Consider the following 56112-nt stretch of genomic DNA (forward strand, 5'->3'; position numbering starts at 1 on the left):
TGAAGGTACCGCCAAGGGTGTGGAGTCACTGAATACTGGGAGAGAAACAGGGTACGGTGAGGTGCAGACGTTCTTTGGTAGGGATAGCCATGGTGTGGATCAAGTCTGCAGCCCGCTTTAAGAACATCATCGAATTCAAGCGTATAGGTTTGCACATTAGCTGGGCGGTGTGCCGTCAAGCGGCAATCCGCATGTCACCCTCTTCATTGCTCAAAGACAGGAAAAGAAATCATGAGTCGACTCAATTGGTTTGAAGCTTCGCCTGGTGCAGCCAAGGCCCTTGGCGGGCTGCATCATTTCGTGACCACCGCGACAAATTTGCCAGCCCCGTTGATTCACCTCGTGTTTCTCAGGGTGTCTCAAATCAACGGCTGCGCCCATTGCATCGATCTGCACTCACGCGATCTGATCAAAGCAGGTATTTCAGTGGACAAAGTGCTGTTAGTACCAGTATGGCATGAAGCGCACTATTTGTTCTCGGATCAGGAGCGCTCAGCATTGGCCTGGGCAGAAGAAGTCACGCGGGTAAGCGAGACACATGTATCCGACGAAGCTTACGCAGCAGCATCGGCAATGTTTGCCGAAAAGGACCTTGTCGACCTGACAGCGGCCATTGCCGCAATGAACGCTTTTAACCGTATGGGCGTCAGCTTCCGACTCAAACCTGCCGCTAAAACGTGATGACCTATGACTCAACATGCAAACGCAGTACTTCAGAGACCGCCCTAGTATTGCCTACAGTCTGTTTCAGGCCTTTGCGGCCCCTTCTGAACGACGGGTATGAGCCGAAAGCAGTCTCTGACGGACGTCCGCAATGGGTCGAAGGCGGACGCTCGCGATTGACTGCGTTCAAAATAAGCTGGCATATGTCTCGGATTGAATGAGTGTGACTTACTCCCAGAATGGTGGGCAGACTAATCCCCTTCTCGTATCATTGCTCCTCCTCATCTGGAATGATTTTCGTGAATCCTTCACCTGGAAGTGTCTCGCCGATCCAATCGAATTCTAATGGACCGAAATGGGATGCCGGAGAAGCTGTAAGCCAGCTTTCCTGGGACGACTTGCGTATCATCAAAACGCTGAGTGACTGTAGCAACCGCGCGGCCACGGCCAAGAAGCTCGGCATCAATGTGTCCACCGTCTCGCGCCGGGTCGCGCAGGTTGAGAAGACGCTTGGGGTCGCGCTGTTCGATCATCGTAAGGCGGGGTATCTTCTGACTGCCGAGGGTGCCGAACTGCGTGCACTGGCCGAGCGCGTTGAACTGGACATCGTCAGTGTCACCCGCAGGGTTTCTCGCGCCGGCCAAGGCCCGCTGGGGAAACTGCGAATCACCACCAGCGACTCGCTGCTGCTGTACTTTCTAACGCCTATCATCGCGGACTTCAAAGCCCTCAATGAGGGGATCACCGTTGAGGTATTAGTCGGCAACCAGACGTTGAGTTTGGCGAGGGACGAGTCGGACATTGCGATACGTGCGACCAAAAAACCGGCAGATACCCTAGTGGGTCGCAAGCTCGCCAACATCGCCTGGGCGCCGTATCGCAGCGTCAAGCAGGCAGCGATTGCCGACCCCTTCGCTGAGGGGCAGTCGTGGGTATCCTACTCGGGAGGCCTGTGCGGATTGAAGGCAACGAGCTACGTCGAATGTCGGGTGCCCTCTGAGTTCATCTCCTACCGCACCGATTCCGTGGCGGCTGCGAGCGCGGCTATTGCAGCAGGTCTCGGTTTTGGCTTCCTCCCCTGCATGCTGGGCGACATTACCCCAGGATTGGTTCGGGCAGGCCAAGTAGTTCAGGAGCTTCAGGATGAGCTATGGTTGCTTACCCACCAGGACATCAGGAAATCCTGGCGGGTGAAAGCATTCATGACGTTCTGCGCCGCTGCCGTGGCCGACCTCAAACCGCTGGTCGAAGGTCAGCAGGCCATCCCGGTTTCATAGCGGAAACCGGGAGCACCGTTCATTTGGCGTGGGCGCCGATGACAGCTCGACACACGATCTCAATCAGCTGGGGACGCTGGGCGAGCCGCGATACACCAATGATATTGCTGGCCGCCTGCGGGCGTTCTGTGCCGTAAGCTGCCTTACGCACCTTGCCGACGACCGCAAAAGCAGCGTCCATGTCCAGCACATACAGCGTTTCCTCAACGACATCCTGCATCGTGGCGCCATACAGGGCGAGCAACTTGGCAATGTTGTCGTAGGAAACCCGCATCTGTTCGCCCATTGACGAAAAATCGCTCGGACGACCGTCAGCATCCAGTGGCGCCGGCGCTACCAGGTTGCCTTCTTCGTCATGGTTGAACTGCCCCGAGATGAAAATCTCGTTCCCGACTCGCCGCGCCTGCGGATAGCCGTAGCCCTCTTCCCATGGAACGCCCCAGTAGGCGGTGTCGTCGTTGAAAGGTCGTGAAGCGGCCATTGGATTCTCCTTGGCGAAAAATGGATCGACGTGATCCGACTGGCCGAGATCCTAGCACCGGATTGGACGCTACCTGTGGTGCAGTTATGCTCCCTCAAGAGCGCAAAAATGCGCCACCGTTTCGCTGAGTGTTTCGCTATCTTGTGCTGGCACTCGGCGACAACCCGCCGGGGAAACTCTCGCCACCGTTCAACAAAAGGGAAGAACAATGAGCAATCCACACACTGAAGTCCTCACCCCGCTCAACAGCCAACTGATCTTCATCGATCAGCAACCGCAGATGGCTTTTGGCGTACAAAGCATTGACCGGCAGACGTTGAAGAACAATACCGTGGGCCTGGCCAAAGCAGCCAAGATCTTCAATGTCCCCACCATCTTCACCACGGTCGAAACCGAGAGTTTCTCCGGCCATACCTACCCCGAACTGCTCGCGGTATTCCCTGATGCGCCGTTGCTGGAGCGCACCTCCATGAACTCCTGGGACGACCAGAAGGTTCGCGACGCGCTGAAAAAGAACGGTCGGAACAAGATCATTGTTTCGGGCCTGTGGACTGAGGTCTGCAACACCACCTTCGCACTGTCCGCCATGCACGATGCGGGCTACGAGATCTACATGGTTGCCGACGCTTCCGGCGGCACGACCAAGGAAGCACACGACTACGCCATGCAGCGCATGATCCAGGCGGGCGTAGTGCCAGTAACCTGGCAACAGGTGCTGCTGGAGTGGCAGCGCGACTGGAAAAACCGCGACACCTACGATGCGGTCATGGAACTGGTCAAAGAGCATTCGGGTGCCTACGGCATGGGCGTCGACTACGCCTACACCATGGTGCACAAAGCGCCAGAGCGTGTTCAGCACGGCCCTACCTTGGCGCCCGAGGCCGCATCGATCTGAGACCTGATCAGCCCCAAAGTTGATTTTATGCTCAACAAGCGGGGCCGGAACGAACCGATCCGGGCGATCAGTCATGACGGAGTGCTTGAAGCTTCAGAAGATGCTTCACCGAATAGTGCCGCCCGGATCAATTCATCTTCAGATTTTTTCAGGACGAATTGATCTCCATGAACAGTGCTAAAGGCATCGTTATAGCCTACGTCGCGATTAAGTCGACGGGGCGGCTTAAACCATGGCAAGTCAAAACGGCCAAGCAGCTGATGTTGGATCATCTGGATATCGGCATTTCGGTCACCGCACTTGCGGAAGCATGCGGACTGTCGCGCAGCTATTTCTCGCGCAGGTTCAAGGAATCCACACAGGTCTCTCCTCAGCAGTGGTTGCGTGAGCAGCGGCTGAGGAAGAGTAAAGAACTGCTAGAGACATCGACGATGATGCTCGCCGAGATCGCCCTAGAGTGCGGCTTCTACGATCAGCCACATTTCTGCCGAGCGTTTATGAAATCCGAAGGCCTAACGCCTCAGGCATGGCAGCAACAGGTGGCTTAGCCGGAACTGTGTGCCGCTAAATTCGGCGTGTACTGCCTTCGTAGATTTCGCTCGCTAGCTCTCCTTTCCGGCATAGGTGGGGTACTAAGGTACTACGGCTCTCCAAGACAATTTCCTGAAGGACCGCTATGGGTCGAGACCGGTCATCAACGACTGACAGCTATCGACCCGTAGCTGCCATCGCCGATGGCAGCAAAAACGGCCCAGAGCGAACGGCCTTGAGTGAGCAGACTATCCTTGAGGCTTGAAGGAGTACACGAAACTAGGGCGATTCACCCCTCCGTCGGCTGCCCTCAATCGGAGTGCACTTCTCAATACGCGGGAAAGACTTTCGATGCTGCCGGAGCTCACCACTGCTGACTGGCGAGACGGGCCCTATCAGCACGTGTGGCGTACGGTGGGCCCCCTCCCCCAAAACGGATTTAGGCCGTCATTGCGCGATTGGTAGCAACTATCTGTTCATGCGTAAGCTGGCTTCCTGGAGCCATAAACTTAGCCAACAGCGCATCGCGATTTTTAGGCGCCCTTTCCTTATCTGCCATTTGCAACGCCAATTTCAGCTCAGGCAATGTCAATTCAGTACAGTAAGCAGGCGTACCGGGCTGCTGACGCCAGGAGTCTTCAAGGCTTCCAGCGGCGAGCGCGGTGAAGCCCGTATCCTCAACAAGATCCTGCGCGATTGCTTCCGCGTATGTGTCTCCACCAGCTACAGGCAAGGCAATACGCGTTGGGGATTCGGCTGGTTGGCCTTTATCGGCAAGGGTCGCGGCGAGGACGGCGTTCCAAGCCTTAATAACCGGGTGGCCAATTCGCTTACTTACCCAGATGCTCTCTGGCAAGCCGTCATCGACTTCCTTGATAACTCCATCACGTCCCGGATAATAATTAGAAGTATCAATGACAACTGTCTTCTCTGGAACCTTACTCATGATTGGTTCGAGATCAGGATAATTTGCAAAGGGGATCGAGAGGATAACCACTTCCACCCCGGAAACCGCCTCCTCCTTGGTCACAGCATGCACGCCGATTTCATTAGCAAGAGCTTGAATGCTTTCAGGACCTTTTGAATTTGCCAATTTAACTTCGTGCCCGCACGCAGCAAGCTTTCGTGCCAGAGTAGAACCAATATTGCCCGCACCAATAATTCCGATTTTCATAAATATACCCCTTGAGCTTAAACAAATAAAAATATCTGAATAATTAGTGCTCGACGCCCTGGTAAATTATCGAAAAGTTATCAGGGGCAACAGCACGCACACCGCTAAACAGTTCAAATAACTCGAACCGCCAACATTATATTACATAGTTTTAAAGCTGAATTTTGTCAAACTGATAGATCTTCATTGATACGCTTTAGAATATGCTCATGCATAAATAAGCTTGGAAAGCTGAACGATATAGCTACGACTTGGGTTTGTACCGATCGTGCCGAATCTCTCGTTATAAACTGCAAAGAAAAGGTCTTGCCGTTTTCTTGAGCGCGCCAGATCCGCGTCAGCCAGTGCTTGGGGGAGAGCCTCGGACGTCAGCTCAGTGCAATAGCAAGGCGTGCCACACTGCTGTCGCCAGGACTCTGCTAAGGAGCCAGCATAATAGGCATCGAATCCGGAGTCCTCGATGAGTGCCATTGCCACAATGCGGTCTTGATCACGATCAGCAGCGACAGGGACGGCAATGCGCTCCGGATCGCCAGCAGGCCTGCCCGCTTCATTGAGCGAGGCGGAGTAAATTGTATTCCAGGCTTTTGCGAGGGGACGGCCAATTTGTTCAGATGCCCACATACTGTCGGGCTGACCATTCTCGATTGCGTCCAATCGCTCATCGCGTGCGGGTATGTAGTTGGATGTGTCGATGATTACGACATCTTCAGGCAGGCCTGCAAGTAGCTTTTTAAGATCCGGAATTCGTACAAAAGGTATTGAGAGAATTATGACATCAGCGTCAACTAAAGCCTCTTCTTTTGTGACTGGAATCGCTCCCGTTGAGAGCACATCAGCATCAATGGTGTTAGGTCCGCGCGAATTTGAAACTCTTACTTTATGGCCAGCAGTACTGAGCAATTTTGCAAGCGTTCCCCCGATAAATCCGCTACCGATAATTCCAATGTTCATAGAGATTCCTCATCTCTGGAGGTGGGTGCTCATGGTATAAGGCTCAGCGATTGCAGCCAGGCAGAGCCTCACCCCTAGCGATTGGTTCTACAAATGCATCACAGTTCTGTCAGTCGCTGTTTCATCTGAATCTGGCAATCAGCTTAAAAACTTTGCGTTCGCCAACCGCCTCTGAGGCGGGTACTAACTGATAGCAGGTCGCGCCAAACCCTCAAGCGTGCGATGGAGCTCTTGAAGGCCTTGAGGTGTGAGTTGGCACGCAGTTCTGATCTTGTCGGTGATGCTACGAAGCTCATCCTCCATGCCACGGGCATGCATCGTGAGGTCTATCAGCACTCGACGCTCATCGGAGGCATCACGTGTGCGTGTGATCACTCCGGCAGCTTCCAACCTTTTGAGTAAAGGTGTAAGCGTGCCGGTCTCCATGTCGAGACGTTCACATAAATCGCTCACAGATTGAGGCGACCCATTCAACAGCTCCAGCGTGACCAGGTACTGCGAAAATGTTAGGCCCAGTGGTTCGAGGAACGGCTTGTGCAACCGAACCATCCGGTTCGCGGCAGCGTTGAGCGCGAAGGAAAGCTCTGTGGCCACGCTTCGTTGCGTCAAACTCATATATGTAGCCTGCTATAATGTAGTGTGCTACATAAATTATGCTCAGCCATTGCCGGTGTCAACAGCTTCTGAGGCTGCCGGCCTTTTTCCAGATGAGAGGTCACTAGAATGACAGCGAGCAAATAGCTCTTGAGGACAGAGTTTGTACCTGTAAGCAATCGAGAGGCTTTGCGTCCTTAAGCGGTGAATGAACCGCTACCGTGCAGGCATGAGCTTGTATGTGGCTAGAGCGAAAGCCTCTCAGGTCAAGTCTCTTCGAGTTTTCGCAACGAAACGCCCGTTCTTGAGGTTTATGGCGTTCCCTGGCAACCGTTCTTAGTGTCCAGGGGGGCGGTACCCCAGCAATGGAACCGTTCAGCTTCCAATAGGGCAGGTCTTGTTTGAGTCACTCGTATCGGTCAATGGTTGAGTTAGGGCGCCTCACCAAAGCGTCTAAGCCTTGTGGCGACTGGTCAATTCCCGCCCTGGCCCAGAACATTTCTGCAGACTGACTGAGGGTTGCTTTTGGCCGGGTCAAATGAATTTCCAGGGGAATGTCCCAGCTTTCATCGAGCGCCCGGATCAAACGCCCGTCCAGTATCTCCTGCTCCGTAAGGCTCTTAGGTAGCCACGCCACGCCCTTGCTTTCCAAGGCCATGGACATCAACACCGCTGCAAGGTGGCTGGTGAACAGGGGCTTTAGGTGAAGGTAATCTTCTTTGCCGCGCAGTCTGTGCGCGACAATACGGCCCAGTCCGGATTCATGGGTGTAGGCGAGGTAAGGCAATGCTGCAGGAGAAGTACCGAAGTCAGCGCGAGCACTGGCGAGCGGAACGAGAGTGTCTTCGCCTACCTTCTTGCTGGTGAACTGTTCGGGTGCCAATAGTGGCGGAACGTCGGGGTGGCGGTGGCATAGCAAGAACTGAACCTGGCCATGAATCAGCATTTGCTCACAAACGGCCATGCTATCTGAGTGCAGTTGAACTGCCTCGATTGGCGCACCGCTTTCGGAACTCCGGAGCCACTTCGGGAAAAAGGTAAAAGAGAGCGAGTGGGTCGCCGCGAATTGTAGTGATCTCGCTGCTACCCCTGCGACCTCTTGAGCTTCGCTGCGTAGCCGGTACAAGGATCGGGCCGCTTCTTGGGCACTGGGCAAGATATGCCTGCCAGCCTCGGTGAGCGTGGCTCCATGTGATGAGCGCACGAACAGTTCAACTCCCATCCAATTCTCCAGCGCGCGGACTCTGCGGCTGAAGGCCGGCTGGGTTACGTGTCGCGCTTCGGCCGCCCGCACGAAGCTTCCGTACTCCGCCAGCGCTGAAAGATCTTCTAGCCAAACAAGTTCCAAGGGCCATGCCTCCTGTGCATAGGGTCCGGCATTAATAGCATTGGGCGAGCGCTACCTCAAAGCATAACGTGGGGTCACATACAACAAGAGGAACCCGTCATGCGTATCGTCGACATCCGTGAAAAAACCGTTTCCATTGCCTCGCCAATCGCCAACGCCTATATCGATTTCTCCAAAATGACCTGCTCGGTCGTCGCTGTTGTCACGGATGTGATTCGCGATGGTAAGCCGGTCATCGGCTATGGCTTCAACTCCAACGGTCGCTACGGCCAAGGCGCATTGATGCGCGATCGCTTCCTGGCACGTATCACCGAAGCAGACCCAGAGACTCTCATCGACCACGAAAACAACAACCTGGACCCGTTTGCCATCTGGAAAACCCTGATGACCAACGAAAAACCAGGAGGTCACGGTGAGCGCTCTGTCGCCGTGGGTACCATCGACATGGCGGTCTGGGATGCTGTAGCCAAAATCGAAGGAAAACCGCTGTACCGCCTGCTCGCTGATCGTTACCGCAACGGCGTCGCCGACGATAAAGTCTGGGTGTACGCAGCCGGCGGCTACTACTACCCTGGCAAAGATCAAACCAAGCTCAAAGCCGAGATGCAGAGCTATCTCGACCGCGGCTACGACGTCGTGAAAATGAAGATCGGCGCGGTCCCGCTGGACGAGGACATCCGCCGTATCGAAGCGGTACTTGAAGTGGTTGGCGACGGCCGCCGCCTGGCCGTCGATGCCAATGGGCGCTTCGATCTGCAGACCGGCATCGCCTACGCCGAAGCCATCAAGAAGTACAACCTGTTCTGGTACGAAGAGATCGGTGATCCACTCGATTACGCGCTACAGGCTGAGCTGGCAAATCACTATGAACTGCCTATGGCCACTGGCGAAAACCTGTTCTCTCATCAGGACGCTCGCAACCTGCTGCGCCACGGCGGTATGCGACCTGATCGTGACTATCTGCAGTTCGACTGCGCGCTGTCTTACGGCCTTGTCGAATACATGCGTACCCTCAAGGTGATGGAAGAAATGGGCTGGTCTTCCCGCCGCGTTGTACCCCACGGTGGCCACCAGATGTCGCTCAACATTGCCGCCGGCCTGCACCTTGGTGGTAACGAGTCGTACCCGGATGTGTTCCAGCCGTTCGGCGGCTTCGCGGACGGCATCAAGGTCGAAAACGGCTACGTCGGCCTGCCCGACATCCCAGGTGTGGGCTTTGAAGCCAAATCCGCCTTGTACGCAGTGATGCGTGATCTGGGCGAGGGCTGATCATCCTCGGTGTGCGGTCTCGAAGACGAGGCCGCAGTACCAGGCGGCGTGCAGCGCCGCCAAGCCACATGCCCATCACAAAAATAAAATGAGGTGCTTTCGTGGAAATCTCCAAATCCCGCTGGTACAGCCAGCTGTATGTGCAAGTGCTGATCGGCATCGTGATCGGCGCGGCAATCGGTTACTTCCTACCCGACATCGGCGCCAAGCTCCAACCCTTCGCCGATGGCTTCATCAAACTGATCAAGATGCTCCTGGCACCGATCATCTTCGGTACTGTTGTTGTTGGTATCGCCAAGATGGGCAGCATCAAAGAGGTTGGCCGAATTGGCGTCAAGGCGCTTATCTACTTCGAGATACTGTCGACCATTGCCTTGGTCGTCGGCCTCATTGTGGTCAACATCGTTAAACCCGGCGAAGGCATGAACATCAATGCCAACGCCCTCGATGGCAGTGCCATCAGCAAATACAGCCAAGCCGCGAGTGAACAAGGCGGCACGATTGAATTCTTCCTCAATATCATCCCACATACCTTCGTCGGCGCTTTCTCCAACGGCGTCATGCTGCAGGTGATCCTGCTTTCTGTCTTGATGGGCGTCGCCCTTGTACAGATGGGTGAAACCAGCAAGCCGCTGATCAATACCATCGACTTGTTCCTTCAAGGCCTGTTCAAAATCGTCGCAATGGTCATGCGCCTCGCTCCGATCGGCGCCGGTGCCGGCATGGCATTTACCATTGGCAAGTACGGTATCGGTACGTTGCTGTCACTCGGCCAATTGCTGGTCGCACTGTATATCACCACTCTGATATTCATCGTGGTCGTTCTCGGTGTCGTCGCGAGATGGTCAGGAATGCCGCTGATGCAGTTCCTCCGTTACTTCAAGGATGAAATTCTCATCACCCTCGGCACCTGCTCAACCGAAGCCGTGCTTCCGAGAATGATGGTGAAACTGGAGAAGCTTGGCTGCAAGAAATCGGTGGTCGGCATGGTGCTGCCTACGGGCTACACCTTCAACGCGGACGGCACCTGCATCTACCTCACAATGGCTGCCATCTTTATCGCCCAAGCGACCAATACGCCGCTGACATTCATGGATCAAATGATTCTGCTGGCCGTATTCCTGCTGACCTCCAAAGGCTCGGCTGGCGTTGCGGGTGCGGGGTTTGTAACGCTGGCTGCAACGCTCACAACTATCCATTCCATTCCGCTGGTAGGCCTTGTGCTGCTGCTGGGCATCGATCGGTTCCTCAACGAAGCGCGGGCGGTGACCAACCTGATCGGTAATGGCATCGGCACCATCGCAATCGCCAAGTGGGACAACTCCTTTGATGTCGAAGCTTGTGAACGAGAAATCGCAGCCATGAAAGAGGAAAAGGCGGCAAGGAAGGCTTTGCTGGCGCACAAGTGACTCGCCCTCACTTCCGGTCATCGCGCTTGAAGTCGGCGATGATCGGTCGTGATCTGGTTTCTTTAGCCCCGCAAAGCGTGCTCTGCACCAGCTGAATGAATTTGATGGAGCCGAATATGATCGAACGATCGCATCATGAATTGCGCAAGGCGTTTGGTGATTTGCTTCAAGGACATGTCTGTAAATTTGCTGCTTCCGTATTCGATCCCATCTCGGTGCGTATGGCAGCCGACCTTGGTTTCCAGGTGGGTATACAGGGAGGGTCTGTCGCCTCGCTTCAAGTGCTTGGGGCACCGGACATTGCACTCCTGACGCTTGATGAATATGTCGAGCAGGTCACCAGAGTTGGGCGTGCGAGCCAAATCCCTATCATTGCTGACGCTGACCATGGCTTTGGCAATGCGCTGAATGTCATGCGCACAGTCAGTGAGTTGCAGAAAGCCGGCGTTGCAGCGTTGACTTTGGAAGACACCCACTTACCGGCGAAATACGAAGAGCATTCGCCGGTGCTGATCGGAGGTGAAGAAGCAGCTGCCAAGATATACGCTGCTCGATTTTCCCGCTCGGATGATAGCCTCTGCATCATCGCCAGAACGAACGTGGCCGCAACCACTCTGGAAGATTCTATCGCTCGTACTGCTGCCTATGAGAAAGCGGGTGCAGATGCTATCTGCTTGGTTGGGGTCAAAGATTTCCATCACCTGGCGGCCCTCACGAAACACCTCACCACGCCGATCATGCTTATCAACTACGGTAATCCGGCGCTCAGCGATGTTGAGAAACTTAGCGCTGCCAATGTGCGCATCGTGGTCAATGGGCATGCCCCCTATTTTTCTGCGATCAAGTCGATCTACCAAGCGCTGCGTGAGCAAAGCGGTTCTCAGGGTTGCGAGCTCTCCCTCCCTGAACTGATTTCGAAATACACACGGGTTGAGAGATATCGAGAGTGGTCAAAGACGTATCTGAAGGTGGGGCACGACTCACCACGTTGAGAAACCCAACAAAGATTCTTTGGCACGCTGCCCGCTTAGCTCGGCCATTGATGAAACCACCCATAGCTGCCTGCCGCTTGCCGAGCCCTCTGAGTGGGCATGCAAGCCGTCGTTTCTGGGGCGACAAGTGTAATTCTCTACAACAGGTTGTAACAGAAGCTGCGCAGGCCGCGACCCAATTTCAGCCGCTAGCTCTGGACGATGAAGGTCCGCTAAGGGTCGAAAGCGGTCAGTCGCGAACGGCGGCTATCGACCCATAGCAGTCGGTCGGCACAGTCACTGAGCGAAGGTCGTTGAAACTGGCAGAACTGTTTACAGGCTTAATGCGCAGGCCGCTTCAGCACGGCATGACGTTCGAATCTCACGCTATCACTCCATTATTGGCAGTTGCGCACGTGGAAGAGGTAGGAGCCGATGACTTCGGCACGTCGAGCAAACCGCTCTATTTCTTTTACCCTGAACAGCTCATGACCTGGTGTGCGCTCGACGATGACAGCTTGAATGGCATCGTAGAACTGCTCGTACGCGATTGAGTAGCCAAGCTTTTTGAAGACGACGTGCAGAGCCTGGTAAAAGCGCTCTTCATCGTTCGGATGTCGAGTGTGCCAGGTGTCAACGCTTAGCCAGGGTAGAAGAAGCAGTTGGAGCGCCATCATGTCCATGATGAGCTTCCTGCATGTTAGGCGAATGTGATTGTAGCGACGTACAAATCGATTCCAAAACTGAAACGCCACCCCAGAAAGGTAACCGCTAAATCCCAGGCACAAAAAAAGAGGCCCTAAGGCCTCTTCTTTGTGATCCCAGCGACGCACTGAGGATCGAATTTGGAGCGGGAAACGAGACTCGAACTCGCGACCCCGACCTTGGCAAGGTCGTGCTCTACCAACTGAGCTATTCCCGCGTCGTGATGGGTGCCATTCTAGCGATATCTAAAACGGCGTCAACCCCTTGATTCAAAAAAGTTTTATTTTTGTTCCGAGCCTTCGCGCAAGTGCGGCCAGGCGGCCAGCAGATAATGCGCCATCGACCACAGCGTCAGCCCTGCCGCTACCAGAAGCAGGCCGTAACCCAGAATCACCCACATCGTCACCGCAGGTGGGTTGCCCAGCAGAATGACCAGCGCCAGCATCTGTGCGGCGGTCTTCCACTTGCCGAGGTTGGACACCGCCACGTGCGCCCTCGCCCCCAGTTCGGCCATCCACTCGCGCAGCGCCGAAACGACGATCTCGCGGCCGATGATCACCGCTGCGGGCAAGGTCAGCCAGAAGTTGGCGTGTACCTGCACCAGCAGCACCAGCGCCACGGCGACCATCAGTTTGTCTGCCACTGGGTCCAGGAAGGCACCGAACGGCGTGCTCTGCTGCAGGCGACGCGCCAGGTAGCCGTCCAGCCAGTCGGTGGCGGCGGCAACGGCGAACACACTGCTGGCGGCCATATAGCTCCAGTGATAGGGCATATAGAACAGCAGGATGAAGATCGGGATGAGCAGGACGCGTAGAACGGTGAGCAGGTTTGGAATATTCATCGGTACGACTGGCTGCGGGTTGAGCCCGGCATTCTACTCGCTATGCAGGCTGGCATAAATCGACTCGGCAAGCTTTTTACTGATGCCGGGGGCTTTGGCGATCTCATCGATACTGGCGCGGTTGAGCTCTTGCAGGCCGCCGAAGTGTTTCAGCAGGTCGCGCCGGCGCTTGGGGCCGACCCCGGCCACGTCCTCTAGGCTGGACACGCGACGGGCCTTGCCGCGGCGCGCGCGGTGGCCGGTGATGGCGAAGCGGTGGGCTTCGTCGCGGATCTGCTGGATAAGGTGCAGCGCCGGTGAGTCGCCCTTGAGGGTGAACTCGTGGTGCACGTCGTTGAGGTACAGGGTTTCGAAACCGGCCTTGCGGGTCACGCCTTTGGCCACGCCGAGCAGGGTCAGGTCGGTGAAGGCCAGCTCCTGCATCACGTCGCGGGCCATGTTCAACTGGCCTTTGCCGCCGTCTACCAGCAAGACGTCGGGCAACTTGCCCTCGCCGTCCTTGATGCGCCCGTAGCGGCGGGTCAGGGCCTGGTGCATGGCGGCGTAGTCGTCACCGGCGGTGACGCCTTCGATGTTGAAGCGGCGGTAGTCGGACTTGATCGGGCCTTCGGGGCCGAACACCACGCAGCTGGCCACGGTGGCTTCGCCGCTGGAGTGGCTGATGTCGTAGCACTCCAGGCGCTGCGGCACTTCGTCCAGGCCCAGCACCTGGGCCAGGGCCTCGAAGCGCGCGGCCATGTGCTGGCGGTTGGCCAGGCGGGCGTTGAGGGCCTGTTCGGCGTTGGTCACGGCCAATTGCTGCCAGCGGGCCCGAGTGCCGCGCACCCGGTGGGTGATGGTCAGCTCGCGGCCGCGTAGGGTCTGCAGTGCTTCGCTGATGGCTTCGAAGTCTTCGTGCACCACGTTGACGATGAGTTCGCCAGGCAGCTCACGCTCAGCGTTGCCCACGTAGTACTGGGACAGGAACGCGGCCATGACTTCAGCCACCTCCTCCTCGATGCCCACCTGTGGGAAGAAGTTTTTGCTGCCCAGCACCCGCCCGCCACGCACGCTGATCAGGTGCACGCAGGCGCCACCGGGGTTGACGAAGGCCGCGATGACGTCGACGTCGCCGGTACCGCCTTCGATGTACTGCTGGTCCTGCACGCGGCGCAACAGGGCGATCTGGTCGCGCAGTTCGGCGGCCTTCTCGAAATTGAGGGCCATGGCGGCCTTCTCCATTTCGGCATTGAGCTCGTTGCCCAACTGTTGGCTGCGGCCTTCGAGGAACATCACCGAGTGGCGGATATCGTCGGCGTACTCGTCTTTATCCACCAGGCCGACACACGGCCCTTTGCAGCGTTTGATCTGGTACTGCAGGCACGGCCGGGTGCGGTTGGCGTAGTAGCTGTCTTCGCACTGGCGCACCGAAAAGGCCTTTTGCAACAGGCTAAGGCTTTCGCGAATGGCGCCGGCGCTGGGGTACGGGCCGAAGTAACGGCCCTTGGCTTTTTTTGCACCGCGGTGGATGCCTAGGCGCGGGAAGTCGCCGTCAGACAGGAAGACATAAGGGTAAGACTTGTCGTCGCGCAACAGGATGTTGTACGGCGGCCGCCATTCCTTGATCAGGTTCTGCTCCAGCAGCAGCGCCTCGGTCTCGTTGGCGGTGATGGTGGTCTCGACCTGGGCGATACGGCCGACCAGCGCGGCGGTCTTGGGCGCCAGGCCGGTTTTGCGGAAATAGCTGGCCAGACGCTTCTTGAGGTTTTTGGCCTTGCCCACGTAGAGCAGCCGCGCCTCGGCGTCGAACATACGGTAGACGCCCGGGCGACCGCTGCAGGTCGCCAGGAACGCGCTGGCATCAAAAGCTTGGGGCATGAGGTTTACAGGCTTGCGTCAACCATACCGTGGCGAACGGCCAGCAAGGTCAGTTCGACGTCGCTGGTGACCGAGAGTTTTTCAAAGATCCGATAACGGTAAGTATTGACGGTCTTGGGCGAGAGGCACAACTTGTCCGAGATGATCTGCACCTTCTGGCAGCCGACGATCATCAGGGCGATCTGGATTTCCCGCTCGGACAAGGCGTCAAACGGCGAGCCTTGCGGCTGGAACGACTTCAGCGCCAATTGCTGGGCGATTTGCGGGCTGATGTAGCGCTGGCCGGCAAAGGCCAGGCGAATGGCCTGGACCATTTCGTCGAGCCCGGCGCCCTTGGTCAGGTAACCGGCTGCGCCGGCTTGCAGCAGGCGCGTGGGGAATGGGTCTTCCTCGCACACGGTGACCGCGACCACCTTGATGTCGGGGTGGCTGCGCAACAGTTTACGGGTAGCCTCCAGGCCACCGATGCCCGGCATTTTCACGTCCATCAGAACGACGTCCGGCTTCAGCTCCCGGGCCAGCTTCAGCGCCGCCTCCCCTGAATCCCCCTCACCCACCACCTGCAAGCCGTCGATGTCGGCCAGCATGCGTGTAATACCGGTTCGTACCAGATCGTGATCATCGACCACTAAGACCCTAATCAAGCACACACCTCGTCTACAGGGCGATTGGATCCCGCCACCTTAACAAAATTTTTCATGGCGGGCCTAACGCAAAACTTCTGTCAGATAGGCCTGACGGCCAAGTGTGAAAGGCCTCACTGTTTCACGGCTTTTAACCTCACCTGACAAACGCCCCAGCAAGTGCCAGAGCGCTGCTTGATCGGCGAGCGGCAATTGCCGAAACGCCCCCAGCAATTCGGCCTCATCCTGGGTCATGTTTTCCAGCGGCGCGGGGGTGCGCACACCGCTGAGCACGTAGAGGGCATCCACGCCATGGGCGGCCACTGCGGCCAGGTAATCGGCACGCGGCGTGCGCTCGCCACTTTCGTATTTACCCTGGGCATTGGGCTCGACCCCGCCAATGTCACCAAACACCCGCTGGGTCATCCCCAACCGCTCACGTTCTTCCCGCAGTCGCGGACCGAATCCATTCATAGGGTGCATCTCCTTAGTCCCTAGACATCATCCAACGCCGCTCACCTTCCTGTAAGCAGCTGTAAATTCCTGGGTCCACTATGCCGATGGTCACCGGCCACGACAAGCCATCACTGAGCTATCAGTCGATTGCGCGCTGCATGCGCACGAAGCACTCATCTTCGCCCATTTCGACAAAGCCCCTGCGCTGATACAACTGCCTGGCCGGGTTGCTGCGGAACACCATCAAACGCAGCAGTGGTAGGCGCCGCTGCTTGGCCCAACCGGCGAGCGCCTCCAACACCCCACTGCCGATACCGCGCCCGCGGTGCTCGGGCAGCAGGTGCAACTCGCGAATGAACAGTGCCTGGCGGTCTTGGCTGAGGCTGCAGTAGCCCAGCAACGTGTCACCGTCCATCACCAGCCATTGCTCACGCCAGCTCCAGGCCTGGTCGAAGGCGTCTTCGAGCCACAACAGGTCGAACTCACGGTAGTACGGCAGCATGGCCCGGCGCGTAAGGTCGCGGGCAAAGCTGCGGTAGGCGTCGGTGGCAGGTACGAGGTTCATGGCCATTATTGTGCACTGCTCAGGTGGCGTAGCACACCGGCGAGCTGCCTGGGCCACGCCGTTCCAGCTCATCCTCCAGCCACTCGGCGAGCACCTGGGCATTGTTGTGCTCGGTGTTTTTGGCGGCATACAGCAAGGTCAGCGGCCCTTTGGCCGCCAGGTCCAGCAGTGGGTACCAGTGCTCGGGGTGAGCGGCCAGCTGTTGCTGGTAGCGCTGGGTGAAACCGGCGAAATCCACCTCCCCCTGGTGAAACGCCCTTCGTAATTCATCAGAAGGTGCCACCTCGCGCAACCATTGGCCCTGCAGGTCTTCCTTGCGTTTGTTGCGCGGCCACAGGCGGTCGACCAGCACGCGCTGGCCATCTTCGTCGGCGGCTGCTTCGTAGACACGTTTGCAGCGGATCATGGCTTTCTCCCGGATTTACCGTCTGTCTTGAGCCTAGTGAATTCATTGACCGAGGTCACGGACCGGTCACGAATTGCTCCTAAGCTCACAGCCTTCGGCACCTTCGCCCGACGCCAACCGGAGCCCCCATGGCAACCCCGTCCCTGGCCAGCCAGCCGCCACTGGCCCAACGCGATTCCCGCCCGCAGCTGTCCCACAAGCCCGGGCGTGCCACCCTGGTTTTGTTCTTCGGCCTGCTACTGGCAGGCATCGCCTACACCGCCTGGAGCCTGAAACAGGACGTCAGCGCCAGCGGCACGGTTATCACCACCGTTACCCCCTTCCTGTTGTTGGGCCTGGCGCTACTGATTGCCCTGGGCTTCGAGTTCGTCAACGGCTTCCATGACACCGCCAATGCCGTCGCCACGGTTATTTACACCCACTCTTTGCCGGCACCGCTGGCTGTGGTCTGGTCGGGGTTGTGCAACTTCCTGGGGGTGCTGCTTTCCAGCGGCGCGGTGGCCTTTGGCATCATCGCCTTGTTGCCGGTCGAGCTGATTTTGCAGGTAGGTTCTTCGGCCGGTTTCGCCATGGTCTTCGCCCTGCTGCTGGCCGCGATCATCTGGAACCTGGGCACCTGGTGGCTGGGCTTGCCGGCGTCCTCCTCGCACACGCTGATTGGCTCGATCATCGGCGTAGGCGTGGCCAATGCGCTGATGCATGGGCGGGACGGCACCAGCGGCGTGGATTGGGCCCAAGCCAGCAAGGTGGGGTATGCCCTGCTGTTTTCGCCACTGATCGGCTTTGCCTGCGCGGCCCTGTTGCTGCTGGCGCTGCGCGCGCTGGTCAAGCGCAAAGAGCTGTACCAGGCGCCGGAAGGCCAGACGCCGCCACCGTGGTGGATCCGTGGCGTACTGATCCTGACCTGCACCGGGGTATCGTTTGCCCATGGCTCCAACGATGGACAAAAAGGCATGGGGCTGATCATGCTGATTCTGGTCGGCACGCTGCCGATGGCGTATGCGCTGAACAAGACCATGCCCAGCGAGCAGGCCCTGCAGTTTTCGGCCGTGGCCGAAGTGACGCGCCAGGCCCTGGTGCGCCATGACCCGCAAGCGGCGCCCGCAGACCCGCGCCAAACCTTGACCGCGTTCATCGCCGAACCCAAGCCCAACCCGCAACTGGTACCAGCCCTGGCCGCCCTCACCGGCATGATCGGCGAAGAGGTGAAGGGTTACGGTTCGCTCAAGCGCGTGCCGGCCGAAGCCATGGCCAACGTGCGCAATGACATGTACCTGACCAGCGAAGCCATCCGCTTGCTCGACAAGCACCAGCTGACAAACTTCGATGCCGACACCCGCAGCCATGTGCAACTGTTCAAGACACAGCTGGACGATGCCACGCGCTACATTCCCCTGTGGGTCAAGGTGGCCGTGGCCATCGCGCTGGGGCTGGGGACTATGGTCGGCTGGCGACGCATTGTGGTGACTGTGGGCGAGAAGATCGGCAAGACCCACCTGAGCTATGCCCAAGGCGCATCGGCGGAGGTGGTTGCGATGTGCACCATCGGGGCGGCCGACATGTTCGGGCTGCCGGTCTCGACTACCCACGTGCTGAGCTCGGGTGTGGCTGGGACCATGGTCGCCAATGGCTCGGGGATTCAGAAGCGTACGTTGATCAACTTACTGATGGCCTGGGTGCTGACCCTGCCCGCGGCAATGCTGCTGGCAGGTAGCCTGTACTGGCTTCTTAACCAGATTTTCTAGGCTGCAATAAAGAACCTGTGGGAGCGGGCTTGCCCGCGAATGTAATGGTGGACCTACCACAGCATTCGCGGGCAAGCCCGCTCCCACAGGTTCAGGGATGCCCGATCATCCCGGGATTTTCAGGCCACGCTGAACCGCCGGCCGCTCCAAAAACGTCGCCAGCACCCGCTGCACTTCCTTGAACGCATCGAACCCGACCAGCTCACGGGCGTTGTAGCGCTCCACAAGGTTGCGTACCCAAGGGAAAATAGCGATGTCAGCGATGCTGTATTCGTCGACCATCCACTCGCGGCCTTGCAGGTGGCGGTCCAGCACACCCAGCAAGCGCTTCGATTCGTTGACGTAGCGATCCCGCGGGCGTTTGTCTTCGTATTCCTTGCCCGCAAAGAAATGGAAGAACCCGACCTGGCCGAACATCGGCCCGATGCCGCCCATCTGGAACATCAACCATTGCAGGGTCTGGTAACGGGTGGCGGGGTCCTGGCTGAGCAACTGCCCGCTCTTTTCCGCGAGGTACTGCAGGATCGCGCCCGACTCGAACAACGGAAGCGGCTGGCCGCCGGGGCCGTTCGGGTCGAGGATGGCGGGGATCTTGTTGTTGGCGCTGAGGGAAATGAACTCCGGGCTCAACTGGTCATCGTTGTCGAAGCTGACTTTGTGCGGCTCGTACGCCAGGCCGATCTCTTCGAGCATGATCGACACCTTGACCCCATTCGGCGTCGGCAACGAATACAGCTGCAAGCGCTCGGGGTGCTGGGCGGGCCATTTGCGGGTGATGGGGAATGCGCTCAGATCGGTCATGGTCAACCTTGCCTGGGGAATGGAGCTGTTACTTTAGTGACATCCCGCGTGGCTGACCATCACCGACCCTTCATCGGCACAGGCGGCTCAAGCCTGGCCGTGGGCCTTGAGCTTGAGCTTTTCGGTGTCGACCCGAACGAACACCGAGTCCGCCGTCACCGTGAGTACATCGTCTGCCCAGACCTCGCAGATAACCCGGCTCTTGCGCCCGACGTCGCCTTCAACGCGGGCCTTGAGCAGCAACTCGACCCCCATGGGGGTCGGTTTCAGGTAGCTGAGGTTGAGTGTGCCCGTGACGCAGTCGATACGCGGCAGGCTGCCCGGTTCGCGGCCTTCGTTGCGGTAGTGGTAGGCCATGGCGGTCCAGTTGGAGTGGCAATCGACCAGCATGGCCAGCAAGCCGCCATAAACCAGGCCGGGCCAGCCGATGAAGGTGCTGTCGGGCGCGTGGCGGCACAGCAGGTGGATGCCGTCGGCGTCCCAATGGCTTTGCAGGTGCAGGCCGCTGGGGTGGGAGCAGCCGCAGCCGTAGCAGGTGCCTTCCGGTGCAGCCAACTGCTGGAGGGAAAGGGTGTGCGCGTTCATACGCTTCCTGTGCTTGTTGGAATGGGAAGTGAGGCAAGCGTCGATGGTAGCGCCGCGCTGGGCCAGCGCCAATGAGAAAGGGGCGCCAAGCGCCCCCTCTGGATCAAGCAGTCTGTGCGACCACCTTGCCGCGCCGCTGGGTCAGCGACACCAGCAGGATGAACAGCGTCACCCCGGCAGTCATCAGCGTCTCGTAGCGGTAGGCATCGCTGAACAGCATGTAGCCCAGGACCATGACGATGGTGCCGATCACCAGCCAGGTCAGATAAGGGAACAGCCACATCTTAAGCTCCAGCGGCGTGCCCTCACGGTCTGCACGGGCTCGCATGCGCAGCTGAGACACGGCAATCACCAGGTACACCAGCAAGGCAATGGCGCCGGTGGTGGACAGCAGGAAACCGAACACCTTGCCGGGGAACACATAGTTGACGAAGCAACCGGCAAAGCCTGCCAGGGTCGAGAAGATGACCGCTACCGTTGGCACGCCAGCACCCGAAATGCGCTTGGTCATGCTCAGCGCCTGGCCACGGGCACCCAGGGAGTAGAGCATCCGCGAGGCCGTGTACAGGCCGGAGTTCATGCAGCTGGTGACCGCCACCAGCACCACCAGGTCGACCAGCAGCTTGGCGCCCGGCACGTTGAGCACTTCCAGCACCCGCTGGAACGAGCCCACGGCTTTCAGGGCCGGGTCGTTCCAGGCCACCAGCGACACCACCAGGAAGATCGAGGCCAGGTAGAAGATGGCGATGCGGTACACCACCAGGTTGGTGGCACGGCGGATCTTGTCTTTCGGGTTGGCTGTTTCGTCAGCGGCAATGGTGACGATCTCGGCGCCGAAGAACGAGAAGATGGTGATCAGCACGCCACCCAGCACAGTGCCAAAGCCATTGGGCATGAAGCCGCCATTGTCCCACAGCCGGCTCACGCCCGAGACCTCGGCCAACGGCCAGAAGCCGAACACGGCCAGGCTGCAGACGATGATGAAGGCAACGATGGCAACCACCTTGACCAGCGCGAACCAGTACTCGAAGGCACCGAAGTTCTTCACGCTGATCAGGTTGGTACCCGACAGCACGACCATGATCAGGAAGGCGAACAACCACGATGGCACGCCGGGGAAGTAGGCATGCAGGATGTCTGCGCCAGCAATCGCCTCGACCGGGATGATCAGCACCCAGAACCACCAGTACAACCAACCGATGGTGAAGCCTGCCCAAGGGCCGATGGCCTCGGAGGCGTAAGTGGAGAACGAGCCGCTGTTGGGGTTGGCGATGGCCATTTCGCCCAGCATACGCATCACCAGCAGCACCAGCAGGCCGGTCATGGCGTAGGAGATGAGGATGGCCGGGCCGGCGGTGGCAATGGCGTTGGAGGAACCGATGAACAGGCCGGCGCCGATGATGCCGGCGATGGAGATCATGGAAACCTGACGGGACGTCAGGCCGTGCTGCAAGGACCGCTGTTTCTTGTTTTCTAGCGAAGCCATGGAGAACCCTCGAATGGGTCGCCGTCGTGGGACGGCTAAAAAATGGAGCAGAATTCTTATTAATTTCTGGTGTGCGTTTTTTGTTGTTTTGTAGATGCCGGCGGTGGCTACTTCCCTCCTCTTCGCACGACCGGTTGTAATCGTTGATCCAGGTCAGTATTAATCTATAGGCCTGGGTCAACAAACGACCTTTTCGAAGCACATGATTCCAATACGGAATGAACTTCTTCCTTTTTTGCTCGGTACGCGCCTGTCATGTCCAAACGCCTGATGCCCTCGACCACCGCCCTCCAGTGCTTCGAAGCGGCTGCCCGCCACCTGAGCTTCACCCGCGCGGCGCAAGAGCTGCACCTGACCCAGAGCGCGGTCAGCAAACAGGTCGCGCAACTGGAGGACATGCTGTCGCACTCGCTGTTCCAGCGCATTCGCCGGCGCCTGCACCTGACCCCGGCCGGTGCGCTGTACCTGACCGAGGTGAACAAGATCCTCACCCAGATCGACATCTCCAGCCGCTACATCCTCAGCTATGGCGATGAGACCGAAGTGCTTCGCATTGCCACCCAGCCGACCTTCGGCGCGCGCTGGCTGGTGCCCAGGCTGAAGGGGTTTGGTGATCGCTATCCGCGTATTCACCTGGATATCCGTAACGAGCTGGAACCCTTCGACCTGGTGCAGTCCAAGGCCGACATCGCCTTCTTCTTCGGTCAGGGCACCTGGCCTGGGGCGACGTGTATCGAGCTGTTCAGCGAAGAAGTGGTGCCGGTGTGCGCCCCAGAGCTGCTCGCCAACCACCGCTTCACCAGCGCCGAGGCGCTGACTGAGCACCGCCTGCTGCAGTGTGTATCGCGCCCGGAAGCCTGGCATGAATGGTTTTTGGGGCTGGGGCTGCACAGCCAGAACAGCTACCACGGGCCGCGTTTCGACACGTTCTACCTGTGCATCCGGGCCGCTATCGCCGGCTGTGGCATTGCCCTGATTCCGCGATACCTGGTGGCGGAGGAGTTGAACGAAGGCAAGCTGGTGGTGGCCTGGGACCACCCGGTGCCGAGCAATGGCAGGCACTTCATCGCCCATGCCGAGCATGCGGCGGAGGTGCCGAAGGTCAGGGCCTTCGTGCAGTGGATTCGCGAGCGGGTGGCTGAAGGGGATTGAAGCCAGTGCAGGTAACACAAAATCTTACAAGATCACGAATCCAAGGAATGATCGCAATCAAATAATTCGTTTGCGCAATACAGCCCCGGCACGCTTCGATAGTGGGAAACTCGAACAAGGTCCGCGTGCACCATGAATCAGGAAAGTATCAGCCAGTCCATTGCCATCGTTCACCCAATTACACTTTCCCACGGCAAGAATGCGGAAGTCTGGGACACCGACGGCAAACGTTATATCGACTTCGTCGGCGGTATCGGCGTACTCAACCTGGGCCATTGCAACCCAGCCGTGGTCGAGGCAATTCAGGCCCAGGCCACCCGCCTCACCCACTATGCCTTCAACGCCGCCCCCCACGGCCCGTACCTTGCCCTGATGGAGCGCCTCAGCGAGTTTGTCCCGGTCAGCTACCCGCTGGCCGGCATGCTTACCAACAGTGGCGCGGAAGCGGCGGAAAACGCCCTGAAAGTGGCCCGTGGTGCCACCGGCAAGCGCGCGATGATTGCTTTCGACGGTGGCTTCCATGGCCGCACCCTGGCAACCCTGAACCTCAATGGCAAGGTCGCCCCGTACAAGCAACGCGTCGGCGACCTGCCAGGCCCGGTCTACCACCTGCCCTACCCCAGTGCCGACACCGGCGTCACCTGCGAACAGGCACTCAAGGCCATGGACCGGCTGTTCAGCGTCGAGCTGGCGGTTGAAGACGTGGCGGCTTTCATCCTCGAACCGGTCCAGGGTGAAGGCGGCTTCCTCGCCCTCGACCCGGCATTCGCCCAGGCACTGCGCCGCTTCTGCGACGAGCATGGCATTTTGATCATCATCGATGAGATCCAATCGGGCTTTGGCCGTACCGGCCAGCGCTTTGCCTTCCCGCGCCTGGGCATTGAGCCCGACCTGCTGCTGCTGGCCAAAAGCATCGCGGGCGGCATGCCACTGGGTGCGGTCGTGGGCCGTAAAGAACTGATGGCATCGCTGCCCAAGGGTGGCCTGGGCGGGACCTATTCGGGCAACCCGATTGCCTGCGCAGCGGCGCTGGCGAGCCTGGCGCAGATGACCGACGAGAACGTCGCCACCTGGGGCGAACGCCAGGAACAGGCGATTGTCAGCCGCGTCGAGCGCTGGAAAGCCCAGTACCCGTTCATCGGGCGGCTGACCGGTGTCGGCGCGATGCGCGGCATCGAGTTCGTCAACGCCGATGGCAGCCCGGCACCGGCCCAGCTGGCCAAGGTCATGGAAGCAGCGCGGGCCAAAGGCCTGTTGCTGATGCCCAGCGGAAAGGCGCGGCATATCATCCGCCTGCTCGCACCACTGACCATCGAAGCCGAGGTGCTCGAAGAAGGCTTGGATATCCTCGAGCAGTGCCTGGCAGAGTTGAACTAAGGCTTACAGGCCCAGCTCTTCAGGGGTGAGCATGTCGGACTCGAAGGCAATCCAGCCCCCTTCGAGTTCGGCGTGGCCGTTGACGATCGGGCCGTAGTAGGTCAGGCCGTTTTCCAGGGTAACGCAGATGTGCGTGGCCGGCTTTTCGGGAGCTGCGAGCGTACCGACGAAATGCACCTTCTTCAGGGTTTCGGTCACCGCTTCAAGGCCCACGCGCATGCTGGGGTTTTCCGAGGCCTCGATGTCGCCCCCGCGGTCTTCAGCGCTGATGGTCACGGTGGCGGTGTACGGGAACTTGCTGCTCAAGCGGGGTTACCTCAATTAGATGTGTAGGCGTTTTGGCGCGTAGAGTACGGCAGCCTTTGTCTGTTGTCTCTACTGGCCTCTTCGCGGGTGACCCCGCTCCCACAGGTACAGCGTCATGCCTGGCACCTGGGTGGCCGCCATCAACAGATCAAAATGGCCTCCCCCGCCCCGATCTGTTAGGGTGCCCGCCGATGCACGCCACACCACACGAGGATCCCGAGTGAGCGCCGAAGAACCCCTGATCGCCGACCTGTTCGAGGTCGACAAACGCCTGTCCCTCAAGCCCGTCGTGGACTTCAACACCTACCTGCGCAACGCGTTCGCCGAAGGCCCGTGCCAGTGCCACCGCTGCCGTGACGGTGGCGACCAGAGCAGCTACAGCCACGCGCACAACTTCACCCTCGAAGGCCGCCCGCTCAACCGCCGCTTCGCCAACACCGCAGGCAGCGACGTGCTGCTGGTGCTGAAAAAAGCCTGGCTGTCGTACCACAAAGAAGACCTCAACCTGGTCGGCGCGCTGGACATGGCCAAGCTCAAGACCTTCACCGACGGCGCCCTGCACGAGCGCTTGCTGGCCCTGCTGCCTGCTAGCGGCCTGGCCCGTGAAGTGGACGGCCAATGGCTGCTGCAGGCTCAGGCCGACTGACGGCCCGGCGGTAAAGCAGGATTCTTCCGGTCTGCTAACGTGGGAGAATCCGCCCATCCGCAGGTAGTCCGCCATGGCCCGTACAACGCCCATCGAGCTGTATCGCAATATCGGCATCGTCGCCCACGTGGATGCCGGCAAGACCACCACCACCGAGCGCATCCTGTTTTACACCGGGGTCAATCACAAGATGGGCGAGGTGCACGATGGCGCCGCGACCATGGACTGGATGGCCCAGGAACAGGAGCGCGGCATCACCATCACCTCGGCAGCCACCACGGCCTTCTGGCAGGGCTCGACCAAGCAGTTCCCCGACAAGTACCGCTTCAACATCATCGATACCCCTGGCCACGTCGACTTCACCATCGAGGTAGAACGCTCGCTGCGTGTGCTCGACGGCGCGGTGGTGGTGTTCAGCGGCGCCGACGGGGTCGAACCGCAATCGGAAACCGTGTGGCGCCAGGCCAACAAGTACCACGTGCCGCGCCTGGCCTACATCAACAAGATGGACCGCCAGGGTGCCGACTTCCTGCGCGTGGTCAAGCAGATCGACAAGCGCCTGGGGCATCACCCGGTGCCGATCCAGCTGGCCATCGGCAGCGAAGAGCACTTTATCGGCCAGATCGACCTGGTGAAGATGAAGGCCATCTACTGGAACGATGCCGACAACGGCACCACCTACCGCGAAGAAGCGATCCCCACCGAGCTCCAGGCGCTCGCCGACGAATGGCGCGCGCACATGATCGAAGCCGCGGCAGAGGCCAACGATGAACTGACCATGAAGTTTCTCGATGGCGAGGAGCTCAGCATCGATGAGATCAAGGCCGCTCTGCGCCAGCGCACCATTGCCAACGAAATCGTGCCGACCATCCTTGGCTCGTCGTTCAAGAACAAGGGCGTGCCGCTGATGCTCGATGCCGTCATCGACTACCTGCCCGCCCCCTCCGAAATCCCGGCGATCAAAGGCACCGACCCCGACGACGAAGAAAAGCACCTGGAGCGCCACGCCGACGACAAAGAGCCCTTCTCGGCCCTGGCCTTCAAGATCGCCACCGACCCCTTCGTCGGCACCCTCACCTTTGCCCGGGTGTATTCCGGCGTGCTCAGTTCCGGCCATGCGGTGCTGAATTCGGTCAAGGGCAAAAAAGAACGCATCGGCCGCATGGTGCAGATGCACGCCAACCAACGCGCCGAAATCAAGGACGTGTGCGCCGGCGATATTGCTGCCTTGATCGGCATGAAGGACGTGACCACGGGCGATACCCTGTGCGACATCAACAACCCCATCATTCTCGAACGCATGGACTTCCCCGACCCGGTGATCTCCGTGGCCGTGGAGCCTAAGACCAAGGCCGACCAGGAAAAAATGGGCATAGCCCTAGGCAAGCTGGCCCAGGAGGACCCGTCGTTCCGCGTGCGCACCGATGAGGAAACCGGCCAGACCATCATCTCCGGCATGGGCGAGTTGCACCTGGACATCATCGTCGATCGCATGCGCCGCGAGTTCAACGTCGAGGCCAATATCGGCAAGCCGCAGGTGGCCTATCGCGAGAAGATCCGCAACACCTGCGAGATCGAAGGCCGCTTCGTTCGCCAATCCGGCGGGCGCGGCCAATACGGCCACTGCTGGATCCGCTTCGCCCCGGGCGACGAAGGCAAGGAAGGCCTGGAATTCATCAACGAGATCGTCGGTGGCGTGGTACCCCGCGAGTACATCCCGGCCATCCAGAAAGGTATCGAAGAACAGATGAAGAATGGCGTGCTCGCCGGCTACCCACTGATCAACTTGAAGGCTGCCGTGTTCGACGGCTCCTACCACGACGTGGACTCCAACGAAATGGCCTACAAGATAGCCGCGTCCATGGCCACCAAGCAGCTCTCGCAAAAAGGCGGGGCAGTGCTGCTAGAGCCGGTGATGAAGGTCGAGGTGGTGACCCCCGAGGAATACCAGGGCGACATCATGGGCGACCTGAGCCGGCGCCGCGGGATGATCCAGGATGGCGACGAGACGCCAGCCGGCAAGGTGATACGCGCCGAAGTGCCGCTGGGCGAAATGTTCGGCTATGCCACTTCCATGCGCTCGATGACCCAGGGCCGCGCCAGCTACACGATGGAGTTCATCCGCTATGCCGAGGCACCGGCCAGCATTGCTGACGGGATCGTGAAGAAGAACCGCGGGGAATAATTTGCATGACCTGTGGGAGCGGGCTTGCCCCGCGAAGAGGCCGGCCCAGGCATTAAAGGCGCCTGGCACCGGCGTCGCCGGTGTTCGCGGGGCAAGTCGGACCGCCGCACCGCCGCTCCCACAGTGGATCGCGTCGCGAAACCTTAGTGCAGTTCACCGGCCCGCTTCAGCAGCTTCTTGCAGCGCTCGGAAAGATGCACCACCCGCAGTTGCTTGCCAGCCTTCGCATAGCGCTCGCGCAAGGTCTTGAGGGCCGCAATCGCCGAGTAATCGACAAAGCTCAGGTGCTGGCAATCCAAGGTAACTTTGGCCGGGTCGCCCGCTGCATCGAACTGGTTAAGGAACGGCGTGACCGAGGCAAAGAACAACGTGCCATGTACCTGATAACGCTTGCCGCCGCCCGCTTCCTCATGGCTGTCGGCATACAGCTCCCGCGCATGCTGCCAGGCAAAGTTCACCGCCGCGATGACAATACCAAACAGTACCGCTACGGCCAGGTCGGTGAACACCGTGACGATGGTCACCGCAATGATCGCCAGCACATCGTTCACCGGCACCTTGTGCAACACGCGCAACGAGGCCCAGGCGAAGGTCTGCTGGGCAACCACGAACATCACCCCGACCAGGGCAGCCAGCGGAATACGCTCGATCAGCGGCGACAGGAACAATACGAACAGCAGGATCATCACCCCGGCAACCACGCCCGATAGCCGGCCGCGGCCATTGGAGCTGAGGTTGATCACCGTCTGCCCGATCATCGCGCAGCCGCCCATGCCACCGCACAGGCCCGAAACCATGTTGGCGGCGCCCAGGGCCACGCACTCACGGTCAGGGAAGCCACGGCTTTCGGTGATTTCGTCGGTGAGGTTGAGCGTCAGCAGGGTCTCCAGCAGGCCGACCATGGCCATCAGCACCGCGTAGGGTGCGATGATCTTGAGCGTTTCAAGGTTCCATGGCACATCTGGCAGCGTCACTTGCGGCAAGCCACCGGCAATGTGCGCCATGTCGCCGAGGGTGCGGGTCGGCAAACCCAGCAGGTACACCAATAGGCCTCCCCCCAGGATGGCAACCAGCGCGGGCGGTACGGCACGGGTCAGCTTGGGCAGTATGTAGACCACCAGCATGGTTAGCGCCACCAGGCCGAGCATCAGGTACAGCGGCGAACCGCTGAGCCACTGGCCGCCCTGCTTGAAGTGCTCCAACTGAGCCAGAGCGATGACGATCGCCAGGCCGTTGACGAAGCCCAGCATCACCGGGTAAGGCACCAGGCGCACCAGCTTGCCCAGGCGCAGCAGGCCAAACAAGATCATCACCAACCCGCCAAGCAGCACCGTGGCCAGCAAGTACTGCACCCCGTGTTGCACCACCAACGCGATGATCACCACCGCCATGGAGCCGGCAGCACCAGAAATCATGCCCGGACGGCCGCCGAACAGCGCAGTCAGGGTACAGATGATGAAAGCGCCATACAGGCCCATCAGCGGGTTGAGGTGCGCCACTAAGGCGAAGGCGATGCACTCAGGCACCAGGGCGAACGAAGTGGTCAGGCCGGCGAGCAGGTCGGCGCGCAGTCGTACGGGTTTCATGAAGTTCCTGTGAGGCGGTCCAGGCGGAGGGGCTGGCAATCGAGGGGCGCGATGTTACGGAATTTGTCTGACAGCGGCCACCGCTCAAAAGTGCAGGATGCCGCCCCTTGATGCATAACCTGCACAACCTGGGCAAATTTGCCATCATGTTGATACCCACTGCGGAGATCATGGACATGCCGCTACGCCCGCTTTTCACTTCCTTGCTGCTGGCCGCCACCCTCAGCGCTCACGCCGCCACCGAAGTCCTCCCCTTGCAGTACCGCAGCAGCGCCGAACTGCTGCCCGCTGCACAATCGTTCATCGGCAAGGACGGCACCGTCAACGCCTTCGAGAACAAGCTGATCGTCAATGCCAGCCCGGAGCGCATCGACGACCTGCGCAGCCTGCTGCAACAGTTGGACACCGCGCCCAAGCGCCTGCTGATCAGCGTCGACAACAACGACAGCAACTTCCAGGACACCCGCGGCAACGCTCACGTCATCCGCTACGGCACCAGCAACCGCGAAGGCGGCATGCAGCAGGTTCAGGCCAGCGAAGGCCAGGCCGCGCTGATCCAGGTTGGCCAGAGCATCCCGGTCACCAGCACCAGTACCGACGGTTATGGGCGCATTCAAAGCAACACCGAATACCGCAATGTGACCCAAGGTTTCTACGTTACCCCCAGCCTGAGCGGCGAAACGGTTCGTCTGCAAATAAGCACCAATAATGATCGCATCAGCCAGGAACGTGCAGATGTAGTGAACGTGCAAAGCACCGACACGACAGTCACCGGCAAGCTCGGGGAATGGATCACCTTGGCGGGGTTCAACCAGCAGAGCCAGTCCGATCGTAGCGCGTCAAGCCACACTTACAGTACCCAGCGCGGTGAAAACATGACTTTACGTGTAAAAGTCGACCTTCTGGACTGATCCCAGGCAATTCAAGGCCTCGACCAATGGCCTAGAAACTGACTGCCGAGTCGTATTAGACCAAAGATGTAGTAAGTGAAAAAAGTCACTACAAAACATTTGACAGGTACTTTTTCTCAAGGGCATGATGGCCTCGCTCCCGCTAATCAGGGGCCCTGGCAAGGGCCTTCGAGGCGTGCTCCTCCCACCCCTGGAGGCGCCTCGTGTCTATACGGCCCACAAGGCGGTTCGACGGGATTGCGACTGCAACGAAGAAGTTGTCCCGAGGGACGGAAGCGCATCACCGCAGTTCTGGCAATCGCGTAGCACCGCAGCAAGGCATCCACGAGCCGACCTGCAGCGCACACCTTCGCCTGGCCTGCACCCCCTTCCCCTTCGAGCCTTCGCGTTCGCCGCCGCACGCCCCCCGAACAGGACAGCCGCCAGGCCTCTGATCTGCACCCGAGCATCAGCACAATTACCCCAAGATCGATGCGACGAGGTTTATTTCCATGGCACTGACACGCGAACAGCAAATTGCAGCCCTCGAGAAAGACTGGGCCGAAAACCCGCGCTGGAAAGGCGTGACCCGTACCTATACCGCCGCTGATGTCGTTCGCCTGCGTGGCTCCCTGCAGCCGGAGCACACCCTGGCCCGTCAGGGCGCAGAAAAACTGTGGAAGCTGGTCACCCAGGGTGCCCACCCGTCCTTCCGCCCAGAAAAAGATTTCGTCAATTGCATGGGCGCCCTGACCGGCGGCCAGGCAGTACAACAGGTCAAAGCCGGCATCCAGGCTATCTACCTGTCCGGCTGGCAAGTTGCCGCCGACAACAACTCGGCCGAGTCCATGTACCCCGACCAGTCGCTGTACCCAGTCGACTCGGTACCGACCGTGGTCAAGCGCATCAACAACTCGTTCCGCCGCGCCGACCAGATCCAGTGGAAAGCCGGCAAGAACCCGGGCGACGAAGGCTACATCGACTACTTCGCGCCAATCGTAGCTGACGCCGAAGCCGGTTTCGGCGGCGTACTGAACGCCTACGAGCTGATGAAGAACATGATCGAAGCGGGCGCCGCCGGCGTGCACTTCGAAGACCAGCTGGCCTCGGTTAAAAAATGCGGCCACATGGGTGGCAAGGTACTGGTACCCACCCAGGAAGCTGTACAGAAGCTGGTTGCCGCGCGCCTGGCAGCTGACGTTTCGGGCGTGCCGACCATCATTCTGGCTCGTACCGACGCCAACGCCGCCGACCTGCTGACCAGCGACTGCGACCCGTACGACCAACCGTTCGTGATCGGCGAGCGCACCCGTGAAGGCTTCTACAAAGTGCGCGCAGGCCTCGACCAGGCAATCTCCCGCGGCCTGGCCTATGCACCGTATGCCGACCTGATCTGGTGCGAAACCGCCAAGCCGGACCTGGACGAAGCCCGCCGCTTCGCCGAAGCGATCAAGAAGGAATACCCGGACCAGATCCTGTCGTACAACTGCTCGCCTTCCTTCAACTGGAAGAAAAACCTGGACGACGCGACCATCGCCAAATTCCAGCGCGAGCTGTCGGCCATGGGCTACAAGCACCAGTTCATCACCCTGGCTGGCATTCACAACATGTGGCACGGCATGTTCAACCTGGCGCACGACTACGCCCGCAACGACATGACTGCCTACGTGAAGCTGCAGGAGCAGGAATTCGCTGATGCCAGCAAAGGCTACACCTTCGTTGCGCACCAGCAGGAAGTGGGCACTGGCTACTTCGATGACATGACCACCGTGATTCAAGGTGGGGCTTCGTCGGTGACTGCGCTGACCGGTTCGACTGAGGAAGAGCAGTTCCACTGATAACAGCGGGCTGTTGAAGGAAGGCCCAGGGTTCGTGAGGACCCTGGGCTTTTTTTTGGAGTGATCGTCACGAAAAATTCAGCGCGTATGAGATCGAGTGCCGCCCGCGCGGCGCTTCGCAGCACAAGGCTGCTCCTACATCTGTTTCGGGCCAATCAATCCTGTGGAATGGGCGCGCGCCCCTTTGCGCATGGCACGATATTGTGTCGGGCAAACAAGGCGGTCGCGCGCAAATGCCACATGCCCACTGGCCCGAAACAAATGGAGCAGCCTTGTGCTGCGAAGCGCCGCGCGGGCGGCGCTCGATTTGCGCATCACCAATAATCTCAAGACCTGCGCTTGGCAACCTCACTCACTTTCCGCTGGAGGCAAAGCAGGCCCCAGTATCCGGACTATGCTTGTGGCAACCCAACAGCAACCCACCCTCCACAACCTGAGCGACATCCACCGCTTCATCGGCCGCCACGGCTTAACCGATAAAGTATTGACCCAGAGCGGTGCGCAAGGCGCTGGAAGCTGTTAGAACGAGCCTTTTTCGCATTTGCAAGTAGCCCACCCGCCCGGGCAACTTTGCAAGGCTCACAAGAGGAGAGTTTCACCGCACCAGTCTCAATGCGATTAATTATCATTACATAATTAGGAATTCGTTACATCGCGCAAGAAACATAATTAACAAAAACGCGCGCAATGCCCGAAATTCAAGGCTTTCAGCCAGTTACGAAAGATTTTTGTTCTTAATCCTACGAATAAATTGCCACAGAAATTTTACTTGCACCGGGTTTACCCATAAAATCAGCGCGATTGATTCAGCTGCGACATTTGGTCACTGCATGTGCGACACCAGGTCGCCGCTCTACTTATTTCAGACTGCAGAGCTGGGTCTCTGTATAAGGATCTCTAGCATGTCCGATTCGGCAGGACTCATCGCCCACAACTGGGGCTTTGCCATCTTCCTTTTGGGTGTCGTCGGCCTGTGTGCCTTCATGCTCGGTCTGTCCAGCCTGCTCGGTAGCAAGGCCTGGGGCCGCGCCAAGAACGAACCCTTCGAATCCGGCATGCTGCCCGTCGGCAGCGCCCGCCTGCGCCTGTCCGCCAAATTCTATCTGGTCGCGATGCTGTTCGTGATCTTCGATATCGAAGCCCTCTTCCTCTTTGCATGGTCTGTGTCCGTCCGCGAAAGCGGCTGGACCGGGTTCGTCGAAGCGCTCGTTTTCATAGCAATTCTGTTGGCAGGTCTTGTCTACCTTTGGCGCGTCGGTGCTCTTGATTGGGCTCCCGAAGGTCGCCGCAAGCGGCAAGCGAAGCTGAAACAATGAGGCTTTGGCAATGCAATACAATCTCACCAGAATCGATCCGGATGCGCCCAACGAGCAGTACCCGGTAGGTGAACGGGAAACCGTCACCGACCAACTGCTCGAGGACCAGGTCCACAAGAACATCTACATGGGGAAACTCGAAGATGTGCTGCGTGGCGCGGTCAACTGGGGTCGCAAGAACTCCCTCTGGCCGTATAACTTCGGCCTGTCCTGCTGCTACGTGGAAATGACCACGGCCTTCACGGCGCCCCACGACATCGCCCGCTTCGGCGCCGAAGTCATCCGGGCCTCGCCGCGTCAGGCCGACTTCATGGTCATCGCCGGTACCTGCTTCATCAAGATGGCGCCGATCATTCAGCGCCTGTACGAGCAGATGCTCGAGCCGAAGTGGGTCATCTCCATGGGTTCGTGCGCCAACTCCGGTGGCATGTACGACATTTACTCGGTCGTTCAGGGGGTCGACAAGTTCCTCCCCGTGGATGTTTACGTGCCTGGCTGCCCGCCTCGCCCTGAAGCGTTCCTGCAAGGCTTGATGCTGCTGCAGGAGTCGATTGGCCAGGAGCGACGCCCGCTTTCCTGGGTTGTTGGTGATCAAGGCATTTACCGTGCCGAGATGCCTGCCCAGAAAGACCTGCGTCGTGAACAGCGTATCGCGGTAACCAACCTGCGCAGCCCCGACGAAGTCTGATCCAGCGACCTGCCGCCCGCTCCCCAAGGAGCCGGCGGCCTGGCTTCATTCTCTACGTTGACTCAAAGCGACCGAGACCATGACAGCGGACACCGCTATTTATATTCCGCCTTACAAGGCTGACGACCAGGATGTGGTCGTCGAATTGCACAACCGTTTTGGTGCCGACGCATTCGTCGCCCAGGAAACCCGCACCGGCATGCCGGTGCTGTGGGTAAAACGTGCACAGCTCAAAGAAGTACTCAGCTTCCTGCGCAACGTCGCCAAGCCGTACAGCATGCTGTACGACCTGCATGGCGTCGACGAGCGCCTGCGCACCCAGCGCCGCGGCCTGCCCGCTGCCGATTTCAGCGTGTTCTACCACCTGCTGTCGGTCGAGCGTAACAGCGACGTGATGATCAAGGTGTCGCTCAGCGAAGGCGACCTGAACCTGCCGACCGTGACTGGCATCTGGCCAAACGCCAACTGGTACGAGCGCGAAGTCTGGGACATGTTCGGCATCGACTTTGCAGGCCACCCCCACCTGAGCCGCATCATGATGCCGCCCACCTGGGAAGGCCACCCGCTGCGCAAGGACTACCCAGCCCGCGCCACCGAGTTCGACCCCTACAGCCTGACCCTGGCCAAGCAGCAGCTTGAAGAGGAATCGGCACGTTTCAACCCGGAAGCCTGGGGTATGAAGCGCCAGGGCGCCAACGAGGACTACATGTTCCTCAACCTCGGCCCCAACCACCCCTCCGCCCACGGTGCGTTCCGTATCGTCCTGCAGCTGGACGGTGAAGAGATCGTCGACTGCGTCCCGGACATCGGCTACCACCACCGTGGCGCCGAGAAGATGGCCGAGCGCCAGTCCTGGCACAGTTTCATCCCCTACACCGACCGTATCGACTACCTCGGCGGGGTGATGAACAACCTGCCGTACGTACTGGCGGTAGAGAAGCTGGCCGGCATCAAGGTGCCGCAGAAAGTCGACGTGATTCGCATCATGCTCGCCGAGTTCTTCCGCATCACCAGCCACCTGTTGTTCCTGGGTACCTACATCCAGGACGTCGGCGCCATGACCCCGGTGTTCTTCACCTTCACCGACCGCCAGCGCGCCTACACCGTGATCGAAGCGATCACCGGTTTCCGCCTGCACCCGGCCTGGTACCGCATCGGTGGCGTCGCCCACGACCTGCCGCGCGGCTGGGACAAGCTGGTCAAGGACTTCGTCGACTGGCTGCCTAAGCGCCTGGACGAATACACCAAGGCCGCCCTGCAGAACAGCATCCTCAAGGGCCGTACCGTCGGCGTCGCCGCGTACAACACCAAGGAAGCGCTGGAATGGGGCACCACCGGTGCCGGCCTGCGTTCCACTGGTTGCGACTTCGACCTGCGTAAAGCGCGCCCGTATTCTGGCTACGAAAACTTCGAGTTCGAAGTACCGCTGGCCCACAACGGCGATGCCTACGATCGCTGCATGGTCCGTGTCGAGGAGATGCGTCAGAGTATCCGCATCATCGACCAGTGCCTGCGCAACATGCCGGAAGGCCCGTACAAGGCGGATCACCCGCTGACCACGCCGCCGCCGAAAGAGCGCACCCTGCAGCACATCGAAACCTTGATCACGCACTTCCTGCAAGTCTCGTGGGGCCCGGTCATGCCGGCCAACGAGTCGTTCCAGATGATCGAAGCGACCAAGGGCATCAACAGTTACTACCTGACGAGCGATGGCGGCACCATGAGCTACCGCACCCGGATCCGTACCCCGAGCTACCCGCACCTGCAGCAGATCCCTTCGGTGATCAAAGGCAGCATGGTCGCCGACCTCATTGCGTACCTGGGCAGTATCGACTTCGTTATGGCTGACGTGGACCGCTAAGCATGAACAGCACGCTTATCCAGACAGACCGTTTCGCCCTGAGCGAAACCGAGCGCTCGGCCATCGAGCACGAGATGCATCACTACGAGGACCCGCGCGCGGCGTCCATCGAAGCCTTGAAGATCGTCCAAAAGGAACGTGGCTGGGTGCCGGACGGCGCCATTCACGCCATCGGCGAAGTGCTGGGCATCCCGGCCAGTGACGTCGAGGGCGTGGCTACGTTCTACAGCCAGATCTTCCGTCAGCCGGTCGGTCGCCACATCATCCGTGTGTGCGACAGCATGGTCTGCTACATCGGTGGCCACGAGTCGGTGGTCAGCCAGATCCAAAGCGAACTGGGCATCGGCCTCGGCCAGACCACCGCCGACGGGCGCTTCACCCTGCTGCCGGTCTGCTGCCTGGGCAACTGCGACAAGGCCCCGGCCCTGATGATCGACGATGACACCTTTGGCGACGTGCAGCCTGCTGGCGTTTCCAAACTGCTGGAGGGCTACGTATGACCATTACTTCCTTCGGCCCGGCCAACCGCATCGCGCGTTCGGCCGAAACCCACCCACTGACCTGGCGTCTGCGTGACGACGGCGAGCCGGTCTGGCTTGCCGAGTACCAGGCCAAGAACGGCTACGCTGCTGCCCGCAAGGCACTGAGCGAGATGTCGCAAGACGACATCGTGCAGAACGTCAAAGACTCCGGCCTCAAGGGCCGCGGCGGCGCAGGCTTCCCCACGGGGGTGAAGTGGGGCCTGATGCCTAAAGACGAATCCATGAACATCCGCTACCTGCTGTGCAACGCGGACGAAATGGAGCCGAACACCTGGAAGGACCGCATGCTGATGGAGCAACAGCCCCATCTGCTGGTCGAGGGCATGCTGATCAGCGCCCGCGCCCTGAAGGCCTACCGTGGCTACATCTTCCTGCGTGGCGAGTACACCACCGCAGCGAAAAACCTCAACCGCGCCATCGACGAAGCCAAGGCCGCTGGCCTCCTGGGCAAGAACATCCTGGGCTCGGGCTTTGACTTCGAGCTGTTCGTGCACACCGGTGCCGGCCGCTACATCTGCGGTGAAGAAACCGCACTGATCAACTCGCTGGAAGGCCGCCGCGCCAACCCACGTTCCAAGCCGCCCTTCCCTGCCGCCGTTGGCGTATGGGGCAAGCCGACCTGCGTGAACAACGTCGAGACCCTGTGCAACGTGCCGGCCATCGTCGCCAACGGCAACGACTGGTACAAGTCGCTGGCCCGCGAAGGCAGCGAAGACCACGGCACCAAGCTGATGGGCTTCTCCGGCAAGGTGAAAAACCCTGGCCTGTGGGAACTGCCATTCGGCGTCACCGCCCGTGAGCTGTTCGAAGACTACGCCGGCGGCATGCGCGATGGCTTCAAGCTCAAGTGCTGGCAGCCAGGTGGCGCCGGTACCGGCTTCCTGCTGCCCGAGCACCTCGACGCACAGATGTACGCCGGCGGCATCGCCAAGGTTGGCACCCGGATGGGTACTGGCCTGGCCATGGCGGTCGACGACAGCATCAACATGGTCTCGCTGCTGCGCAACATGGAAGAGTTCTTCGCCCGCGAATCGTGCGGCTGGTGCACCCCATGCCGTGACGGCCTGCCGTGGAGCGTGAAAATGCTGCGCTCGCTGGAGCAAGGCCAAGGCCGCGCCGAAGACATCGAGACCCTGCTGGGCCTGGTCAACTTCCTCGGCCCAGGCCGTACCTTCTGTGCTCACGCACCGGGTGCCGTCGAGCCGTTGGGCAGTGCCATCAAATACTTCCGCTCCGAATTCGAGGCCGGTGTCGCCCCAGCCAGTGCTGCCGATGCCCTGCGCCCGAACCTGGCCAAGCCATTACCGAGCGGGCCGATCGTGGTCGGCGCATAACAAGATGAGCTGCGGGTGGTCCGTGCCACCCGCCAGCCTGCAGGCCGGCCCGAACGATTCGCGGCGGGCCGCAGGCGTACAGATTTCCATTAGCCACGCCCGCTCACGCGGGCCAACGAAGAACTTTGAACAATGGCCACTATCCACGTAGACGGCAAAGCGCTCGAAGTCAACGGTGCAGACAACCTGTTACAGGCGTGTCTGTCGCTCGGCCTCGACATCCCTTATTTCTGCTGGCACCCCGCGCTTGGTAGCGTTGGCGCCTGCCGGCAGTGCGCGGTCAAGCAGTACACCGACGAAAACGACACCCGTGGTCGTATCGTCATGTCCTGCATGACCCCTGCCTCCGACGGCACCTGGATCTCCATCGAAGATGAAGAGTCCAAGGCGTTTCGCGCCAGCGTCGTCGAATGGCTGATGACCAACCACCCGCACGACTGCCCAGTGTGCGAGGAAGGCGGTCACTGCCACCTGCAGGACATGACGGTAATGACCGGCCACAACGAGCGCCGCTACCGTTTCACCAAGCGTACCCACCAGAACCAGGACCTCGGCCCGTTCATCGCACACGAGATGAACCGCTGCATCGCCTGCTACCGCTGCGTGCGCTACTACAAGGACTACGCAGGCGGTACCGACCTGGGTGTCTATGGCGCCCACGACAACGTGTACTTCGGCCGCGTTGAAGACGGCGTGCTGGAAAGCGAGTTCTCCGGCAACCTGACCGAGGTCTGCCCGACCGGCGTGTTCACCGACAAGACCCACTCCGAGCGCTACAACCGCAAGTGGGACATGCAGTTCGCACCGAGCATCTGCCACGGCTGCTCCAGTGGCTGCAACATCAGCCCCGGCGAGCGCTACGGTGAACTGCGTCGCATCGAAAACCGCTTCAACGGCTCGGTCAACCAGTACTTCCTGTGCGACCGCGGCCGCTTCGGTTATGGCTACGTCAACCGCACCGACCGCCCACGCCAGCCACGCCTGGCCGATGGCACCAAGCTGAGCCTGGACGCCGCACTGGACAAAGCCGCCGACCTGCTGCGCGGCCGCACCATCGTCGGTATCGGCTCGCCGCGCGCCAGCCTCGAAAGCAACTACGGCCTGCGTGAGCTGGTCGGCGCCGACTACTTCTATTCGGGCATGGAAGCGGGCGAACTGGCCCGTGTGCGCCTGGCCCTGAACGTGCTGAACAACAGCCCGCTGCCGGTGCCGACCCTGCGCGACATCGAAGACCACGACGCTGTGTTCGTGCTTGGCGAAGACCTGACCCAGACCGCCGCCCGCGTTGCCCTGTCCGTACGCCAGGCCACCAAAGGCAAGGCCGAAGCCATGGCCGAGGCGATGAAAGTGCAGCCTTGGCTGGACGCCGCGGTGAAAAACATCGGCCAGCACGCGCTGTACCCGCTGTTCATCGCCAGCCTGGCTGAAACCAAGCTGGATGACGTCGCTGAAGAATGCGTACACGCAGCCCCGGCTGACCTGGCCCGCATCGGTTTCGCCGTGGCCCACGCCATCGACCCGAGCGCCCCGGCCGTTGCAGGCCTGGACGAAGAAGCCAAGGCCCTGGCCCAGCGCATCGCCGATGCCCTGGTCGCGGCCAAGCGCCCATTGGTGGTTGCCGGTACTTCGCTGGCCGACCCGGCGCTGATCGAAGCCGCCGCCAACATCGCCAAGGCCCTGAAGCTGCGCGAGAAAAACGGTTCGCTGAGCCTGGTCGTGCCTGAAGCCAACAGCCTCGGCCTGGCGATGCTGGGCGGTGAGTCCGTCGATGCCGCGCTGGACGCGGTCATCAGCGGCAAAGCCGACGCCATCGTGGTCCTGGAAAACGACCTGTACACCCGCGTCTCGGCCGCCAAGGTCGATGCCGCCCTGGCTGCAGCCAAAGTCGTGATCGTTGCCGACCACTCCAACACCGCCACCCTGGAACGCGCTCACCTGGTACTGCCGGCAGCCTCGTTCGCCGAAGGCGACGGCACCCTGGTCAGCCAGGAAGGCCGCGCCCAGCGCTTCTTCCAGGTGTTCGACCCGCAATACCTGGACAGCAGCATCCTGGTCCACGAAGGCTGGCGCTGGATGCACGCCCTGCGTGCGACCCTGCTGAACAAGCCGGTCGACTGGACCCAACTGGACCACGTCACCAGCGCCTGCGCCGAAGCCGCCCCACAACTGGCTGGCATCGTCAATGCAGCGCCTTCCGCCGCGTTCCGCATCAAGGGCATGAAACTGGCCCGTGAGCCGCTGCGCTACTCCGGCCGTACCGCCATGCGCGCCAACATCAGCGTGCACGAGCCGCGTACCCCGCAAGACAAGGACACCGCGTTCGCCTTCTCGATGGAAGGTTACTCGGGCTCCGTCGAACCGCGCCAGCAAGTGCCGTTCGCCTGGTCGCCGGGCTGGAACTCGCCGCAAGCCTGGAACAAGTTCCAGGACGAGGTCGGTGGCCATCTGCGTGCCGGTGACCCGGGCGTGCGCCTGATCGAATCGCAAGGCGACCGCCTGAACTGGTTCAACGCCATTCCGGGCGCGTTCAACCCGGCCCGTGGCACCTGGACTGCCGTGCCGTTCTTCCACCTGTTCGGCAGCGAAGAAAGCTCCTCGCGCGCCGCCCCGGTGCAAGAGCGCATTCAGCCTGCCTACGTGGCCCTGGCCAAGTCCGAAGCCGACCGCCTGGGTGTCAACGAGGGTGCCCTGCTGAGCCTGAACGTCGCCGGTGTGGCCCTGCGCCTGCCGCTGCGCATCAATGAAGAGCTGGGCGCTGGCCTGGTCGCGCTGCCGAAAGGCCTGGCCGGCATTCCGCCTGCCATCTTCGGTGCATCCGTCGAAGGCCTGCAGGAGGCAGCACAATGAGCTGGTTCACCCCCGAAGTGATCGATGTGATCATCCAGGTCGTCAAGGCTATCGTGGTGCTGCTGGCCGTAGTCGTCTGCGGTGCGCTGCTCAGCTTCGTCGAGCGCCGCCTGCTGGGCTGGTGGCAGGACCGCTACGGTCCTAACCGTGTCGGCCCGTTCGGCATGTTCCAGATCGCCGCCGACATGCTGAAGATGTTCTTCAAGGAAGACTGGAACCCGCCCTTCGTCGACAAGATGATCTTCACCCTGGCCCCGGTCGTGGCCATGAGCGCCCTGCTGATCGGCTTTTCGATCATCCCGATCACACCGGGCTGGGGCGTCGCCGACCTGAACATCGGCTTGCTGTTCTTCTTCGCCATGGCCGGCCTGTCGGTGTACGCCGTGCTGTTCGCCGGTTGGTCGTCGAACAACAAGTACGCGCTGCTGGGCAGCTTGCGGGCATCGGCACAGACCGTCTCGTACGAGGTGTTCCTGGGCCTGGCGCTGATGGGCGTGGTGGTGCAGGTGGGTTCGTTCAACATGCGCGACATCGTTGAATACCAGGCCCAGAACCTGTGGTTCATCATTCCGCAGTTCTTCGGCTTCTGCACCTTCTTCATCGCTGGCGTCGCTGTGACTCACCGTCACCCGTTCGACCAGCCGGAAGCGGAACAGGAACTGGCCGACGGCTACCACATCGAGTATGCCGGCATGAAATGGGGCATGTTCTTCGTCGGTGAGTACATCGGCATCATCCTCATCTCGGCGCTGCTGGTGACCCTGTTCTTCGGCGGCTGGCACGGTCCGTTCGACCTGCTGCCTCAGGTGCCGTTCCTGTGGTTCGCGCTGAAAACCGCGTTCTTCATCATGCTGTTCATCCTGCTGCGCGCCTCGATCCCGCGCCCACGCTATGACCAGGTGATGGACTTCAGCTGGAAGTTCTGCCTGCCGCTGACCCTGATCAATTTGCTGGTGACCGCTGCGATCGTGCTTTACAACACGCCAGCCGTCGCGGCCCAGTGAGGATTTGACCCATGTTCAAGTATATCGGCGACATCGTTAAGGGCACCGGCACTCAGCTGCGCAGCCTGGCCATGGTGTTCTCCCACGGGTTCCGCAAGCGCGACACCCTGCAGTACCCCGAAGAAGCGGTGTACCTGCCGCCGCGCTACCGCGGCCGCATCGTCCTCACCCGCGACCCCGACGGCGAGGAGCGCTGCGTAGCGTGCAACCTCTGCGCGGTGGCCTGCCCGGTCGGCTGCATTTCGCTGCAGAAGGCCGAGACCGAGGACGGTCGTTGGTACCCCGAGTTCTTCCGCATCAACTTCTCGCGCTGCATCTTCTGCGGCCTGTGCGAAGAGGCGTGCCCGACCACCGCGATCCAGCTGACTCCGGATTTCGAAATGGCCGAGTTCAAGCGTCAGGACCTGGTGTACGAGAAAGAAGATCTGCTGATCTCCGGCCCCGGCAAGAACCCTGACTACAACTTCTACCGTGTTGCGGGTATGGCGATCGCTGGCAAGCCGAAAGGCTCTGCACAGAACGAAGCCGAGCCGATCAACGTGAAGAGCTTGCTCCCATAAGGACAGAAAGATGGAATTCGCTTTCTACTTCGCATCCGGGATCGCCGTGGTCTCCACCCTTCGGGTGGTGACCGGTACCAACCCCGTGCACGCCCTGCTTTACCTGATCATTTCGCTGATTTCCGTGGCAATGATCTTCTTCGCCCTGGGTGCGCCGTTCGCCGGCGCCCTGGAAGTGATCGCCTACGCCGGCGCCATCATGGTGCTGTTCGTCTTCGTGGTGATGATGCTCAACCTGGGGCCGGCGTCGGTTGCTCAGGAGCGCGGCTGGCTCAAGCCTGGCATATGGGCCGGGCCGGTGATCCTCGCCGCCCTGCTGCTGCTCGAGCTGCTGTACGTGCTGTTCGTCACCCCAAGCGGCGCAGCCATCAGCGGTACCACCGTGGACGCCAAGGCCGTGGGCATCAGCCTGTTCGGCCCGTACCTGCTGGTGGTCGAACTGGCCTCGATGCTGCTGCTCGCCGCAGCCGTCACCGCCTTCCACCTGGGCCGCAACGAGGCGAAGGAGTAAATCATGGGTGCTATCCCTCTCGAGCATGGTCTGGCGGTCGCCGGCATCCTGTTCTGCTTAGGTCTGGTTGGCCTGATGGTCCGCCGCAACATCCTCTTCGTGCTCATGAGCCTGGAAGTCATGATGAACGCCTCTGCCCTGGCGTTCATCGTCGCCGGTGCCCGTTGGGTCCAACCCGACGGCCAGGTGATGTTCATTCTGGTGATCAGCCTGGCAGCCGCCGAGGCCAGTATTGGCCTGGCTATCCTGCTGCAGCTGTATCGCCGCTTCCACACTCTCGACATCGATGCTGCCAGTGAGATGCGCGGATGAACCTTATCTTCCTGACTTTCGTCTTCCCCCTGATCGGCTTCTTGCTGCTGTCGTTCTCGCGCGGGCGGTTCTCGGAGAACCTGTCCGCCCTGATCGGCGTCGGCTCGGTGGGCCTCTCGGCCGCAACAGCCGCCTACGTGATCTGGCAGTTCAACGTCGCCCCGCCTGAAGGCGGTGCGTACAGCCAGCTGCTGTGGCAGTGGATGTCGGTGGACGGCTTTGCGCCGAACTTCACCCTGTACGTGGACGGCCTGTCGGTCACCATGCTCGGCGTGGTCACCGGTGTAGGCTTCCTGATCCACCTGTTCGCGTCCTGGTACATGCGTGGCGAAGCCGGTTACTCGCGCTTCTTCTCGTACACCAACCTGTTCATCGCCAGCATGCTGTTCCTGGTGCTGGGCGATAACCTGCTGTTCATCTACTTCGGCTGGGAAGGCGTGGGCCTGTGCTCGTACCTGTTGATCGGTTTCTACTACAGCAACCGCAACAACGGTAACGCAGCACTCAAGGCCTTCATCGTCACCCGTATCGGCGACGTGTTCATGGCCATCGGCCTGTTCATCCTGTTCGCCCAGCTGGGTACCCTGAACGTGCAGGAACTGCTGGTGCTGGCACCGCAGAAGTTCCAGGCGGGTGACACCTGGATGGTCCTGGCTACCCTGATGCTGCTGGGTGGCGCGGTCGGTAAATCGGCCCAGCTGCCGCTGCAGACCTGGCTGGCCGACGCAATGGCGGGCCCGACCCCGGTTTCGGCACTGATCCACGCCGCAACCATGGTGACCGCGGGCGTATACCTGATCGCCCGTACCAACGGCCTGTTCCTGCTGGCGCCGGACGTCCTGCACCTGGTCGGCGTAGTCGGCGGTGTGACCCTGGTACTGGCCGGCTTCGCCGCGCTGGTTCAGACCGACATCAAGCGTATCCTCGCCTACTCGACCATGAGCCAGATCGGCTACATGTTCCTGGCCCTGGGCGTTGGCGCCTGGGACGCGGCGATCTTCCACCTGATGACCCACGCCTTCTTCAAGGCCCTGCTGTTCCTTGCCTCCGGTGCGGTGATCGTTGCCTGCCACCACGAGCAGAACATCTTCAAGATGGGCGGTCTGTGGAAGAAACTGCCGCTGGCCTACGCCAGCTTCGTGGTCGGTGGTGCTGCCCTGGCTGCCCTGCCAATCGTGACCGTGGGCTTCTATTCCAAGGACGAAATCCTCTGGGAAGCCTTCGCCAGCGGCAACACCGGTTTGCTGTACGCCGGCCTGGTCGGTGCGTTCATGACCTCGCTGTACACCTTCCGCCTGATCTTCATCGCCTTCCACGGCGAAGCCAAGACCGAAGCCCACGCGGGCCACGGCATCAGCCACTGGCTGCCGCTGGGCGTGCTGATCGTGCTGTCGACCTTCGTCGGCGCCTGGATCACCCCGCCACTGGCCGGTGTACTGCCTGAAAGCGCCGGCCATGCCGGTGGCGACGCCAAGCACTCGCTGGAGATCGCCTCGGGTGCCATCGCCATCGCCGGTATCCTGCTGTCGGCCCTGCTGTTCCTGGGCAAGCGTCGTTTCGTCAGCGCCGTCGCCAATAGCAGCATCGGCCGCGTCCTGTCGGCCTGGTGGTTCGCTGCCTGGGGCTTCGACTGGATCTACGACAAGCTCTTCGTCAAACCTTACCTGCTGATCAGCCACATCCTGCGCAAGGACCCGGTTGACCGCAGCATTGGCCTGATCCCTCGGATGGCCCGTGGCGGCCACGTCGCCATGAGCAAGACCGAGACCGGCCAGCTGCGTTGGTACACCGCCTCGATCGCCGTCGGCGCCGTGCTGGTACTCGGTGCTGTGGTAGTGGCCGCGGTATGACTATGAATCTTGCGACTTTGCCAAAGGAAACCAACCCGTCATGATTTTGCCTTGGCTGATCCTGATCCCCTTCATCGGCGGCTTCCTGTGCTGGCTGGGTGAGCGCTTCGGCGCCACCCTGCCGCGCTGGATCGCGCTGCTGACCATGTCCCTGCTGCTCGGCATCGGCCTGTACCTGTGGGGCACCGGCGACTACACCCTGGCCCCTGCTCCGGGCGCCGAACCTGCCTGGGCACTCGAATACAAAGTCGAGTGGATCAAGCGCTTCGGCATCAGCATCCACCTGGCCCTCGACGGCCTGTCGCTGCTGATGATCCTGCTGACCGGCCTGCTCGGTGTGCTGTCGGTACTGTGCTCCTGGAAAGAGATCCAGCGCCACGTCGGCTTCTTCCACCTCAACCTGATGTGGATTCTGGGCGGCGTGGTCGGTGTGTTCCTGGCCCTGGACCTGTTCCTGTTCTTCTTCTTCTGGGAAATGATGCTGGTGCCGATGTATTTCCTCATCGCGCTCTGGGGTCACAGCTCTGCAGACGGCAAGAAGACCCGGATCTACGCAGCAACCAAGTTCTTCATCTTCACCCAGGCCAGCGGCCTGATCATGTTGGTGGCGATCCTTGGCCTAGTGCTGGTCAACTACAACACCACCGGCGTACTCACCTTCAACTACAGCGACCTGCTCAAGGCCGAATTGCCGGCCGGTGTCGAGTACGTGCTGATGCTGGGCTTCTTCATCGCCTTCGCGGTCAAGCTGCCGGTGGTGCCGTTCCACTCCTGGCTGCCTGATGCGCACGCCCAGGCACCGACTGCAGGCTCCGTGGACCTGGCGGGTATCTTGCTGAAGACGGCGGCCTACGGCCTGCTGCGCTTCGCCCTGCCGCTGTTCCCGAACGCCTCGGCCGAGTTTGCACCGATCGCCATGACCCTGGGCCTGATCGGTATCTTCTACGGTGCCTTCCTGGCCTTCGCGCAAACCGACATCAAGCGCCTGATCGCCTTCTCCAGCGTTTCGCACATGGGCTTCGTGCTGATCGGTATCTACTCCGGCAGCCAGCAAGCCCTGCAAGGCGCGGTGATCCAGATGCTGGCACACGGCCTGTCGGCTGCTGCGCTGTTCATCCTGTCCGGCCAGCTGTACGAGCGCCTGCACACCCGTGACATGCGTCAAATGGGTGGCCTGTGGCACCGCATCGCCTACCTGCCTGCGATCAGCCTGTTCTTCGCCGCCGCATCGCTGGGCCTGCCAGGCACCGGCAACTTCGTCGGCGAGTTCCTGATCCTGATCGGCAGCTTCGCCAGCGTGCCGTGGATCACCGTGATCGCCACCACCGGCCTGGTCTTCGGCTCGGTCTACTCGCTGATCATGATCCACCGCGCCTACTTCGGCCCAAGCAAAAGCGACACCGTGCTGGCCGGCATGGACGGCCGCGAGCTGATCATGGTGCTGGGCCTGGCAGTGCTGCTGATCGTGCTTGGTGTGTACCCGCAGCCGTTCCTCGACACTTCTGCCGCCACCATGAGCGGTGTGCAGCAGTGGCTTGGTTCCGCTTTCACTCAACTCGCTTCGGCCCGGTAAGAGCGCTATGGAATTCACCACTCAACACTTCATCGCATTGGCGCCGATGCTGATCACCACCATCACCACGGTGGTGGTGATGCTGGCGATCGCCTGGAAGCGCAACCACTCGCAGACCTTCCTGCTGTCCACCGTGGGCCTGAACCTGGCCTTGCTGTCGATCTTGCCAGCACTGAAGGTCGCGCCCCTGGCGGTCACCTCGCTGATCACCATCGACAAGTTCGCCTGCCTGTACATGGCGATCATCCTGGTGGCCACGCTGGCCTGCGTCACGCTGGCCCACGCCTACCTTGGCGAAGGCGCCAAAGGCTTCCCGGGCAACCGTGAAGAACTCTACCTGCTGCTGCTGATGTCGGCACTGGGTGGCCTGGTGCTGGTCAGTGCCAACCACTTGGCCGGCCTGTTCATCGGCCTGGAGCTGCTGTCGGTGCCGGTCTATGGCCTGGTGGCGTATGCCTTCTTCAACAAGCGTTCGCTGGAAGCCGGTATCAAGTACATGGTGCTGTCGGCTGCAGGTTCTGCCTTCCTGCTGTTCGGCATGGCACTGCTGTACGCTGATGCCGGTAGCCTGAGCTTCGACCAGATCGGTAAAGCCCTGGCAGCCACCAACATGCCAAGCCTGGTCGCACAACTGGGCCTGGGCATGATGCTGGTCGGCCTGGCCTTCAAGCTGTCGCTGGTGCCGTTCCACCTGTGGACCCCGGACGTGTACGAAGGTGCTCCGGCGCCGGTCGCTGCGTTCCTGGCCACCGCCAGCAAGGTTGCGGTATTCGCCGTGGTCGTGCGCCTGTTCATGCTCTCCCCTGCTGCCAGTAGCGGCGTGCTGAGCACCGTTCTGGCGGTGATCGCGGTGGCCTCGATCCTGGTCGGTAACCTGTTGGCACTGACCCAGAGCAACCTCAAGCGTCTGCTGGGTTACTCGTCGATCGCCCACTTCGGTTACCTGGTCATCGCCCTGGTCGCCAGCAAGGGCCTGGCCCTGGAAGCCATGGGCGTGTACCTGGTCACCTACGTGATCACCAGCCTGGGTGCCTTCGGCGTCATCACGTTGATGTCCTCGCCGTACGGCGGCCGTGATGCGGACGCCCTGTACGAGTACCGTGGCCTGTTCTGGCGCCGTCCGTACCTGACTGCCGTGCTCACCGTGATGATGCTGTCGCTGGCCGGCATCCCGCTGACTGCAGGCTTCATCGGCAAGTTCTACATCATCGCCACCGGCGTCGAGTCGCACCTGTGGTGGCTGGTCGGCGCCTTGGTGATCGGTAGCGCCATCGGTGTTTACTACTACCTGCGCGTCATGGTCACCCTGTACCTGGTCGAGCCAAACCTGCGTCGTCACGATGCCCCGCTGAAGTGGGAACAGCGCACCGGCGGCGTCATGCTGCTGGCCATCGCTATCCTGGCCTTCGTGCTCGGTGTCTACCCGCAACCGCTGCTGGAAATGGTTCAGCAGGCCGGCCTGCAACTGATCGGCTGATCAGCCCTGCAATACAAAACACCCCGCTCATGCGGGGTGTTTTTTTTTCTGCGCCAATGGGCTGCCTACTCGACCGCTTCAGGCAATGCGGCCCTGCGCAGGTCACCATTGGCCGATGGCAGGTGGACTTCAGGGTTGGGCATACCGCTGGGAGAAAGTTCATGGGTCATTTCAAACTCGGCTCGCACTGACCAGCCACAGGCCTCGGTGGTGCATTGCAGGTAGGCGACCCGAAGAAATATATGGCGCCCCTCACTGGTACGTATGCGCATACGGCTGTTGCAATGCGGGCAGACCAGCTTATACGTACTCACGGCAGGCACCTGCAGGCATTAAACACGCCGCCGATCTGTGAGAATGATCGTTTAGTTTTGTCAGTATTTACTGCGGAAGTGAATGTATTCTTCAGTTTGATGCTTTTCATTGCAGAAATGCTCCTTAAAACGCAGGGCTGTATTCATAACGAGTAGTTTAAGCCCATGGAATATCATTAAACCAGACATGGATAATTGTTATGAGTACTCACTTGCTATCGCCTGTACTTGCGCGCCTGAAGCTTTTGATGGGGTGCGAGACGGATGCTGAGCTATCCAGAGCGCTGGCCATCAGCCCACAGACGTTGAGCAGCTGGAAGGTACGCGACAGCATTCCATACTCAATATGCATAGCAATCGCCAGGCAGCATGCGTGCTCCCTCGACTGGCTGCTGCTGGGTGAACCCGTACAAAATCGCAACGCTGAAAAGGATGACTGGGAGCGGGACATGCTCGAGCGGCTACGCACGCTTTCTGCAGACGACCGCCAGGCGGTGCTGCTGCTCATCCAGGACAAACAACGTATCCAACAACTGGAACAGCAACTGAGCGCGCTTGCCAAACACCTGCCTGACACCCTCAGCCGTTAACCTCTGCGTCGCCAACGCTGGATGATTTCCTTCGGGTCCAGCGCATCCAGCGAAGCCATGACCTTTAGGCTGATCGGGATTACCACCACTGCTGCCACGAAGGCGGCCATGCCACGGGTAAGCATGGGCGCCAGGGACATCACCAACGGCTCGAACAGGTGGCCCACACCTACGGTCACGAACACCAGCAGCCCTTTCTTGCAGATCGTCAGGCGCGTGGATGTATTGGTGATCAAGCGGTCTCGAGCGGCGCTGACCAACAGGGCCCCCAGCAACGCGCTGAACAGGACCGTGCCATCCATGCCCACGAGCTCCAGAGCAGCCACGAACAGGCCCTCGAACAATGTGCATTCACGCATAAGCACCTCCCCCGCGCGACGCCTTCCGCTGGGGAACTGCGCGCAGATCTCGCAGTATCGAGGCCTCTACAAAGCGCGTGTAACAAACCAGCAGTGCCCGCCCATGATCGTGCCCGGACACATCCTCCAGGCGTTTATAGCCCCGCTCACGCAGTGCCGCGCGCCAACGTGCGAACTCTCGCGCTGCATCGATAGCGGCGCATTGTGCTGCAACCTCGAAATGCGCCTGGCTGGTATCGGGCTGAAGCTGCAAGCGCTCACGCAATGCTGCCAGCTCCAGGCGCGGCCAGAACGGGTCATGGCAGTCCGGGAACCGGGGCCCTACGGCAGCAGGTTCAAGATGAGTTGCTGTACGCTGATTCATGTTCATCCCCCCTCACTGCTCGGCCAGCATGCCGTAGCGAATCGCCCTGATGACGGCCGCCACACGTGTAGGCACATCGAACTTGCGCAAGATATTCGCAACGTGAAAGTTCACCGTTGACTCCTTGCACTCCAGTATCTGGCCAATTTCCCACGAGCTCTTGCCGTAGGCACACCACAGCAATACCTGCCGCTCACGCGGCGTCAGGTGGATGGGTGAATCCGAGAGGGATTCGGGCGAGTGTCGTGCGTTGTCATTCATCGTTGAACTCCACGAGTGTTTGAGAGAGGCATCACTGCCGATCTGCAAACACCTTACGAAGCCCCCCGCACCGTCTCCAGCCAAGCAACTTGTAAAGAACTTGCCTACAAAACCGTCTGACGAAGGTTGCGCGAGATTTACTGCAGTTCTTCGTGCTCCAAGCGCCGTTTCGCTCGTCTCAACGCCGTTGTCCATTCGCCTTTCGCCTGGAGTCGTACAATGCGTTCCGTTTTACCCCTCTCGTCTTGCCTTGGCCTGCTGGCTGCCATCACCGCCACGCCACCGGCCCTGGCCGCACAATCGGTCGAGTTGGGCCAGGTGCTGATCACCGACGAGGAGCAAAGCGAACTGACGGCCGCCAGCGAGCGTTTGCGCGAAATCCCAGGCGCCAGCAACCTGGTGGACATGCAGCGTGTGGGGCAAGGCCGGGTCGCCAGTAACCAGGATGTACTCGCCTACCAGCCTGGCGTGTTCGCCCAGTCGGCGGGCAATGACGGTATCAAGCTGTCGATCCGTGGGTCGGGCATCAACCGGGCACCCGGGGCGCACGGTTCCGGGGTTTACACGATGTTCGACGGTTTGCCGCTCACCGGCCCAGGCGGTACCCCATACGAGCTGTTCGAACCGCTGTGGCTGAGCCGTGCCGAGGTTTTGCGCGGGGCCAATGGCTTCGATCAAGGCGCCCTGGCCCTGGGTGGCGCCATCAACTACGTGACCCATACCGGCTACGATGCTGCGCCCTTGCAGGTGCGATACGAGGTCGGCAGCCGCGGCTATCAGCATCGGCACATCAGCTCTGGGCAGGTGCTGGGCAACCTCGATTACTACGTGGCGCTGACCGACTCGGAATACGACGGCTATCAGGCGCACAGCAGTGGCAGTGCCAAAGGTATTGCCGCGAACGTCGGCTACCGTTTCAACCCGAACCTGGAAACGCGTTTCTACCTGCGTTACCGGGAAACCGAGAACGACCTGGCCGGGCGCCTGACCAAAGACCAGATCAAGCATGACCCGCGTGCCGCCAACGCGGCGTACCTGGCGCGCGACGACAGCCGCCCGCAACCGGGCAGCACCTGGGTGGCCAACAAGACCACCTTCTACCTCGAGGACGATGCCCGGGTGGAAGCCGGGCTGGTCTATCACGACTTCCCCATGGACCTGCGCGAAGGCCCGATGCGCCTGAAGGTCGCTTACACCGATGTCAGCGGCACCCTGAACTACTTCCGCCGCGACACCCTGCTGGGCCGCGAGAGCAAGACCACCCTAGGCTGGCGAACCACCAAACACCTGCCCAACAGTGGCGCCTCGCAATTTGCCCGCACCAGCGGCGATGACTTCGGCGCACGCAGCCGCGACTTCAGCTACCAGGGCTCGGACACCGTGTTGCATGCAGGCAACGACTTGGAGCTGATGCCGGACCTGTGGCTGACCACCGGCCTGGCGATGATCTACACCCGCCGCGAAAGCGACGTCAGCTACCCGCTCACGGGGGGCAAGGTCAGCCAGCATGACTGGGACTACGCGCCGCGCCTGGGCCTGCGCTACGACATCAGCCCGCAACTGCAGGTTTACGGCAACCTGAGCCGCTCGGTCGAGCCGCCACACCCCTGGTCGCTGATCTGGAGCTCACCGGTAGCGACGCAGCCGATCGACCTGCAAAATCAGACAGCCACCACGCTGGAGCTCGGCGCGCGCGGCGACTCGGCGTTGGGGCGTTGGGACCTGGCCTGGTATTACTCGCAAGTGCGCCACGAACTGTTGGCCGTGGAAATCGTGCCAGGCCTGCCGGCCAAAGAGTTCAATGCCAGCGCCACCGTGCACCAGGGTGTCGAGGCAGGCCTGGACACTACGCTGTGGGAGCAAGCAGGTACAGGCAAGCTGAGCCTGCGCCAGGCCTACACCTTCAGTGACTTCCACTACCGTGACGACGAGCAGTTCGGCGACAACCGCCTGCCGGGCATCCCCATGCACTACTACCAGGGTGAGCTGCGTTACGACTGGCCCAGCGGCTTTTATGCCGGGGTCAACACGCAGATGGCGTCGAAGGTGCAGGTGGATTATGCCAACAGCTATCACGCCGACGCCTATGCCTTGCTCGGCGCGCGCCTGGGCTGGGACTCACCAAAACAGGACTGGCAGACCTGGCTGGACCTACGCAACCTGACCAACAAACGCTACGCCGCGACAGTAACGCCAGGCTACAACGACGCCGGGCAGGACATTGCACGCTCGACGCCGGGTGAAGGGTTTGGGGTTTATGCGGGGGTTTCCTACAGCTTCCGATAAACGCCGAGGCCGCCCTGCGCCCCCGCACCTGAACAGGGCTTCAGACCGCCCTGTTCAACTTCACCCACGCAGCGAACTTGTCGACAAACCCCTGCAGAAACGGCCGCGTCTTATCGTTGAGTTTGCCGGATTCCTCGAACAGGTTCGCCGCGCCCCCTAGGTACGCCTCAGGCATCTGCATGCAAGGCATGTCGAGAAACACCAGCGACTGGCGCACGGCATGGTTGGCACCAAAGCCGCCAATGGCCCCCGGCGACACACTCACCACTGCCGTCGGCTTGCCGCTCCAAGCGCTTTCGCCATAAGGCCGTGAGCCAACATCGATTGCGTTCTTCAGGCAACCCGGCACCGAACGGTTGTACTCCGGCGTGACGAACAGCACAGCGTCACTGCGGCTAATCTCGTCACGAAAGCGCTTCCAGGACGCTGGCGCGGTGGCCTCGACGTCTTCGTTATACAGGGGCAGATCGCCAATCTCGACAATCTTCAAGGCAAGGCTGGACGGCGCCAGCTCCGAAAGTGCGCGGGCTACCTTGCGGTTGTAGGAATCCTTGCGCAAGCTGCCGACGACGACCGCTACCGAATACACCTGGCTCATGGCGATTTCCAACCTTTGCTGGCTAAGAGGACGTTGTAGTTATAGATGACCGTTTCTCGGCGCTTTGGTTTTTTTTCCACCCGGCGAAAACTTCCGGGTATCTTGTACGGTCTATGTTTCCAGACATTTCTTACGTAATTCAGAGGTTTTCACCCAAATGGCAGCAGTAATGGTCGGCCAATTCCACGCCCGTGACGCCGAAGGCCGCATCTACCCCGTCCACGAGTTCCAAGAGTCGACCCTCCAAGTCGACGGCAGCACATTGGGCGCGCCAATCACCACCTATCGCCTGGCCATCGGCGATCGGGTCAACCACCTGGGCGAAAACCGTTTCGAGCTGGCACAGACCGGCGTCGAGATCATTCGTATTCCTTGATGCAATCCACGGTGTAGCGACCATTTTCGTTCTGCAGGCCATGCACGTCGGCGACGAATCCGGGGAAGCCATCGTTGAACGCCCGGGCAAATGCCAGGTAGTCGAGTATCGAGCGGGTCGCTTCGGTGAACCGCTCTCCCGGCATGATCAACGGAATGCCCGGCGGATACGGCACCAGCATCACCGCCGCCACCCGTCCCAGCAGGGCCTCGATCGGCACGGCCTCCACTTCGCCGCGCACCATCTGGTCATACGCCCGGGCCGGGCTGACAGCCACCTCCGGCAAACGCGTGAACAGCCGCTTGAGCTGCTTGGCCGTAGCATTGGCGCGGTAGCATTCGTGCAACTGGTCACACAGGTCGCGCAGCCCTATCCCCTGATAACGTGAGGCATCGGCTGCCACCACACTGGGCAGGCAGGCGCTCAACCGCGTGTTGCCATCGTAGTGGCGCTTGAACTCCAGCAACTCGGTCAGCAAGGTGCTCCATTTGCCCTTGGTGATGCCCATGGAGAACAGCACCAGGAAGCTGTACAGGCCGGTCTTTTCCACCACCAGCCCACGTTCCCAGAGAAATTTGCTGACCACCGCTGCCGGAACACCCTGCTCGCCCAGCACACCGCCTGCGCTCAAACCGGGCATGACCAAGGTCACCTTCAGCGGGTCGAGCAGCACGTAGTTGCCCGCCACCTCCCCAAAACCATGCCACTCAGCCCCCGGCTGCAGCAGCCAGTCCTGCGCGGCCAGGTGCTGGATGCCTTCTGCCGTCGGCGGCTGCCAGATGCTGAACCACCAGTCGGCGGCAGCGATGTGCGTGCGCAAATTGGCCAGCGCGCGGCGAAAGCTCAGCGCCTCGTCGAACATTTCTTGCAACAGCGAGCGCCCGGCCGGCCCTTCCATCATGGTCGAGGCCACGTCCAGGGACGCCAGGATGCTGTACTGCGGCGAGGTCGAGATGTGCATCATGAACGCTTCATTGAAGCGGTCCCGGTCCAGCTGGCGCCTGGCGCCGTCCTGCACATGAATCATCGACGCCTGGCTGAATGCCGCCAGCAACTTGTGCGTGGAATGGGTGCTGAACACCAATGGGCTGTCGGCCGCGCAGGCCGTGCCCATGGCGTAGCGCCCCTCGAAGAACTCATGAAACGCTGCGTAAGCGAACCAGGCCTCGTCAAAGTGCAGCACCTCGACGCTGGCACCGAGCGTCTGCTTGATCAGCCCGGCGTGATAGCACAGGCCGTCGTAGGTGGAATTGGTCACCACCGCCAGCTTGATGCGCTGCCCGCGGTCACGGGCCAGGGGGTTGGCCTGGATCTTTGCCTGGATCGAAGCTGGGCTGAATTCACTGAGCGGGATCGGGCCGATGATGCCCAGCTCATTGCGTTCCGGGCAAAGATAGATCGGGATGGCCCCGGTCATGATGATCGCGTGGACCACCGACTTGTGGCAGTTGCGGTCCACCAGCACCAGGTCATCACGGCCGACCATGGCGTGCCAGACGATCTTGTTGGCGGTGGAGGTGCCGTTGATCACGAAGAAGGTGTGGTCGGCACCAAAATTACGCGCGGCCCTGGCCTCTGCCTGAGCCAGCGGGCCGGTGTGATCAAGCAACGAACCCAGCTCCGGCACCGAGACTGACAAGTCCGAGCGCAGGGTGTTTTCCCCAAAAAACTGGTGGAAGGCCTGGCCTACAGGGCTCTTGTGATAGGCCACGCCGCCGCCGTGGCCCGGTGTATGCCAGGAGTAATTGGATTGCGCGGTGTGCTGCACCAGGGCTTTGAAAAAGGGCGGCAGCAGGCCGTCGAGGTAGCTGTGGGCAGCGCGGGCCACCTGGCGTGCGAGAAACGGCACGGTGTCTTCGAACAGATACAGAATGCCGCGCAGCTGGTTCAGCTCGCTCATGACCTCGGCGGGGGCGTTTTCCAGGGTGACCTGTTCGCCCAAGGCAAAAATCGGCAGGTCTGGCGCGCGCAAGCGGGCCAGGCGAATCAGCTCGGCCATGTTCTGCAGCAGGTGGGTGTTTTCGCCCACGCCTTCGGCTGCGATCAGCATGCAGGCAAGGCCGTGGTGGGTGGCGGCGACCAGTCGCGCTTCGGCGTGGTCCGCTGCGGCCAAAATGGCAAAGCCATCCTGGCTCAACTCTTCGGCAATCCCCCGTATGCGGTCACCGGCGACGCTGTCGGCCTTGATCGCACGGTGGACGATGAGGATGGGGAACTTGAGGTCCTTGTACATCAGGCAACTACCTCTGAAGGACGGGGTGTCCTTTTCAGGGTAGTTGCAGGTGCGGCCTTGTGTGGTGGGGTTTAGCCCGCAGAGGCCTCGGTCAACGCCTGCCACATCGAAGGCGCCCCAGCCGACTTGGCGATTGCCGCCAGCCGCTCGGCATGCGCCTCGAGCTCTTCGGCACTGGCCATGATCACCCGCCCCGGCGCACGGCCGGCAATGCGGCGAATCTCGCTGCCGCCACTGCCCTGCCCTTCGTTATCACCTTCAGCGCCATTGCCAGCCAGCGAGAGGCTGGTCTGGCCACCGGTCATCGCCAGGTAGACGTCAGCCAGCAGTTCCGAGTCGAGCAAAGCGCCGTGCAGCTCACGGCCCGAGTTGTCGATGTCGTAGCGTTTGCACAGGGCGTCGAGGCTGTTGCGCTGCCCCGGGTGCCGGGAACGCGCCAGCAGCAGGGTATCGAGGATGGTGCAATGCTGCGAAAGGTCGGCGCGGTCGTGCTGGCCCAGCAGGGCGAACTCGTTGTTGATGAAGCCAACGTCGAACGCCGCGTTGTGGATGACCAGCGTGGCGCCCTGGATGAAGTCGAAGAACTCCTCGGCGACCTCGGCGAACCGTGGCTTGCCGATCAGGAAGGTGTCGGTGATGCCGTGAACACCAATGGCGCCTTCGTCACTCTCGCGATCGGGCTGCAGGTAGACGTGGAAATGCCGCCCGGTCAGGCGACGGCCAATGACCTCGACACAGCCGATCTCGATGATGCGATGGCCTTCACTGACCGGCATACCGGTGGTTTCGGTATCGAGAATGACCAGGCGTTTATCTTGCTGCTGCTCCACGCGGGGGCTCCCACTTGCTTCAGTGACAAAAGTGACAAAGCCGGGGATTGTACCCCAGCTCAGCGCGCGGCGCGCACCTCATCCACCCCACGGTTGGCCAGCTGGTCGGCGCGTTCGTTGCCCGGGTGGCCGATGTGGCCGCGCACCCACTTCCAGCTCACCTTGTGCCGGTTGACCTGTTCGTCGAGCAGTTGCCAAAGGTCGGCGTTTTTCACCGGCTCCTTGGCGGCGGTCTTCCAGCCGCGCTTCTTCCAGTTGACCATCCATTCGTTGATGCCCTTCATCACGTACTGCGAGTCGGTGGTCAGCACCACCTCGCATTCACGCTTGAGCGACATCAGGCCCTGGATCGCGGCCATCAGCTCCATGCGGTTGTTGGTGGTCTCGCGTTCGCCGCCCCACAGTTCCTT

Annotated in this window: 55 protein-coding genes and 1 tRNA gene (1 of these 56 only partly in view); 30 read left to right on the forward strand and 26 right to left on the reverse strand. The window is 60.6% G+C overall.

What is annotated here, in order from left to right:
• The first annotated feature begins 231 nt into the window (after positions 1-231).
• Positions 232-681: a carboxymuconolactone decarboxylase family protein gene (locus GIB19_RS23760; RefSeq protein ID WP_023532827.1), complete on the forward strand. Its 450-nt coding sequence runs from the start codon at positions 232-234 to the stop codon at positions 679-681.
• 272 nt (positions 682-953) lie between these two features.
• Positions 954-1940, forward strand: coding sequence for a LysR family transcriptional regulator (locus tag GIB19_RS23765; RefSeq protein ID WP_177408881.1), 987 nt, complete (start codon positions 954-956; stop codon positions 1938-1940).
• Positions 1941-1959: 19 nt separating this feature from the next.
• Here the strand turns inward: GIB19_RS23765 and GIB19_RS23770 are convergent, their stop codons facing one another.
• On the reverse strand, positions 1960-2421 hold the full coding sequence (locus GIB19_RS23770) for a RidA family protein (protein ID WP_058133611.1): 462 nt from the start codon (positions 2419-2421) through the stop codon (positions 1960-1962).
• A 208-nt stretch (positions 2422-2629) separates the two neighbouring features.
• Here GIB19_RS23770 and GIB19_RS23775 point away from each other — a divergent pair, with 208 nt between their 5' ends.
• Together GIB19_RS23775 and GIB19_RS23780 are read left to right on the forward strand one after the other, a co-directional pair.
• The gene (locus GIB19_RS23775; protein WP_084296595.1) at positions 2630-3316 is read left to right on the forward strand and encodes a hydrolase; all 687 of its coding nucleotides are present in this window, start codon (positions 2630-2632) and stop codon (positions 3314-3316) included.
• A 167-nt stretch (positions 3317-3483) separates the two neighbouring features.
• Positions 3484-3864 (forward strand): helix-turn-helix domain-containing protein, encoded by a 381-nt coding sequence (locus tag GIB19_RS23780; RefSeq protein ID WP_089230371.1) that lies wholly within the window; start codon positions 3484-3486, stop codon positions 3862-3864.
• A 422-nt stretch (positions 3865-4286) separates the two neighbouring features.
• Here GIB19_RS23780 and GIB19_RS23785 read toward each other — a convergent pair whose 3' ends face one another.
• The 4 genes from GIB19_RS23785 to GIB19_RS23800 form a co-directional block, all read right to left on the reverse strand.
• Entirely contained in the window at positions 4287-5021 is a 735-nt protein-coding gene (locus GIB19_RS23785) for an NADPH-dependent F420 reductase (RefSeq protein WP_274888265.1), read from the reverse strand.
• A 207-nt stretch (positions 5022-5228) separates the two neighbouring features.
• Positions 5229-5975 carry an NADPH-dependent F420 reductase gene (locus GIB19_RS23790; RefSeq protein WP_274888266.1) on the reverse strand — a complete coding sequence of 249 codons (747 nt, stop codon included), beginning with the start codon at positions 5973-5975 and terminating at the stop codon, positions 5229-5231.
• Positions 5976-6158: 183 nt separating this feature from the next.
• A complete protein-coding gene (locus GIB19_RS23795) occupies positions 6159-6590 on the reverse strand; it encodes a MarR family winged helix-turn-helix transcriptional regulator (protein ID WP_089230362.1) in 432 nt (143 codons plus the stop codon).
• 385 nt (positions 6591-6975) lie between these two features.
• Positions 6976-7917, reverse strand: a complete 942-nt coding sequence (locus GIB19_RS23800) for a LysR family transcriptional regulator (RefSeq protein ID WP_274888268.1) — start codon at positions 7915-7917, stop codon at positions 6976-6978.
• A 99-nt stretch (positions 7918-8016) separates the two neighbouring features.
• Between GIB19_RS23800 and GIB19_RS23805 the strand changes: the two genes are divergently transcribed.
• From GIB19_RS23805 to GIB19_RS23815, 3 genes are all read left to right on the forward strand, one after another.
• Positions 8017-9186, forward strand: a complete 1170-nt coding sequence (locus tag GIB19_RS23805) for a mandelate racemase/muconate lactonizing enzyme family protein (RefSeq protein ID WP_274888269.1) — start codon at positions 8017-8019, stop codon at positions 9184-9186.
• 101 nt (positions 9187-9287) lie between these two features.
• A complete protein-coding gene (dctA, locus tag GIB19_RS23810; RefSeq protein WP_274888270.1) occupies positions 9288-10595 on the forward strand; it encodes a C4-dicarboxylate transporter DctA in 1308 nt (435 codons plus the stop codon).
• Between the two features lie 116 nt (positions 10596-10711).
• A complete protein-coding gene (locus GIB19_RS23815; protein WP_274888271.1) occupies positions 10712-11587 on the forward strand; it encodes an isocitrate lyase/PEP mutase family protein in 876 nt (291 codons plus the stop codon).
• A gap of 377 nt (positions 11588-11964) precedes the next feature.
• Here GIB19_RS23815 and GIB19_RS23820 read toward each other — a convergent pair whose 3' ends face one another.
• The 8 genes from GIB19_RS23820 to GIB19_RS23855 form a co-directional block, all read right to left on the reverse strand.
• Positions 11965-12249 carry a hypothetical protein gene (locus tag GIB19_RS23820; protein WP_274888272.1) on the reverse strand — a complete coding sequence of 95 codons (285 nt, stop codon included), beginning with the start codon at positions 12247-12249 and terminating at the stop codon, positions 11965-11967.
• Positions 12250-12412: 163 nt separating this feature from the next.
• Positions 12413-12488 (reverse strand) — tRNA-Gly (locus GIB19_RS23825).
• Positions 12489-12551: 63 nt separating this feature from the next.
• Complete coding sequence (pgsA, locus tag GIB19_RS23830) at positions 12552-13112, reverse strand: CDP-diacylglycerol--glycerol-3-phosphate 3-phosphatidyltransferase (protein WP_027592792.1); 561 nt, start codon at positions 13110-13112, stop codon at positions 12552-12554.
• 33 nt (positions 13113-13145) lie between these two features.
• Positions 13146-14969: an excinuclease ABC subunit UvrC gene (gene uvrC / locus GIB19_RS23835; RefSeq protein ID WP_027592793.1), complete on the reverse strand. Its 1824-nt coding sequence runs from the start codon at positions 14967-14969 to the stop codon at positions 13146-13148.
• 5 nt (positions 14970-14974) lie between these two features.
• Complete coding sequence (gene gacA, locus GIB19_RS23840) at positions 14975-15613, reverse strand: response regulator transcription factor GacA (protein WP_027592794.1); 639 nt, start codon at positions 15611-15613, stop codon at positions 14975-14977.
• 63 nt (positions 15614-15676) lie between these two features.
• Complete coding sequence (locus GIB19_RS23845; RefSeq protein ID WP_027592795.1) at positions 15677-16066, reverse strand: helix-turn-helix domain-containing protein; 390 nt, start codon at positions 16064-16066, stop codon at positions 15677-15679.
• Positions 16067-16187: 121 nt separating this feature from the next.
• Positions 16188-16619 carry a GNAT family N-acetyltransferase gene (locus GIB19_RS23850; protein ID WP_274888274.1) on the reverse strand — a complete coding sequence of 144 codons (432 nt, stop codon included), beginning with the start codon at positions 16617-16619 and terminating at the stop codon, positions 16188-16190.
• 13 nt (positions 16620-16632) lie between these two features.
• Positions 16633-17019, reverse strand: coding sequence for a DUF488 domain-containing protein (locus GIB19_RS23855; RefSeq protein WP_027592797.1), 387 nt, complete (start codon positions 17017-17019; stop codon positions 16633-16635).
• A gap of 128 nt (positions 17020-17147) precedes the next feature.
• Here GIB19_RS23855 and GIB19_RS23860 point away from each other — a divergent pair, with 128 nt between their 5' ends.
• Positions 17148-18764 carry an inorganic phosphate transporter gene (locus GIB19_RS23860; protein ID WP_274888276.1) on the forward strand — a complete coding sequence of 539 codons (1617 nt, stop codon included), beginning with the start codon at positions 17148-17150 and terminating at the stop codon, positions 18762-18764.
• A gap of 105 nt (positions 18765-18869) precedes the next feature.
• Here GIB19_RS23860 and GIB19_RS23865 read toward each other — a convergent pair whose 3' ends face one another.
• The 3 genes from GIB19_RS23865 to GIB19_RS23875 form a co-directional block, all read right to left on the reverse strand.
• Positions 18870-19565, reverse strand: a complete 696-nt coding sequence (locus tag GIB19_RS23865; RefSeq protein ID WP_027592799.1) for a glutathione S-transferase N-terminal domain-containing protein — start codon at positions 19563-19565, stop codon at positions 18870-18872.
• Between the two features lie 87 nt (positions 19566-19652).
• Positions 19653-20150 carry a PaaI family thioesterase gene (locus tag GIB19_RS23870; protein WP_274888277.1) on the reverse strand — a complete coding sequence of 166 codons (498 nt, stop codon included), beginning with the start codon at positions 20148-20150 and terminating at the stop codon, positions 19653-19655.
• A gap of 103 nt (positions 20151-20253) precedes the next feature.
• The gene (locus GIB19_RS23875) at positions 20254-21636 is read right to left on the reverse strand and encodes an amino acid permease (RefSeq protein WP_027592801.1); all 1383 of its coding nucleotides are present in this window, start codon (positions 21634-21636) and stop codon (positions 20254-20256) included.
• Positions 21637-21891: 255 nt separating this feature from the next.
• Between GIB19_RS23875 and gcvA the strand changes: the two genes are divergently transcribed.
• Complete coding sequence (gcvA, locus tag GIB19_RS23880) at positions 21892-22788, forward strand: transcriptional regulator GcvA (RefSeq protein WP_027592802.1); 897 nt, start codon at positions 21892-21894, stop codon at positions 22786-22788.
• Between the two features lie 132 nt (positions 22789-22920).
• Positions 22921-24165, forward strand: coding sequence for a 2-aminoadipate transaminase (locus tag GIB19_RS23885; protein WP_027592803.1), 1245 nt, complete (start codon positions 22921-22923; stop codon positions 24163-24165).
• Between the two features lie 3 nt (positions 24166-24168).
• Here the strand turns inward: GIB19_RS23885 and GIB19_RS23890 are convergent, their stop codons facing one another.
• Positions 24169-24471, reverse strand: a complete 303-nt coding sequence (locus GIB19_RS23890; protein ID WP_027592804.1) for a hypothetical protein — start codon at positions 24469-24471, stop codon at positions 24169-24171.
• 220 nt (positions 24472-24691) lie between these two features.
• On the opposite strand from GIB19_RS23890, the gene GIB19_RS23895 reads away from it, so the two are divergent.
• Both GIB19_RS23895 and fusA read left to right on the forward strand, forming a co-directional pair.
• Complete coding sequence (locus GIB19_RS23895) at positions 24692-25117, forward strand: hypothetical protein (protein ID WP_027592805.1); 426 nt, start codon at positions 24692-24694, stop codon at positions 25115-25117.
• 73 nt (positions 25118-25190) lie between these two features.
• Positions 25191-27302, forward strand: coding sequence for an elongation factor G (fusA, locus tag GIB19_RS23900; RefSeq protein WP_099428753.1), 2112 nt, complete (start codon positions 25191-25193; stop codon positions 27300-27302).
• 143 nt (positions 27303-27445) lie between these two features.
• Here fusA and GIB19_RS23905 read toward each other — a convergent pair whose 3' ends face one another.
• A complete protein-coding gene (locus tag GIB19_RS23905) occupies positions 27446-28888 on the reverse strand; it encodes a SulP family inorganic anion transporter (RefSeq protein WP_274888278.1) in 1443 nt (480 codons plus the stop codon).
• A 176-nt stretch (positions 28889-29064) separates the two neighbouring features.
• On the opposite strand from GIB19_RS23905, the gene GIB19_RS23910 reads away from it, so the two are divergent.
• From GIB19_RS23910 to nuoN, 15 genes are all read left to right on the forward strand, one after another.
• Entirely contained in the window at positions 29065-29799 is a 735-nt protein-coding gene (locus tag GIB19_RS23910; RefSeq protein WP_274888310.1) for a secretin N-terminal domain-containing protein, read from the forward strand.
• A 491-nt stretch (positions 29800-30290) separates the two neighbouring features.
• Entirely contained in the window at positions 30291-31616 is a 1326-nt protein-coding gene (gene aceA / locus GIB19_RS23915) for an isocitrate lyase (protein ID WP_012273289.1), read from the forward strand.
• 902 nt (positions 31617-32518) lie between these two features.
• Entirely contained in the window at positions 32519-32932 is a 414-nt protein-coding gene (locus GIB19_RS23920; protein WP_003251427.1) for an NADH-quinone oxidoreductase subunit A, read from the forward strand.
• A gap of 10 nt (positions 32933-32942) precedes the next feature.
• Positions 32943-33620 carry a NuoB/complex I 20 kDa subunit family protein gene (locus GIB19_RS23925; RefSeq protein WP_012313769.1) on the forward strand — a complete coding sequence of 226 codons (678 nt, stop codon included), beginning with the start codon at positions 32943-32945 and terminating at the stop codon, positions 33618-33620.
• Between the two features lie 79 nt (positions 33621-33699).
• Positions 33700-35481: an NADH-quinone oxidoreductase subunit C/D gene (gene nuoC, locus GIB19_RS23930; RefSeq protein WP_027592809.1), complete on the forward strand. Its 1782-nt coding sequence runs from the start codon at positions 33700-33702 to the stop codon at positions 35479-35481.
• Between the two features lie 2 nt (positions 35482-35483).
• A complete protein-coding gene (gene nuoE / locus GIB19_RS23935; protein WP_003251433.1) occupies positions 35484-35981 on the forward strand; it encodes an NADH-quinone oxidoreductase subunit NuoE in 498 nt (165 codons plus the stop codon).
• Entirely contained in the window at positions 35978-37357 is a 1380-nt protein-coding gene (gene nuoF / locus GIB19_RS23940; protein ID WP_274888292.1) for an NADH-quinone oxidoreductase subunit NuoF, read from the forward strand. Before nuoE ends, nuoF begins: the two co-directional genes overlap by 4 nt.
• A 132-nt stretch (positions 37358-37489) precedes the next feature.
• Positions 37490-40204, forward strand: coding sequence for an NADH-quinone oxidoreductase subunit NuoG (gene nuoG / locus GIB19_RS23945; protein WP_274888294.1), 2715 nt, complete (start codon positions 37490-37492; stop codon positions 40202-40204).
• Entirely contained in the window at positions 40201-41208 is a 1008-nt protein-coding gene (gene nuoH, locus GIB19_RS23950; RefSeq protein WP_027592813.1) for an NADH-quinone oxidoreductase subunit NuoH, read from the forward strand. Before nuoG ends, nuoH begins: the two co-directional genes overlap by 4 nt.
• Positions 41209-41219: 11 nt before the next feature.
• Positions 41220-41768 carry an NADH-quinone oxidoreductase subunit NuoI gene (gene nuoI / locus GIB19_RS23955; RefSeq protein WP_027592814.1) on the forward strand — a complete coding sequence of 183 codons (549 nt, stop codon included), beginning with the start codon at positions 41220-41222 and terminating at the stop codon, positions 41766-41768.
• 10 nt (positions 41769-41778) lie between these two features.
• Positions 41779-42279, forward strand: coding sequence for an NADH-quinone oxidoreductase subunit J (gene nuoJ, locus GIB19_RS23960; protein ID WP_027592815.1), 501 nt, complete (start codon positions 41779-41781; stop codon positions 42277-42279).
• 3 nt (positions 42280-42282) lie between these two features.
• Positions 42283-42591, forward strand: a complete 309-nt coding sequence (gene nuoK, locus GIB19_RS23965; protein ID WP_008096201.1) for an NADH-quinone oxidoreductase subunit NuoK — start codon at positions 42283-42285, stop codon at positions 42589-42591.
• A complete protein-coding gene (nuoL, locus tag GIB19_RS23970) occupies positions 42588-44441 on the forward strand; it encodes an NADH-quinone oxidoreductase subunit L (RefSeq protein ID WP_027592816.1) in 1854 nt (617 codons plus the stop codon). The genes nuoK and nuoL overlap by 4 nt, the downstream gene beginning before the upstream one ends.
• A gap of 40 nt (positions 44442-44481) precedes the next feature.
• Entirely contained in the window at positions 44482-46014 is a 1533-nt protein-coding gene (gene nuoM / locus GIB19_RS23975; RefSeq protein ID WP_085272594.1) for an NADH-quinone oxidoreductase subunit M, read from the forward strand.
• Between the two features lie 7 nt (positions 46015-46021).
• On the forward strand, positions 46022-47491 hold the full coding sequence (nuoN, locus tag GIB19_RS23980; RefSeq protein ID WP_085272593.1) for an NADH-quinone oxidoreductase subunit NuoN: 1470 nt from the start codon (positions 46022-46024) through the stop codon (positions 47489-47491).
• Positions 47492-47556: 65 nt separating this feature from the next.
• On the opposite strand, the gene GIB19_RS23985 is transcribed toward nuoN, so the two are convergent.
• On the reverse strand, positions 47557-47805 hold the full coding sequence (locus GIB19_RS23985; protein ID WP_081717454.1) for an ogr/Delta-like zinc finger family protein: 249 nt from the start codon (positions 47803-47805) through the stop codon (positions 47557-47559).
• 200 nt (positions 47806-48005) lie between these two features.
• Between GIB19_RS23985 and GIB19_RS23990 the strand changes: the two genes are divergently transcribed.
• On the forward strand, positions 48006-48395 hold the full coding sequence (locus GIB19_RS23990) for a helix-turn-helix domain-containing protein (protein ID WP_274888300.1): 390 nt from the start codon (positions 48006-48008) through the stop codon (positions 48393-48395).
• On the opposite strand, the gene GIB19_RS23995 is transcribed toward GIB19_RS23990, so the two are convergent.
• Genes GIB19_RS23995 through GIB19_RS24005 form a run of 3 tightly spaced genes read right to left on the reverse strand, consistent with a single transcriptional unit; the run spans position 48392 to position 49379 of the window.
• Entirely contained in the window at positions 48392-48754 is a 363-nt protein-coding gene (locus GIB19_RS23995) for a hypothetical protein (RefSeq protein ID WP_265967987.1), read from the reverse strand. The genes GIB19_RS23990 and GIB19_RS23995 overlap by 4 nt on opposite strands.
• Positions 48747-49118 (reverse strand): head completion/stabilization protein, encoded by a 372-nt coding sequence (locus tag GIB19_RS24000; RefSeq protein WP_274888301.1) that lies wholly within the window; start codon positions 49116-49118, stop codon positions 48747-48749. Before GIB19_RS24000 ends, GIB19_RS23995 begins: the two co-directional genes overlap by 8 nt.
• A gap of 12 nt (positions 49119-49130) precedes the next feature.
• The gene (locus tag GIB19_RS24005) at positions 49131-49379 is read right to left on the reverse strand and encodes a helix-turn-helix domain-containing protein (protein ID WP_027592821.1); all 249 of its coding nucleotides are present in this window, start codon (positions 49377-49379) and stop codon (positions 49131-49133) included.
• A gap of 219 nt (positions 49380-49598) precedes the next feature.
• Here GIB19_RS24005 and GIB19_RS24010 point away from each other — a divergent pair, with 219 nt between their 5' ends.
• On the forward strand, positions 49599-51665 hold the full coding sequence (locus GIB19_RS24010; protein WP_274888302.1) for a TonB-dependent receptor family protein: 2067 nt from the start codon (positions 49599-49601) through the stop codon (positions 51663-51665).
• Positions 51666-51705: 40 nt separating this feature from the next.
• Here GIB19_RS24010 and GIB19_RS24015 read toward each other — a convergent pair whose 3' ends face one another.
• A complete protein-coding gene (locus GIB19_RS24015; RefSeq protein WP_027592823.1) occupies positions 51706-52263 on the reverse strand; it encodes an NADPH-dependent FMN reductase in 558 nt (185 codons plus the stop codon).
• Positions 52264-52420: 157 nt separating this feature from the next.
• Here GIB19_RS24015 and GIB19_RS24020 point away from each other — a divergent pair, with 157 nt between their 5' ends.
• A complete protein-coding gene (locus tag GIB19_RS24020; RefSeq protein WP_027592824.1) occupies positions 52421-52639 on the forward strand; it encodes a hypothetical protein in 219 nt (72 codons plus the stop codon).
• On the opposite strand, the gene GIB19_RS24025 is transcribed toward GIB19_RS24020, so the two are convergent.
• From GIB19_RS24025 to rnhA, 3 genes are all read right to left on the reverse strand, one after another.
• Positions 52623-54872, reverse strand: a complete 2250-nt coding sequence (locus tag GIB19_RS24025) for an Orn/Lys/Arg family decarboxylase (protein WP_274888303.1) — start codon at positions 54870-54872, stop codon at positions 52623-52625. The two genes, GIB19_RS24020 and GIB19_RS24025, sit on opposite strands and share 17 nt — an antisense overlap.
• A 71-nt stretch (positions 54873-54943) precedes the next feature.
• Positions 54944-55702 (reverse strand): DNA polymerase III subunit epsilon, encoded by a 759-nt coding sequence (gene dnaQ, locus GIB19_RS24030; RefSeq protein ID WP_027592826.1) that lies wholly within the window; start codon positions 55700-55702, stop codon positions 54944-54946.
• A gap of 59 nt (positions 55703-55761) precedes the next feature.
• On the reverse strand, positions 55762-56112 hold the 3' portion of the coding sequence (rnhA, locus tag GIB19_RS24035) for a ribonuclease HI (protein WP_027592827.1). The gene runs 96 nt beyond the window's last position; the window shows 351 of its 447 coding nt (coding positions 97-447); its start codon lies off the right edge, out of view; it ends in the stop codon at positions 55762-55764.

Origin of the sequence: Pseudomonas sp. ITEM 17296 (genome assembly GCF_028895205.1) — a bacterium.
In the GTDB taxonomy this organism is placed as follows: Bacteria; Pseudomonadota; Gammaproteobacteria; order Pseudomonadales; family Pseudomonadaceae; genus Aquipseudomonas; species Aquipseudomonas kermanshahensis.

Excerpts from the sequence above, each read along its gene's own strand:
- GIB19_RS23815 (WP_274888271.1), top strand. The coding sequence starts at position 10,712 with ATGATCGAACGATCGCATCATGAATTGCGCAAGGCGTTTGGTGATTTG.
- GIB19_RS24005 (WP_027592821.1), bottom strand. The coding sequence starts at position 49,379 with ATGAATGACAACGCACGACACTCGCCCGAATCCCTCTCGGATTCACCC.
- GIB19_RS23920 (WP_003251427.1), top strand. The coding sequence starts at position 32,519 with ATGTCCGATTCGGCAGGACTCATCGCCCACAACTGGGGCTTTGCCATC.
- GIB19_RS23990 (WP_274888300.1), top strand. The coding sequence starts at position 48,006 with ATGAGTACTCACTTGCTATCGCCTGTACTTGCGCGCCTGAAGCTTTTG.
- aceA (WP_012273289.1), top strand. The coding sequence starts at position 30,291 with ATGGCACTGACACGCGAACAGCAAATTGCAGCCCTCGAGAAAGACTGG.
- GIB19_RS23765 (WP_177408881.1), top strand. The coding sequence starts at position 954 with ATGATTTTCGTGAATCCTTCACCTGGAAGTGTCTCGCCGATCCAATCG.
- GIB19_RS23795 (WP_089230362.1), bottom strand. The coding sequence starts at position 6,590 with ATGAGTTTGACGCAACGAAGCGTGGCCACAGAGCTTTCCTTCGCGCTC.
- gcvA (WP_027592802.1), top strand. The coding sequence starts at position 21,892 with ATGTCCAAACGCCTGATGCCCTCGACCACCGCCCTCCAGTGCTTCGAA.
- nuoJ (WP_027592815.1), top strand. The coding sequence starts at position 41,779 with ATGGAATTCGCTTTCTACTTCGCATCCGGGATCGCCGTGGTCTCCACC.
- GIB19_RS23760 (WP_023532827.1), top strand. The coding sequence starts at position 232 with ATGAGTCGACTCAATTGGTTTGAAGCTTCGCCTGGTGCAGCCAAGGCC.
- nuoL (WP_027592816.1), top strand. The coding sequence starts at position 42,588 with ATGAACCTTATCTTCCTGACTTTCGTCTTCCCCCTGATCGGCTTCTTG.
- GIB19_RS24000 (WP_274888301.1), bottom strand. The coding sequence starts at position 49,118 with ATGAATCAGCGTACAGCAACTCATCTTGAACCTGCTGCCGTAGGGCCC.
- nuoK (WP_008096201.1), top strand. The coding sequence starts at position 42,283 with ATGGGTGCTATCCCTCTCGAGCATGGTCTGGCGGTCGCCGGCATCCTG.
- GIB19_RS23865 (WP_027592799.1), bottom strand. The coding sequence starts at position 19,565 with ATGACCGATCTGAGCGCATTCCCCATCACCCGCAAATGGCCCGCCCAG.
- GIB19_RS23770 (WP_058133611.1), bottom strand. The coding sequence starts at position 2,421 with ATGGCCGCTTCACGACCTTTCAACGACGACACCGCCTACTGGGGCGTT.
- GIB19_RS23910 (WP_274888310.1), top strand. The coding sequence starts at position 29,065 with ATGCCGCTACGCCCGCTTTTCACTTCCTTGCTGCTGGCCGCCACCCTC.
- nuoC (WP_027592809.1), top strand. The coding sequence starts at position 33,700 with ATGACAGCGGACACCGCTATTTATATTCCGCCTTACAAGGCTGACGAC.
- nuoI (WP_027592814.1), top strand. The coding sequence starts at position 41,220 with ATGTTCAAGTATATCGGCGACATCGTTAAGGGCACCGGCACTCAGCTG.
- GIB19_RS23995 (WP_265967987.1), bottom strand. The coding sequence starts at position 48,754 with ATGCGTGAATGCACATTGTTCGAGGGCCTGTTCGTGGCTGCTCTGGAG.
- GIB19_RS24025 (WP_274888303.1), bottom strand. The coding sequence starts at position 54,872 with ATGTACAAGGACCTCAAGTTCCCCATCCTCATCGTCCACCGTGCGATC.
- nuoH (WP_027592813.1), top strand. The coding sequence starts at position 40,201 with ATGAGCTGGTTCACCCCCGAAGTGATCGATGTGATCATCCAGGTCGTC.
- GIB19_RS23780 (WP_089230371.1), top strand. The coding sequence starts at position 3,484 with ATGAACAGTGCTAAAGGCATCGTTATAGCCTACGTCGCGATTAAGTCG.
- GIB19_RS23850 (WP_274888274.1), bottom strand. The coding sequence starts at position 16,619 with ATGGCCATGAACCTCGTACCTGCCACCGACGCCTACCGCAGCTTTGCC.
- GIB19_RS23860 (WP_274888276.1), top strand. The coding sequence starts at position 17,148 with ATGGCAACCCCGTCCCTGGCCAGCCAGCCGCCACTGGCCCAACGCGAT.
- nuoN (WP_085272593.1), top strand. The coding sequence starts at position 46,022 with ATGGAATTCACCACTCAACACTTCATCGCATTGGCGCCGATGCTGATC.
- GIB19_RS23870 (WP_274888277.1), bottom strand. The coding sequence starts at position 20,150 with ATGAACGCGCACACCCTTTCCCTCCAGCAGTTGGCTGCACCGGAAGGC.
- GIB19_RS23905 (WP_274888278.1), bottom strand. The coding sequence starts at position 28,888 with ATGAAACCCGTACGACTGCGCGCCGACCTGCTCGCCGGCCTGACCACT.
- nuoF (WP_274888292.1), top strand. The coding sequence starts at position 35,978 with ATGACCATTACTTCCTTCGGCCCGGCCAACCGCATCGCGCGTTCGGCC.
- GIB19_RS23855 (WP_027592797.1), bottom strand. The coding sequence starts at position 17,019 with ATGATCCGCTGCAAACGTGTCTACGAAGCAGCCGCCGACGAAGATGGC.
- nuoM (WP_085272594.1), top strand. The coding sequence starts at position 44,482 with ATGATTTTGCCTTGGCTGATCCTGATCCCCTTCATCGGCGGCTTCCTG.
- nuoG (WP_274888294.1), top strand. The coding sequence starts at position 37,490 with ATGGCCACTATCCACGTAGACGGCAAAGCGCTCGAAGTCAACGGTGCA.
- uvrC (WP_027592793.1), bottom strand. The coding sequence starts at position 14,969 with ATGCCCCAAGCTTTTGATGCCAGCGCGTTCCTGGCGACCTGCAGCGGT.
- GIB19_RS23820 (WP_274888272.1), bottom strand. The coding sequence starts at position 12,249 with ATGGACATGATGGCGCTCCAACTGCTTCTTCTACCCTGGCTAAGCGTT.
- pgsA (WP_027592792.1), bottom strand. The coding sequence starts at position 13,112 with ATGAATATTCCAAACCTGCTCACCGTTCTACGCGTCCTGCTCATCCCG.
- fusA (WP_099428753.1), top strand. The coding sequence starts at position 25,191 with ATGGCCCGTACAACGCCCATCGAGCTGTATCGCAATATCGGCATCGTC.
- GIB19_RS23790 (WP_274888266.1), bottom strand. The coding sequence starts at position 5,975 with ATGAACATTGGAATTATCGGTAGCGGATTTATCGGGGGAACGCTTGCA.
- GIB19_RS24020 (WP_027592824.1), top strand. The coding sequence starts at position 52,421 with ATGGCAGCAGTAATGGTCGGCCAATTCCACGCCCGTGACGCCGAAGGC.
- GIB19_RS23925 (WP_012313769.1), top strand. The coding sequence starts at position 32,943 with ATGCAATACAATCTCACCAGAATCGATCCGGATGCGCCCAACGAGCAG.
- GIB19_RS24010 (WP_274888302.1), top strand. The coding sequence starts at position 49,599 with ATGCGTTCCGTTTTACCCCTCTCGTCTTGCCTTGGCCTGCTGGCTGCC.
- GIB19_RS23845 (WP_027592795.1), bottom strand. The coding sequence starts at position 16,066 with ATGAATGGATTCGGTCCGCGACTGCGGGAAGAACGTGAGCGGTTGGGG.
- GIB19_RS23785 (WP_274888265.1), bottom strand. The coding sequence starts at position 5,021 with ATGAAAATCGGAATTATTGGTGCGGGCAATATTGGTTCTACTCTGGCA.
- GIB19_RS23875 (WP_027592801.1), bottom strand. The coding sequence starts at position 21,636 with ATGGCTTCGCTAGAAAACAAGAAACAGCGGTCCTTGCAGCACGGCCTG.
- GIB19_RS24015 (WP_027592823.1), bottom strand. The coding sequence starts at position 52,263 with ATGAGCCAGGTGTATTCGGTAGCGGTCGTCGTCGGCAGCTTGCGCAAG.
- GIB19_RS23775 (WP_084296595.1), top strand. The coding sequence starts at position 2,630 with ATGAGCAATCCACACACTGAAGTCCTCACCCCGCTCAACAGCCAACTG.
- GIB19_RS23805 (WP_274888269.1), top strand. The coding sequence starts at position 8,017 with ATGCGTATCGTCGACATCCGTGAAAAAACCGTTTCCATTGCCTCGCCA.
- GIB19_RS23885 (WP_027592803.1), top strand. The coding sequence starts at position 22,921 with ATGAATCAGGAAAGTATCAGCCAGTCCATTGCCATCGTTCACCCAATT.
- nuoE (WP_003251433.1), top strand. The coding sequence starts at position 35,484 with ATGAACAGCACGCTTATCCAGACAGACCGTTTCGCCCTGAGCGAAACC.